Origin of the sequence: Geomonas silvestris, from assembly GCF_014193515.1 — a bacterium.
GTDB classification, from domain to species: Bacteria; Desulfobacterota; Desulfuromonadia; order Geobacterales; family Geobacteraceae; genus Geomonas; species Geomonas silvestris.
In genome coordinates, this window is record NZ_BLXX01000024.1 from 1 (window position 1) to 42031 (window position 42031).

At 56.1% G+C, this 42031-nt stretch carries 55 protein-coding genes; 40 read left to right on the plus strand and 15 right to left on the minus strand.

Annotated elements, in window-relative coordinates:
- The 31 genes from GMST_RS21435 to rplQ form a co-directional block, all read left to right on the plus strand.
- Positions 1-133, plus strand: a 133-nt coding sequence (locus GMST_RS21435; protein ID WP_503826516.1) for an EF-Tu C-terminal domain-related protein, incomplete at its 5' end; no start/stop codon positions are given.
- 114 nt (positions 134-247) lie between these two features.
- The gene (gene rpsJ / locus GMST_RS21440) at positions 248-556 is read left to right on the plus strand and encodes a 30S ribosomal protein S10 (protein ID WP_012529365.1); all 309 of its coding nucleotides are present in this window, start codon (positions 248-250) and stop codon (positions 554-556) included.
- A 21-nt stretch (positions 557-577) separates the two neighbouring features.
- Positions 578-1213 (plus strand): 50S ribosomal protein L3, encoded by a 636-nt coding sequence (gene rplC / locus GMST_RS21445; protein ID WP_183356756.1) that lies wholly within the window; start codon positions 578-580, stop codon positions 1211-1213.
- Positions 1214-1231: 18 nt separating this feature from the next.
- On the plus strand, positions 1232-1855 hold the full coding sequence (gene rplD, locus GMST_RS21450) for a 50S ribosomal protein L4 (RefSeq protein WP_183356757.1): 624 nt from the start codon (positions 1232-1234) through the stop codon (positions 1853-1855).
- On the plus strand, positions 1852-2136 hold the full coding sequence (locus GMST_RS21455; RefSeq protein WP_183356758.1) for a 50S ribosomal protein L23: 285 nt from the start codon (positions 1852-1854) through the stop codon (positions 2134-2136). The genes rplD and GMST_RS21455 overlap by 4 nt, the downstream gene beginning before the upstream one ends.
- A 22-nt stretch (positions 2137-2158) precedes the next feature.
- Positions 2159-2983, plus strand: a complete 825-nt coding sequence (rplB, locus tag GMST_RS21460; protein WP_183356759.1) for a 50S ribosomal protein L2 — start codon at positions 2159-2161, stop codon at positions 2981-2983.
- A 26-nt stretch (positions 2984-3009) separates the two neighbouring features.
- Positions 3010-3291 (plus strand): 30S ribosomal protein S19, encoded by a 282-nt coding sequence (gene rpsS / locus GMST_RS21465; RefSeq protein ID WP_183356760.1) that lies wholly within the window; start codon positions 3010-3012, stop codon positions 3289-3291.
- A 20-nt stretch (positions 3292-3311) separates the two neighbouring features.
- Entirely contained in the window at positions 3312-3647 is a 336-nt protein-coding gene (rplV, locus tag GMST_RS21470) for a 50S ribosomal protein L22 (protein WP_183356761.1), read from the plus strand.
- A 23-nt stretch (positions 3648-3670) separates the two neighbouring features.
- Positions 3671-4309 (plus strand): 30S ribosomal protein S3, encoded by a 639-nt coding sequence (gene rpsC, locus GMST_RS21475; protein ID WP_183356762.1) that lies wholly within the window; start codon positions 3671-3673, stop codon positions 4307-4309.
- Between the two features lie 18 nt (positions 4310-4327).
- Positions 4328-4750 (plus strand): 50S ribosomal protein L16, encoded by a 423-nt coding sequence (rplP, locus tag GMST_RS21480; protein ID WP_183356763.1) that lies wholly within the window; start codon positions 4328-4330, stop codon positions 4748-4750.
- Positions 4740-4928: a 50S ribosomal protein L29 gene (gene rpmC / locus GMST_RS21485; protein WP_183356764.1), complete on the plus strand. Its 189-nt coding sequence runs from the start codon at positions 4740-4742 to the stop codon at positions 4926-4928. Before rplP ends, rpmC begins: the two co-directional genes overlap by 11 nt.
- A 9-nt stretch (positions 4929-4937) precedes the next feature.
- Positions 4938-5195 (plus strand): 30S ribosomal protein S17, encoded by a 258-nt coding sequence (gene rpsQ / locus GMST_RS21490; RefSeq protein WP_183356765.1) that lies wholly within the window; start codon positions 4938-4940, stop codon positions 5193-5195.
- Between the two features lie 29 nt (positions 5196-5224).
- The gene (gene rplN, locus GMST_RS21495) at positions 5225-5593 is read left to right on the plus strand and encodes a 50S ribosomal protein L14 (RefSeq protein WP_183356766.1); all 369 of its coding nucleotides are present in this window, start codon (positions 5225-5227) and stop codon (positions 5591-5593) included.
- 22 nt (positions 5594-5615) lie between these two features.
- Positions 5616-5942 carry a 50S ribosomal protein L24 gene (gene rplX / locus GMST_RS21500; RefSeq protein ID WP_183356767.1) on the plus strand — a complete coding sequence of 109 codons (327 nt, stop codon included), beginning with the start codon at positions 5616-5618 and terminating at the stop codon, positions 5940-5942.
- A gap of 13 nt (positions 5943-5955) precedes the next feature.
- Positions 5956-6495 (plus strand): 50S ribosomal protein L5, encoded by a 540-nt coding sequence (gene rplE, locus GMST_RS21505; protein WP_183356768.1) that lies wholly within the window; start codon positions 5956-5958, stop codon positions 6493-6495.
- Between the two features lie 20 nt (positions 6496-6515).
- Positions 6516-6701, plus strand: a complete 186-nt coding sequence (locus GMST_RS21510) for a type Z 30S ribosomal protein S14 (protein ID WP_183356769.1) — start codon at positions 6516-6518, stop codon at positions 6699-6701.
- A 32-nt stretch (positions 6702-6733) separates the two neighbouring features.
- Positions 6734-7132 (plus strand): 30S ribosomal protein S8, encoded by a 399-nt coding sequence (gene rpsH, locus GMST_RS21515; protein ID WP_183356770.1) that lies wholly within the window; start codon positions 6734-6736, stop codon positions 7130-7132.
- A gap of 24 nt (positions 7133-7156) precedes the next feature.
- Complete coding sequence (rplF, locus tag GMST_RS21520) at positions 7157-7696, plus strand: 50S ribosomal protein L6 (RefSeq protein ID WP_183356771.1); 540 nt, start codon at positions 7157-7159, stop codon at positions 7694-7696.
- A gap of 39 nt (positions 7697-7735) precedes the next feature.
- Positions 7736-8104, plus strand: coding sequence for a 50S ribosomal protein L18 (rplR, locus tag GMST_RS21525; RefSeq protein WP_183356772.1), 369 nt, complete (start codon positions 7736-7738; stop codon positions 8102-8104).
- A gap of 21 nt (positions 8105-8125) precedes the next feature.
- Entirely contained in the window at positions 8126-8617 is a 492-nt protein-coding gene (rpsE, locus tag GMST_RS21530; RefSeq protein WP_183356773.1) for a 30S ribosomal protein S5, read from the plus strand.
- A 28-nt stretch (positions 8618-8645) separates the two neighbouring features.
- Positions 8646-8822: a 50S ribosomal protein L30 gene (rpmD, locus tag GMST_RS21535; RefSeq protein WP_183356774.1), complete on the plus strand. Its 177-nt coding sequence runs from the start codon at positions 8646-8648 to the stop codon at positions 8820-8822.
- Positions 8823-8854: 32 nt separating this feature from the next.
- Positions 8855-9295, plus strand: coding sequence for a 50S ribosomal protein L15 (rplO, locus tag GMST_RS21540; protein WP_183356775.1), 441 nt, complete (start codon positions 8855-8857; stop codon positions 9293-9295).
- Between the two features lie 3 nt (positions 9296-9298).
- Positions 9299-10606 carry a preprotein translocase subunit SecY gene (gene secY, locus GMST_RS21545; protein ID WP_183356776.1) on the plus strand — a complete coding sequence of 436 codons (1308 nt, stop codon included), beginning with the start codon at positions 9299-9301 and terminating at the stop codon, positions 10604-10606.
- 8 nt (positions 10607-10614) lie between these two features.
- On the plus strand, positions 10615-11259 hold the full coding sequence (locus GMST_RS21550; protein WP_183356777.1) for an adenylate kinase: 645 nt from the start codon (positions 10615-10617) through the stop codon (positions 11257-11259).
- A gap of 3 nt (positions 11260-11262) precedes the next feature.
- Positions 11263-12009 (plus strand): type I methionyl aminopeptidase, encoded by a 747-nt coding sequence (map, locus tag GMST_RS21555; RefSeq protein WP_183356778.1) that lies wholly within the window; start codon positions 11263-11265, stop codon positions 12007-12009.
- Positions 12010-12041: 32 nt separating this feature from the next.
- Complete coding sequence (gene rpmJ, locus GMST_RS21560) at positions 12042-12155, plus strand: 50S ribosomal protein L36 (RefSeq protein ID WP_183356779.1); 114 nt, start codon at positions 12042-12044, stop codon at positions 12153-12155.
- Positions 12156-12180: 25 nt separating this feature from the next.
- Positions 12181-12549 carry a 30S ribosomal protein S13 gene (gene rpsM, locus GMST_RS21565; protein WP_183356780.1) on the plus strand — a complete coding sequence of 123 codons (369 nt, stop codon included), beginning with the start codon at positions 12181-12183 and terminating at the stop codon, positions 12547-12549.
- Positions 12550-12561: 12 nt separating this feature from the next.
- The gene (rpsK, locus tag GMST_RS21570; RefSeq protein ID WP_183356781.1) at positions 12562-12957 is read left to right on the plus strand and encodes a 30S ribosomal protein S11; all 396 of its coding nucleotides are present in this window, start codon (positions 12562-12564) and stop codon (positions 12955-12957) included.
- A gap of 61 nt (positions 12958-13018) precedes the next feature.
- Complete coding sequence (gene rpsD, locus GMST_RS21575; RefSeq protein WP_183356782.1) at positions 13019-13645, plus strand: 30S ribosomal protein S4; 627 nt, start codon at positions 13019-13021, stop codon at positions 13643-13645.
- Positions 13646-13678: 33 nt separating this feature from the next.
- On the plus strand, positions 13679-14698 hold the full coding sequence (locus GMST_RS21580) for a DNA-directed RNA polymerase subunit alpha (protein WP_183356783.1): 1020 nt from the start codon (positions 13679-13681) through the stop codon (positions 14696-14698).
- Positions 14699-14740: 42 nt separating this feature from the next.
- Positions 14741-15223, plus strand: coding sequence for a 50S ribosomal protein L17 (gene rplQ / locus GMST_RS21585; RefSeq protein WP_183356784.1), 483 nt, complete (start codon positions 14741-14743; stop codon positions 15221-15223).
- Positions 15224-15924: 701 nt separating this feature from the next.
- On the opposite strand, the gene GMST_RS21590 is transcribed toward rplQ, so the two are convergent.
- The 14 genes from GMST_RS21590 to GMST_RS21655 all read right to left on the minus strand — a co-directional run bounded on the left by GMST_RS21590 (position 15925) and on the right by GMST_RS21655 (position 28879).
- Positions 15925-16101 carry a helix-turn-helix transcriptional regulator gene (locus tag GMST_RS21590; RefSeq protein WP_183356785.1) on the minus strand — a complete coding sequence of 59 codons (177 nt, stop codon included), beginning with the start codon at positions 16099-16101 and terminating at the stop codon, positions 15925-15927.
- Between the two features lie 485 nt (positions 16102-16586).
- Positions 16587-17750, minus strand: coding sequence for an SDH family Clp fold serine proteinase (locus GMST_RS21595; RefSeq protein ID WP_183356786.1), 1164 nt, complete (start codon positions 17748-17750; stop codon positions 16587-16589).
- A gap of 182 nt (positions 17751-17932) precedes the next feature.
- Complete coding sequence (locus tag GMST_RS21600; protein WP_183356787.1) at positions 17933-19129, minus strand: hypothetical protein; 1197 nt, start codon at positions 19127-19129, stop codon at positions 17933-17935.
- Positions 19130-19709: 580 nt separating this feature from the next.
- Entirely contained in the window at positions 19710-21554 is a 1845-nt protein-coding gene (locus GMST_RS21605; RefSeq protein WP_183356788.1) for a phage/plasmid primase, P4 family, read from the minus strand.
- 760 nt (positions 21555-22314) lie between these two features.
- Positions 22315-22488: a hypothetical protein gene (locus GMST_RS21610; protein WP_183356789.1), complete on the minus strand. Its 174-nt coding sequence runs from the start codon at positions 22486-22488 to the stop codon at positions 22315-22317.
- Between the two features lie 22 nt (positions 22489-22510).
- On the minus strand, positions 22511-22855 hold the full coding sequence (locus GMST_RS21615) for a hypothetical protein (RefSeq protein WP_183356790.1): 345 nt from the start codon (positions 22853-22855) through the stop codon (positions 22511-22513).
- A gap of 155 nt (positions 22856-23010) precedes the next feature.
- On the minus strand, positions 23011-24957 hold the full coding sequence (locus GMST_RS21620) for a phage tail tape measure protein (RefSeq protein ID WP_183356791.1): 1947 nt from the start codon (positions 24955-24957) through the stop codon (positions 23011-23013).
- A 160-nt stretch (positions 24958-25117) separates the two neighbouring features.
- Positions 25118-26131: a S49 family peptidase gene (locus GMST_RS21625; protein ID WP_183356792.1), complete on the minus strand. Its 1014-nt coding sequence runs from the start codon at positions 26129-26131 to the stop codon at positions 25118-25120.
- A 199-nt stretch (positions 26132-26330) separates the two neighbouring features.
- Positions 26331-26663 carry a hypothetical protein gene (locus GMST_RS21630; protein ID WP_183356793.1) on the minus strand — a complete coding sequence of 111 codons (333 nt, stop codon included), beginning with the start codon at positions 26661-26663 and terminating at the stop codon, positions 26331-26333.
- Positions 26664-26691: 28 nt separating this feature from the next.
- Positions 26692-27270, minus strand: a complete 579-nt coding sequence (locus tag GMST_RS21635; RefSeq protein ID WP_183356794.1) for a hypothetical protein — start codon at positions 27268-27270, stop codon at positions 26692-26694.
- A 25-nt stretch (positions 27271-27295) separates the two neighbouring features.
- Positions 27296-27451 (minus strand): hypothetical protein, encoded by a 156-nt coding sequence (locus GMST_RS21640; RefSeq protein WP_183356795.1) that lies wholly within the window; start codon positions 27449-27451, stop codon positions 27296-27298.
- A 134-nt stretch (positions 27452-27585) separates the two neighbouring features.
- Complete coding sequence (locus tag GMST_RS21645; protein ID WP_183356796.1) at positions 27586-28305, minus strand: hypothetical protein; 720 nt, start codon at positions 28303-28305, stop codon at positions 27586-27588.
- 35 nt (positions 28306-28340) lie between these two features.
- The gene (locus GMST_RS21650) at positions 28341-28631 is read right to left on the minus strand and encodes a hypothetical protein (protein ID WP_183356797.1); all 291 of its coding nucleotides are present in this window, start codon (positions 28629-28631) and stop codon (positions 28341-28343) included.
- A gap of 71 nt (positions 28632-28702) precedes the next feature.
- A complete protein-coding gene (locus tag GMST_RS21655) occupies positions 28703-28879 on the minus strand; it encodes a hypothetical protein (protein WP_183356798.1) in 177 nt (58 codons plus the stop codon).
- A 427-nt stretch (positions 28880-29306) separates the two neighbouring features.
- Between GMST_RS21655 and GMST_RS21665 the strand changes: the two genes are divergently transcribed.
- Positions 29307-29735 carry a helix-turn-helix domain-containing protein gene (locus GMST_RS21665; RefSeq protein ID WP_183356800.1) on the plus strand — a complete coding sequence of 143 codons (429 nt, stop codon included), beginning with the start codon at positions 29307-29309 and terminating at the stop codon, positions 29733-29735.
- An 8-nt stretch (positions 29736-29743) separates the two neighbouring features.
- Here GMST_RS21665 and GMST_RS21670 read toward each other — a convergent pair whose 3' ends face one another.
- Entirely contained in the window at positions 29744-30970 is a 1227-nt protein-coding gene (locus GMST_RS21670) for a tyrosine-type recombinase/integrase (RefSeq protein WP_183356801.1), read from the minus strand.
- A 134-nt stretch (positions 30971-31104) separates the two neighbouring features.
- Between GMST_RS21670 and smc the strand changes: the two genes are divergently transcribed.
- The 8 genes from smc to tyrS all read left to right on the plus strand — a co-directional run bounded on the left by smc (position 31105) and on the right by tyrS (position 41519).
- Positions 31105-34638, plus strand: a complete 3534-nt coding sequence (gene smc / locus GMST_RS21675; RefSeq protein ID WP_183356802.1) for a chromosome segregation protein SMC — start codon at positions 31105-31107, stop codon at positions 34636-34638.
- A 151-nt stretch (positions 34639-34789) separates the two neighbouring features.
- Positions 34790-35149 carry a roadblock/LC7 domain-containing protein gene (locus tag GMST_RS21680; RefSeq protein WP_183356803.1) on the plus strand — a complete coding sequence of 120 codons (360 nt, stop codon included), beginning with the start codon at positions 34790-34792 and terminating at the stop codon, positions 35147-35149.
- Between the two features lie 159 nt (positions 35150-35308).
- Positions 35309-36418, plus strand: a complete 1110-nt coding sequence (ftsY, locus tag GMST_RS21685) for a signal recognition particle-docking protein FtsY (RefSeq protein WP_443093448.1) — start codon at positions 35309-35311, stop codon at positions 36416-36418.
- A gap of 235 nt (positions 36419-36653) precedes the next feature.
- Positions 36654-36932 carry a cell division protein ZapA gene (locus GMST_RS21695; protein ID WP_183356806.1) on the plus strand — a complete coding sequence of 93 codons (279 nt, stop codon included), beginning with the start codon at positions 36654-36656 and terminating at the stop codon, positions 36930-36932.
- Positions 36933-37255: 323 nt separating this feature from the next.
- A complete protein-coding gene (locus tag GMST_RS21700) occupies positions 37256-37819 on the plus strand; it encodes a 5-formyltetrahydrofolate cyclo-ligase (RefSeq protein ID WP_183356807.1) in 564 nt (187 codons plus the stop codon).
- A 33-nt stretch (positions 37820-37852) separates the two neighbouring features.
- Entirely contained in the window at positions 37853-39439 is a 1587-nt protein-coding gene (rny, locus tag GMST_RS21705) for a ribonuclease Y (protein ID WP_183356810.1), read from the plus strand.
- Positions 39429-40214, plus strand: a complete 786-nt coding sequence (locus GMST_RS21710; protein WP_183356808.1) for a TIGR00282 family metallophosphoesterase — start codon at positions 39429-39431, stop codon at positions 40212-40214. The genes rny and GMST_RS21710 overlap by 11 nt, the downstream gene beginning before the upstream one ends.
- Before the next feature lie 93 nt (positions 40215-40307).
- Positions 40308-41519: a tyrosine--tRNA ligase gene (tyrS, locus tag GMST_RS21715; RefSeq protein WP_183356809.1), complete on the plus strand. Its 1212-nt coding sequence runs from the start codon at positions 40308-40310 to the stop codon at positions 41517-41519.
- Positions 41520-42031 lie beyond the last annotated feature (512 nt).

Sequence of the window (42031 nt, forward strand, 5' to 3'; positions counted from 1 at the left end):
TATGCCGGGCGACAACGTCTCCGTGACCGTCAACCTGATCACCCCGATCGCCATGGACGAAGGTCTGCGCTTCGCAATCCGCGAAGGCGGCCGTACCGTCGGCGCCGGCGTGGTTGCCTCCATCATCGAGTAAGTAGTAGCAAATACTCACGGTTTTCCAGCATGAAAATCTCGGCAGCGCCGTCTGACGGCGGCGCTGCCGGGTCGACGCCGGTAAACTGCAAAACTGATTCATCACGAGGAAGAGATGCCTAGTCAGAAAATTAGAATCCGTTTGAAAGCATACGACCACAAACTGCTCGACACCTCCGTAGGCGAGATCGTTGATACCGCCAAGAGGACTGGTGCACGCGTTGCCGGGCCGATCCCGCTGCCGACCGTCATCAACAAGTACTGCGTGCTTCGTGGACCCCACGTTGACAAGAAGTCGCGCGAGCAGTTTGAGATCAGGACCCACAAACGCCTGATCGACATCCTCGAGCCGACCCAGCAGACCGTGGACGCGCTGATGAAACTCGACCTCTCCGCCGGTGTGGACGTCGAGATCAAGCTTTAATACTTAAGGATAGGATCAACCATGAATAAGGGACTGATTGGTAAAAAGCTGGGCATGACCCAGATATTCGCCGAAGACGGACGTCGCATCCCCGTCACGGTGGTAGAGGCCGGCCCCTGCGTCGTGCTTCAGAAAAAGACCGTAGCCAAGGATGGCTATTCCGCAATCCAGGTGGGTTTCGGCTCCAAGGACGCCTCCCGCGCCAACCAGGCACAGGTCGGGCACTGCAAGGCTGCCGGCGCGGGCGTGTTCTCCTTCTACCGCGAAATGCGCATGGATAACACCGACGCCTACAACGTGGGTGACGTGATCGATACCACCGTGTTCGCCGAAGGCGACCTGGTCGACGTAACCGGCACCTCCATCGGTAAGGGCTTCGCCGGCGTCATCAAGCGCTGGGGCTTCAAGGGCGGCCGTGCTTCCCACGGTTCGCGCTTCCACCGCGCTCCGGGTTCCATCGGCTGCTCGGCGACCCCGTCCAGGGTCTTCAAGAACAAGAAGATGCCGGGGCAGCTCGGCAACGAGAAAGTGACCGTGCAGCGCCTCAAAGTGGTGCGCGTGGACGCTTCGGAAAATCTGATTCTGCTCGGTGGAGCGATCCCCGGCTCGGCTAACGGCGTGGTCCTGATCAAGGACTCCGTCAAGGCCAAGAAATAACGGGGGCTGGAGATAGCTATGGCTAAGTTAGATATATTCGACATCAAGAAAGCAAAGGTCGGTGAGATCGAGCTTGACGACGCGGTGTTCAATACCGACGTTCGCGAGTACCTGATCCACGAGGCCGTGAAGATCCAGCTCGCCAACCGTCGTCAGGGGACCGTAGCGGTCAAGAACCGCTCCCTGGTCTCCGGCTCCGGCAAAAAGCCCTTCAAGCAGAAGGGTACCGGCCAGGCCCGTCAGGGCTGCAAGCGCGCCCCGCAGTACCCGGGCGGCGGGGTCGCCTTCGGCCCGCAGCCGAAGGTGTACAGTCTCGCCATGAACAAGAAGGCGAGGAAGGCCGCTCTCAGAAGCGCGCTCTCCATGCTCTACAAGAAGGACGCCATCACGGTTCTCAACTCCTTCGAACTGCCTGCAATAAAAACTAAGTCTTTTGTCGAGGTTCTCAATGCGTTTAATCTTGACAAAACCTTAGTAATCACAGATACTGCGAATCTTACTTTGGAGCTTTCCGCCCGTAACGTAAAAAACGTTAAGGTTCTGGGCCCCGAAGGTCTCAATATTTTCGACATTATGAAGTTTCAGAACGTCGTCTTCACTGAGGCAGCCGTTCGCAGGGTCGAAGGAGTGTTACAGTCATGAATATCTATGACGTCATCAAGAAGCCGCTGATTACCGAGAAGACGACCGTTGAGAAAGACGACAAGAACGTCGTTGCCTTCGTGGTGAACAAAGCAGCCAATAAGATAGAGATCAAGGCCGCCGTCGAGCAGCTCTTCAACGCCAAGGTCGCCGAGGTTAACACGGTGAATGTGGCTGGCAAGACCAAGCGCACCGCCCACGGCGTCGGCAAACGCTCCAACTGGAAGAAAGCCTACGTGACCCTCCAGGAGGGTTCCAACGTCGACTTCTTCGAAGCATAAAATTTTCACGGGGATTTAGATAATGGCTATCAAAACGTATAAACCTACCTCTCCGGGGAGAAGGGCTCAGACCTGTTCTGCCTTTGACGAGATCACGGCGTGCAAGCCGGAAAAGTCGCTCCTTGAGAACCTCAAGAAATCCGGCGGCAGGAACGCAAACGGGCGCGTCACCTCCCGTAACGTAGGCGGCGGGCACAAGCAGAAGTACCGGATCATCGACTTCCGTCGCGACAAGCTCGACATCCCGGCCAAGGTCGCGACCATCGAGTACGACCCGTGCAGGAGCGCACGCATCGCGCTTTTGAACTACGTGGACGGCGAGAAGCGTTACATCCTGGCTCCGCTGGGTCTCAAGGTGGGCGATACCGTTATCTCCAGTGTGCAGGCCGACATCAAGCCGGGCAACACGCTCCCCATCAAGGCGATCCCGCTGGGTACCATCATCCACAACATCGAGCTGAAGATCGGCAAGGGGGCCCAGTTGGCCCGCTCCGCCGGCACCTTCGCTCAGCTCATGGCCAAGGAAGGCAAGTATGCCCAGGTGAAGCTCCCCTCCTCCGAGGTGCGCATGATCCTGATGGACTGCAAGGCCACCATAGGCCAAGTGGGCAATATCGATCACGAGAACGTCTCCATCGGTAAGGCCGGCCGCTCGCGCTGGTTGGGGATCCGCCCGCACGTCCGCGGCGTCGCCATGAACCCGGTCGACCACCCGCACGGCGGTGGCGAGGGTCGTACCTCCGGTGGTCGTCATCCGGTTACCCCGTGGGGTATCCCGACCAAGGGCTACAAGACCCGCACCAACAAGCGGTCCACGGCCTTCATCGTGAAGAAACGCAGCAAATAAATCATCTGGATAGAGGATTTTAAGAGATGGCAAGATCTATTAAGAAGGGACCCTTTGTCGACGCGCACCTGGAAGCAAAGGCCCAGGCAGAACTGGCCGGCAAGAAGGGTGTGATTAAGACCTGGTCGCGTCGTTCGACCATCATCCCGGACTTCATCGGGCTCACCTTCGCGGTGCACAACGGCAAGAAATTCATTCCGGTGTTCGTCACGGAGAACATGGTCGGCCACAAGATGGGCGAGTTCGCACCCACCAGAACCTTCTACGGTCACGCTGCTGATAAGAAAAGCAAGCTGAAGAAGAAGTAAGGTCTAAAGGAGTTTTTTCAATGGAATCATCAGCTAAATTATCCTCTGTCCGCCTTTCCCCCAGGAAGACTCGCCTGGTCGTGGACATGGTGCGTGGCAAAGGCATACAGACCGCGCTCAACACCCTGCGCTTCTCCCCGCAGCCTTCGGCGAAACTGATCGCCAAGCTGCTCAGCTCGGCCGTTGCCAACGCCGAGCAGAAGGGGGTCTCCGACGTGGACAAGCTCTACGTGAAGACCATCTTCGTTGACGGCGGCGCAGTGCTGAAGCGCTTCACCCCCCGCGCCATGGGCCGGGCCAGCAAGATCAGAAAACCGACGAGCCACATCACCGTGGTCCTTGCGGAAAAGAAATAAGCTAACACCTCGGAGGTGATGTTTTGGGTCAGAAAGTTAATCCTATAGGGTTCAGGCTGGGAGTTGTCAAAACCTGGGACTCCAAATGGTACGCGGAAAAAGACTTCTCTAAGCTGCTTCACGAAGACCTGAAGCTGCGCAGCTTCCTCAAGAAGAGGCTGTACAATTCCGGCGTCTCCAAGATCGAGATCGAGCGCGCGGCTGGCAAGGCGAAGATCAACATCTTCACCGCCCGTCCGGGCCTGATCATCGGCAAGAAGGGCTCCGAGGTCGAGACCCTAAAGAAGGAGCTGGCCAAGCTCACCGACAAAGAGGTCTACCTTAACATACAGGAAGTCCGCAAGCCGGAATTGGACGCCCAGCTGGTGGCTGAAAACGTCGCTCTGCAGCTCGAGCGCCGCATCGCCTTCCGCCGCGCTATGAAGAAGAGCGTGACCTCCACCCTGAAGTTCGGCGCCAAGGGGATCAAGATCACCTGCTCCGGCCGTCTGGGTGGTGCGGAGATGTCCCGCACCGAGTGGTACCGCGAAGGGCGCGTGCCCCTGCACACGCTGCGTGCGGACATCGACTACGGCTTCGCCGAGGCGAAGACCACCTACGGTATCATCGGCGTGAAAGTGCTCCTCTTCAAGGGTGAAGTACTTGCCTCCGCTAAAAAATAGAGTTAGGAGTTTTTCGCGATGTTAATGCCCAAGAGAGTTAAGCATAGAAAACAGATGAAAGGGCGCATGACCGGGACCCCGCAGCGCGGCGTGTCGCTCGCCTTCGGCGAGTTTGGTCTGCAGGCAACCGAATGCGGCTGGCTAGATTCCCGCCAGATCGAGGCGGCCCGTATCGCCATGAACCGCTATATCAAGAGGGGTGGCAAGGTCTGGATCCGCATCTTCCCGGACAAGCCGCTGACCGCAAAACCGGCTGAGACCCGTATGGGTAAGGGAAAAGGTTCGCCGGACTCCTGGGTTTGCGTCATCAAGCCCGGCCGCGTCCTGTACGAGATGGAAGGTGTCACCGAGGAAGTCGCTCGCGAGGCATTCCGTCTGGCGTCGCACAAGCTTCCCGTAGCCACCAAATTCATTACGAGGGCTGAAAACAATGAAGGCTAGTGAACTTAAAAACGCGACGGTTGCCGAACTGCAGACCAAGAGCGCCGAACTCACCAAGGAACTTTTCAACGTGAGGTTTCAGCTGCACACCGGGCGCCTGGAGAACACCTCCAAAATGTCCACCATCAAGAAGGACATCGCCAGGGTGCAGACCGTACTCAGTGAGAAGAGAGGGTAAGTGATAGATATGAGCGAAAGAGGCAATCGTAAAACCCAGATCGGCATCGTGGTGAGCGACAAGATGGAGAAGACTGCCGTAGTGAAGGTCGACCGTCTCGTGAAACACCCCGTCTACAATAAGTACATCAAGCGCTCGGCCAAGTACAAGGCCCACGACGAAGAGAACGTTGCCAAGATCGGCGACCGGGTGCTCATCGTTGAAACCCGTCCGCTCTCCAAGGACAAGCGCTGGAAGATCAGACAAATTATCGAGTCCAGGGCCTAGTAAGGGTCTCGGGGGCTGGGAGTTAAACAATGATTCAGATGCAGACACTATTGGACGTGGCGGACAACTCCGGCGCGAAGAAACTCTTTTGCATTAAGGTGCTCGGCGGTTCCAAGCGCCGCTACGCCGGGATCGGCGACATCATCGTCGCCTCGGTGAAGGAAGCCATCCCGAACTCCAAGGTGAAAAAGGGTGACGTTGTGAAGGCAGTCGTGGTACGTACCGCCAAGGCGGTAGGTCGCCCGGACGGCTCCTACATCCGCTTCGACACCAATTCGGGTGTGGTCATCAACGCCGCCCAGGAGCCGGTCGGTACCCGTATCTTCGGACCGGTCGCCAGGGAACTTCGCGCGAAGAAGTTCATGAAAATCATATCCCTCGCTCCTGAGGTACTTTAATCATTTTTCGTGGAGAAAAACCATGCTGGGCAAAAAGTTACACGTAAAAAAGAATGACACCGTTATGGTCATCACGGGCAAGGACAAGACGAAGACCGGCAAGGTCCTGTCGCTGGTCCCGAAGAAGGACGGCGTGCTCATCGAAGGGATCAACATCGTGAAGCGCCACACCAAGGCCCGCGGGTCCGAGCAGGGCGGCATCCTGGAGAAAGAGGCCCCGGTGCACATCTCGAACGTCGCGCTTTACTGCGCGAAGTGCAACAAGCCGGTCAGGACCAGGATCACTGTCCTGGAAGACGGTAAGAAGGCGCGCTGCTGTGTCAAATGCGGCGAGTCCTTTGATAAATAGATTGGAGGATTGAATGGCACGGCTAGCTGAGCTTTACAATAAAGAGATGGTTACACAGTTGATGAAGGACCATAACTACAAAAACGTTATGGAAGTTCCCAAGATCACCAAGGTGGTCCTGAACATGGGACTCGGCGAGGCGATCCAGAACGTGAAGATCCTCGACTCCGCAGTGGAGGAGATGGCCGCTATCGCCGGGCAGAAACCGGTGATCACCAAGGCCAAGAAGTCCATCGCGAGCTTCAAGCTGCGTCAGGGGATGCCGATCGGCGTGTCCGTAACGCTGCGCCGCGAGAAGATGTACGAATTCCTCGACCGCCTGGTGGCGGTGGCCCTGCCGCGCGTGCGCGACTTCAAAGGGATCTCCGGCAAAGGGTTCGACGGCAAGGGCAACTACTCCATGGGCATCAAGGAGCAGATGATCTTCCCGGAGATCGAGTACGACAAGGTCGACAAGGTCAAGGGGATGAACATCACCATCGTGACGACTGCAAAGACCGACGCAGAAGGTAAGGCACTCTTGAAGCTCATGGGCCTGCCGTTCAGGAACTAATCAAGTTTTGGAGGAATCCCGTGGCTAAGACATCGATGATCATAAAGGCTCAGAGAGGCAACAAGTTCAAGGTACGCGAGCGCAATCGCTGCCCCCTGTGCGGTCGCCCCAGAGCTTACTACCGGAAATTTGACATGTGCAGGATCTGTCTGAGGAAGCTCGCTAACTCCGGCCAGATTCCGGGCGTGATAAAATCCAGCTGGTAATATACCGATTCAGGTAATAAGGAGTAGTTTGTATGTGCATGACAGATCCAATCGCCGACATGCTGACCCGTATCAGGAATGCCGGTATGGCAAAACATCAGAAAGTAGACATCCCGTCGTCGAACCTGAAAGTGAGCCTCGCTACCGTTTTGCGTAACGAAGGGTTCATCAAAAACTTCAAGGTGATCGCCGATAGCAAACAGGGGATTCTGCGCGTCTACCTCAAGTTCATCGATGAGAAGGAACCGGTCATCAATGAGATCAAGAGGGTAAGCAAGCCGGGCGGCCGGGTCTACGTCAACTCCGACAAGATCAAGCAGGTGAAAAACGGACTGGGTGTCGCGATCCTGTCGACCTCCAAGGGCCTGGTCACCGACAAGACCGCTCGCGAGCTCAATATCGGCGGCGAGGTCCTCTGCACGGTCTGGTAGTCATTTCGCTTTAAGGAGCTTTGCATGTCTAGAATAGGAAAACTTCCCATCGCGATCCCTGCGGGGGTGAAAGTCATATACAACGCCCCGGAGATCACGGTGCAGGGCCCGAAAGGGTCTCTTACCCGCTCCATGATGGGCGGTGTCGCGATTTCGGTCGACGACAAGGCGGTAACGGTGACTCGCAACGACGATTCCACCAAGTGCCGCTCCGCACACGGGATTTCCCGCACCCTGATCAACAACATGGTGATCGGCGTTTCCAAAGGCTTTGAGACCGCCCTCGAGATCAACGGCGTCGGCTACCGCGCCGAGGTGAAAGGCAACGTCCTGAACCTCTCCCTGGGCTTCTCCCACCCGGTCAACTTCGAGCTGCCGGCAGGGATCACCGTCGAAGTCGACAAGATGACCAAGATGAAGGTCATCGGTATCGACAAGGAAGTGGTCGGCCAGACCGCAGCCAAGATCCGCGCCTTCCGTCCGCCCGAGCCGTACAAAGGAAAAGGCGTCAAGTACGCCGACGAGACCATCCTGAGGAAAGCCGGCAAGACTGGTAAGAAATAAACCGTAAACCATTAAGCAATACGACTAAGGAGAAGTGCCTTGAGTTCTTTAGCCCAAAAACAGGTGGCTCGTCTTAAAAGACAGACCAGGGTCAGGAAAAAAATCACCGGATCGACTGCTCGCCCGAGACTGAACGTCTTCAAGAGCGCGCGCCACATATACGCCCAGCTGATCGATGACACCACTGGTGCCACGCTCGTCGCCGCCTCCACTGTCGAGGACGCCGTCGCCGAGGGGCTGTCCTACACGGGGAACATCGAGGCTGCTACCAAGGTCGGCGCCGCGATCGCCAAGAAGGCCCTTGAGAAGGATATCACTGCGGTCGTCTTCGACCGTAACGGATTCCTCTACCACGGAAGAATCAAAGCCCTGGCTGAAGCCGCACGTGAAAACGGTCTGTCCTTCTAGGGCAGGTAAGGAGGAATAGGTTTGCTTAAGATCAACGCCAGTGAAATGAATCTTACTGATAGGGTCGTCCATATCAGCCGCGTCGCCAAGGTCGTCAAGGGTGGCCGTCGCTTCAGCTTCTCCGCCCTGGTGGTGGTGGGCGATGGCAACGGTGTCGTGGGCTACGGCCTCGGCAAGGCCAACGAGGTTCCCGAAGCGATCCGTAAAGGGGTCGAACAGGCCAAGAAGAACCTGATCAAGGTTCCCATCGTTGCCGGCCAGACCATCCCGTTTGAGATCCTGGGCCAGTTCGGTGCAGGCAAGGTCCTGATGATGCCGGCCAGCGCCGGTACCGGCGTGATCGCCGGCGGTGCTGCCCGCGCGGTCTTCGAGTCCGCCGGGGTGCACAACATCCTCGCCAAGTGCCTGGGTTCCAACAACCCGCACAACGTGGTGAAGGCTGCTTTCGCCGGTTTGGCCAAGCTGAAGACCGCCGAGGAGCTCATGGCTCGTCGCGGACTGGCTGCCGAGTAGCCCCAAGTACCATTTTAAGGAGCTGAAAATGTCAGAGTTGAAGGTTACCCTCATCAAGAGCCACATCGGTCAGCCTGAGAAGTTGAGGGGTTGTCTCTTGGGCATGGGCCTCACCAAGCGTGAGAAGACCGTGGTCCTGAAGGACACCCCGGAAATCCGCGGGATGATCGCAAAAGTTTCCCATATGGTACGCGTGGAAGAGTAATTCCCCGGGTAACTCCCTTAAAGGTGATAAACATGGAATTGAACACTATCAAGCCCGCCATCGGGGCTAACAAGAATAGAAAGCGCATCGGCAGGGGCACTGGCTCCGGCCACGGCAAGACCGCTACCAAGGGCCACAAGGGTCAGAAGGCACGCTCCGGCGGGTCGATCAAGCCGGGCTTCGAGGGCGGCCAGATGCCGATGCACAGGCGTCTCCCCAAGCGTGGCTTCACCCCGCTTACCAAGAAGGAGTACGCCCTCGTCAACCTCTGCCAGCTCGAGATCTTCGAGGCGGGTAGTGTGGTAGACGCAGAGGCACTGCTGAAAAGCGGCCTGATCTCGGACGTGTGCGACGGCATCAAGGTGCTGGCCACCGGCGAGCTGACCCGCGCGCTGACCATCAAGGCTCACAAATTCAGCGCAACCGCCCGCGAAAAAATCAGTGCGGCAGGTGGCTCCATCGAGGAGATCTAGTCTGTGATAGAAGCCTTCCAGAACATTTTCAAGATCCCGGAACTCAAAAAGAAAGTCTTGTTTTCTTTGGCCATGCTGGCCGTGTACCGTGTCGGTTGTCACATTCCGACCCCGGGTATCGACGCGCAGGCCTTGTCCCACTTTTTCAAGGCTGCCCAGGGTACCCTGCTCGGGATGTTCGACATGTTTTCTGGCGGGGCTCTCGAAAAGTTGACGGTCTTCGCGCTCGGCATCATGCCGTACATCTCCTCCTCGATTATCTTCCAGCTCCTGACCGTGGTGCTCCCGGCCGTCGAGAAGCTTTCCAAGGAAGGTGACGCAGGGCGCAAGAAGATCATCCAGTACACCCGCTACGGCACCATCGTGCTGTCGGTGGTACAGGGTTTCGGAATCTCCATCGGCCTCGAGGCGATGCGCGGACCCGCCGGCGAGTTGGTGGTTCCGAGTCCGGGCTGGGGATTCCGTTTCATGACCGTGATCACCCTGACCGCCGGCACCGCATTCATCATGTGGCTCGGCGAGCAGATGTCCGAGAAGGGGATCGGCAACGGTATCTCACTCATCATCTTCGCCGGCATCGTGGCCCGCATCCCGACCGCGCTTGGCAACAGCTTCAGGCTCATCAAGACCGGTGAGATGAACCTACTGGTCCTGGTCTTCGTAGCTGCTGTGATGTTCCTGGTGATCGCCGCGGTGGTGTTCATCGAGCGCGGCCAGCGTCGCATCCCGATCCACTACGCCAAAAGGGTGGTGGGGTTGAAGACCATGGGGGCGCAGAGTTCGCACCTGCCGCTCAAGGTGAACATGGCCGGGGTCATCCCGCCGATCTTCGCCTCCTCCATCATCATGTTCCCGGCGACGGTAGGCAACTTTATCAACGTCCCCTGGGTGCAGCAGGCTTCCAAGAAGCTGACGCCGGGCAACTGGCTCTACGAGATATTTTTTGTTGCCTTCATCGTCTTTTTCTGTTATTTCTACACGGCTGTGACATTCAACCCGGTTGATGTCGCCGATAACGTGAAGAAGCAGGGTGGCTACGTGCCGGGCATCCGGCCGGGCAAAGAGACCTCGGACTTCCTTGACTCGGTGCTGACCAAGCTGACCTTTGCTGGTGCCATCTACATCTCGGTCATCTGTGTACTCCCCTCGATACTGATCGGAAAGTTCAACCTTCCCTTCTACTTCGGCGGTACCTCGCTGCTGATCGCCGTGGGCGTCGGCATGGATACCCTCTCCCAGATCGAGGCGCACCTGATCACCCGCAGCTACGAGGGCTTCATGAAGGGCGTGCGGATCCAGGGTCGCAAATAGGAATCGACATGAATCTGATCCTACTCGGGCCTCCGGGAGTTGGTAAGGGGACCCAGGCAAAACTGTTAATAGACAGGTTCGGCATCCCGCAGATATCCACTGGTGATATTCTGCGGGCTGCTGTTAAGGACCTTACCCCGATGGGGGTGAAGGCCAAGGGTTTCATGGATAGCGGTGCCCTGGTTCCCGACGAGGTCGTCATCGGCATCGTTGAAGAGCGTCTAGCCCAGGCTGACTGCGTTCCCGGGTTCGTTCTGGACGGGTTCCCGCGCACTGTTGGTCAGGCAGACGCTCTCAAGGGTGTGCTTTCCCGGATGGGGCGCGGCATCGACCACGTGGTGTCCCTCTCGGTCGACCAGAAGGAGCTCTTGACGCGCCTTACCGGCCGCCGCGCCTGTGCCAAGTGCGGCGCAGTGTACCACGTCGAGTTTGCGCCTTCCAAGGTGTCGGGCGTCTGCGATGCCTGCTCGGGCGAGCTGTACCAGCGCGAGGACGACAAGGAAGCTACCATTCTGAACCGCCTTAAGGTCTACGACGAGCAGACCGCTCCGCTCATCTCCTACTATCAGGAGTGCGGGCTTTTGCGCTCGGTCGACGGCCTCGGCACGGTGGATGGGGTTCAGTCTGCGATCCTCTCCCAGATTCAGGGCTAAGGCGTGATCGTACTCAAGTCGCCCGCCGAGATCCAGAAGATGGCAGCTGCCAGCAGAATGGTTGCCGAGATCCTCGCCGGCCTTAAAGAGATGGTCGCACCGGGTGTCACGCTCCTCGAGCTGGACGCCTTTGCCGAGCAGGAAACGCTGAAGCGGAAGGCGAAGCCGGCCTTCAAGGGTTACAGCGGCTTTCCTTATTCGCTTTGCTGCTCGGTGAACGAGCAGGTGGTTCACGGGATGCCTTCCGGCCGGGTACTTAAATCCGGCGATATCGTGAGCCTCGATTTCGGCGTGGTCTACGGCGGCTTTTACGGTGACGCAGCCATCACCGTCGCGGTTGGTGAGGTCTCGCCCCAGGTGGCCAAGCTGGTCAAGGTCACCGAGGAGTCGCTCTACAAGGGGATCGAGATGGCCGACACCGAGCACCGGCTTTCGGACGTCTCCCATGCGGTCCAAGCTCACGTCGAGAAATACGGTTTCTCCGTGGTGCGCGACTTCGTGGGGCACGGCATCGGCAAGGAGCTGCACGAGGGGCCGCAGATCCCTAACTTCGGCGCTCCCGGCAAGGGGCCCAAGCTCAAGGTGGGCATGGTGCTTGCCATCGAGCCGATGATCAACGAGAAGGGTTTCGATGTAAAGGTTTTGCAGGACGGCTGGACAGCGGTTACCTGTGACGGCGGGCTTTCGGCCCACTTCGAGCACACGGTGGCCATCACGGACAACGGCCCGCTGATACTTTCACGATTATAAGAACGGCACTACGTTTTGAGAGGAAGTGAACTATGAAGGTTCGTGCATCGGTGAAGAAGATCTGTGTGAAGTGCAAGATTGTTAAGCGTAAAGGGATCGTGCGTGTAATCTGCGACATTCCCAAGCATTCCCAGAGACAGGGTTAAGAGCAACTATTAGGAGGAGCGGGCATTGGCACGTATCGCAGGGGTAGACCTACCCAAAAATAAAAGAATCGAGATCGCGCTTACCTACATTTACGGTATCGGCAGGTCTCTTTCCCAGGAAATCCTGAAAGCAACCGGTGTTGACATGAACACCCGTTGCGACAACCTGACCGAGGCGGAAGTCTCCAAAATCAGGGAGTACATCGACAAGAATGTCAAGGTTGAGGGCGACCTGCGCCGCGACATTTCCATGAGCATCAAGCGTCTGATGGATCTCGGCTGCTACCGCGGTCTCCGTCACAGGAAAGGTCTGCCCTGCCGCGGTCAGCGCACCAAGACCAACGCACGCACCAGGAAAGGGCCGGCTCGTACGGTCGCTGGCAAGAAGAAATAATCTGGAGGGATAATGGCGAGCCCGGCTAAGAAGGTCGTAAAGAAGAAAAAAGAGAAAAAGAATATCCCCACTGGGGTGGCGCACATCCAGGCTACCTTCAACAATACCATGATCACCATCACCGACCCGGTCGGTAACGTGGTCGCCTGGTGCACCTCCGGTGCCAAGGGCTTCAAGGGTTCCCGCAAGAGCACCCCGTTTGCAGCCCAGATGGCTGCCGAGGATGCGGCGAAGAAGGCCCAGGAGCATGGCATGCGCACCATCGAGGTGTACGTGAAAGGCCCCGGCTCCGGCCGCGAGTCCGCACTGCGCGCCCTGCAGGCTGCCGGCTTCGCCGTCAGCTTCATCCGCGACGTCACGCCGATTCCGCACAACGGTTGCCGTCCCCCGAAGAGAAGAAGAGTCTAGTCCGAAGCACTTTCGGAACTAGAGTTACGGAACTATCAGTTAGGATTCAAGGAGGTCTTCATTGGCTAGGTATACAGGACCCTCATGCAGGCTGTGCAGGCGGGAAGGCACGGAACTTTTTCTTAAAGGCGAGCGTTGCTACACTGACAAGTGTGCCATTAAGAGAAGGAGCTACCCGCCGGGCCAGCATGGTCAGGGTCGCGTAAAAGTTTCTGATTACGGCGTTCAGTTGCGTGAAAAACAGAAGGTGCGTCGCATCTACGGCATCCTGGAGAACCAGTTCCGCGGTTACTTCGAGTCCGCGGACCGGATGAAGGGTGTGACCGGCGAGAATCTGCTGTTCCTCCTCGAGCGCAGGCTCGACAACGTCATCTACCGTCTCGGCTTCGCCGCTTCCCGTACGGAAGCCCGTCAGCTGGTGCGCCACAGCCACTTCACCCTGAACGGGCGGAAAGCAAACATCCCGTCCATCCAGGTGAAGGCCGGCGACGTGCTGCAGCTGCGTGAGAAGAGCCGCAAGGTCGCAAGCATCACCGAATCTCTCGAGGCAGTAGTTCGCAGGGGTATTCCGCAGTGGCTGGAGTTGGAGAAGGATGCCTTCAAAGGCACCGTTAAGGCCATGCCGGTACGCGAAGACATCACCATGCCGATTCAGGAGCAGTTGATCGTCGAGCTCTACTCCAAGTAAAGGCTGAACTACAACCTGTACAGGGGGATCTAAATGTATAAAAACTGGCGCGATCTGATCAGGCCGAAGAAGCTTCAGGTTGAGACAGAATCGCTCACTAATACATACGGTAAGTTCTACGCCGAGCCCTTTGAAAGGGGGTTCGGCACCACCCTCGGCACCGGACTGCGCCGGGTTCTCCTCTCCAGCCTCCAGGGTGCCGCCATCGTCTCGGTGAAGGCCAAGGGGGTGCTGCACGAGTTCTCAGCGGTTCCCGGCGTCACCGAGGACATGACCGATATCATCCTGAACCTCAAGGGGGTGCGTCTCAAGGTCCACGGGAACGAGGCCAGGATGATCCGCATCGTCCAGAAGGGCGAAGGGGTGGTGAAGGCGAAGGACATCCTCACCGACAACAACGTTGAGATCCTGAACCCCGAACACCACATCGCGACCTGCTCCAAGGATGCGAACCTGGAAATGGACCTGATTGTCAAGGTCGGCAAAGGATACGTCCCTGCAGACCGCAACCGCGACGAGAAAGCACCGGTGGGAACCATCCCCATCGACGCGATCTTCTCGCCGGTCTACAAGGTCAACTTCACCGTCACCAACGCTCGCGTAGGACAGATCACCGACTACGACAAGCTGACCATCGAAGTCTGGACCGACGGTTCGGTGAAGCCGCAGGATTCGGTGGCTTTCGCCTCCAAGATCCTGAAAGATCAGCTTTCCATCTTCATCAACTTCGACGAGGATGTGGAGCCGCAGGAAGAGGCGGAGCCGGAGGAGGAGCGCGAGCGCTTCAACGAGAATCTCTACCGCTCGGTTGACGAGCTGGAGCTCTCGGTCCGTTCTGCCAACTGCCTGAAGAACGCTGGCATCAAGCTGATCGGCGAACTGGTCTCCAGAAGCGAAGCCGAGATGCTGAAAACCCAGAACTTCGGCCGCAAGTCGCTCAACGAGATCAAGGACATCCTGGTCGATATGGGGCTCACCCTCGGGATGAAGCTGGAAAACTTCCCCGACCCGGAGATCATGAGGCGCCTGAGAGGCGAGCAGAAAGAAGAATAGTCTCGTAAGACTTTACTTTTAGATAAAAGGAAGTGAATTGATATGCGTCACAACAGCGCGGGTAGAAGATTAGGCAGGACCACAAGCCACAGGATCGCCATGTTCAGGAACATGGTGACCTCCTTTCTCGAGCACGGAAAGATCACCACGACCGACGCCAAGGCGAAAGAGCTCCGTTCAATCGCCGAGCGTATGATCACCCTCGGTAAGAAGGGTGACCTTCACGCGACCAGGCTTGCAGCTGCCTACATCCGCGACAAGAAGGTCGTGACCAAGCTCTTCACCGAGATCGCACCGATGTACGCCGAGCGTCAGGGTGGTTACACCAGGATCATCAAGCTGGGCATCCGTCCGGGCGACAACGCACCGGTCTCCATCATCGAACTGGTGGAAGCCGAGCTGAAGCCGAAGAAAGCCGCCAAGCCGGCCGCTCCGAAGGCCGCCAAAGCCGCCAAGGCAGCTCCGGTCGTCGAGGCTGCCCCGGCAGTCGAAGAGGCTCCGGCCGAAGAGAAGACCGAAGAGTAATCTACTTTACAACCTAAAGCAGTAGCCAAAGAGGCACGGGAAACCGTGCCTCTTTGCGTATGGTCGCCATTTTTGCACTGCGCCACCCCTCGTTCGCACGCTCCCACACGGGAAGGTTGCCGGGGATGTTCCTGCGTCCGGTGTCCGGGTCCCTGGCCAGTGACCATGCCCGCCGAGCCTAGGTCCGGGCCGGGCTGGAGTCCGGGCGGGTATCCCCTGCGCGCCCGTCACCCCTTGTCATCTTTGCCTTTGCAGTAAAACCCGCACTCTGCTACTATGCCCACCCGATGAGAATCAAACGCCTCTACTGGGTTTCAAGTCCAAAGCTCATAACTCTAGGCAATTATACGCTAAAAAATAGGTAAGCTCTTTGTAGTGGCTCTATAGTGTCACCCTAGTGAGGCTAAATATGCAACTTGATCACGAAGACCATGTGGCTATTGCTAAAGAAGTCGTCACACTGCTGGCCCCCCTCCTTCTATCACATTCACCTTTCCTTCAAGGTGAGCCCCCTGTTGCCCCAGAATCATTTGCGGCGCGTCGGCAGGCCTTCCTTGAAGCGGCCGCAAAAAAAGGAATCTATCCGAGAAAGCCTCGATAATGACCTGCCAAGGGAAAGAGACTTGGAAGTTCTTCTCCAGAAGAGGGAGGCGGCCTGCTACCGTGGCCAAACTGGGATGCCAACGCTTTGTGCTCGTGTTTTATGTCGTCTCTAAAGACTTGATGAACGCGGCAATGTCGCTTTCCCTGTAACGGACAGCCCGACCCAGTTTTACAAACTTTGGTCCTTTGCCCTGAACACGCCAGATCCGAAGAGTCTGTTCAGCAGTGGCAAGAAGTTTTGCCGCCTCAAGGGTGTCGAGCAATCGATCCACCATACTGCCCCCTCCCATTACTATACACTTGGTTTATTGTGCACAGTAACCGTAGTTTTGCTGCTCCAGGGACATAACATCGGTAACCCAGCTCCCATGATTACTATACACTTTAGTTATTGTGCATGGTAATCAGTCAGGCTGCTAAGAACCTGGGCCGCCGCCCCCTAAAATAAAAAACGCCCCTCGGGACCGATGGGGCGTTTTTAAAACAGGTTGGAGCAGGCCTGCCTGCCAGCAGCAGAGGCTAAGCTTACGTTGAATAGGTAGTAGTGGAGGTGGGCGCCATGACCCCTTCAACAATCGCGCGAAGTCTGCTGATCGCCTCGCACTCCTGATATACCGTAGTAGTTGTAACCTCAATGGGGGGCAACGCCTCAAACAGAATCTTAAATCTTTCCGATGTCTCCATTTTCTCCTCCAGGTGGGGCAATGATAACATAATCCTTATCGTCAGTCAGGATAAAAAAGTTAAGGTAGCGCGTAATTTATACACCAAGGCCCATCGTTTTCAATTGGGCTCTAACTTGTGCTAAGTCATGCATAAAACCACATTTCGGGCATGGGAACGCGTTCTCTACGGGGAAATTTAGATTGCCTGGTTTTAGAGGGGTACCAGGTTGGCTAGCTTGTAATTTGGCTTGGGTCCCACACGCGGGGCAAAGCACTTCTATTTCGGCCATCGAACCTTGACCACCAGGGGGAGCTAACGCCGGAAATACCGGGGCGTTTTTCTGCACAGACCTGACGATTTGACTGGAGGTGGTTTCGAAGATTTTAAAGTGACCCAGTTGGAAAGTCATTTGGAGGAGCACATGATATCTCCGGATCGCCTCTGCCAGGGCAGTATTCACGGAGTAATCTGCAATTTCGAGCTTCATTTTCCGTAGGTCTTCTATCTTCAAAGATCTGCCATGTGTCAGCCACTTGGCATGGTCGCACAGAAGGGCGGCAATGTCCTCAGCTCTTTGTTTCTTATCTTCTTCAGTTACAGGAGCACCTGTGCTCGAATGGGTGTGCCAGTTTTTGAACTTAAACTTCACGAGCCAGTCTTTTACCAGTGTTTGCGAGAATTGCTGCGCATTTTCGGCACGCTGTAGTTCTCCTGGTGAGATGCCCTGTAAAAGGGGAATGTAGGCTTGGCTTAAAAAGCCTTTCGCGAGGACCTCATCTTTAATTTTTGTCATCCCATCTAACAACTCGCCCGCAGAAAACCTTTTCCCCTGCCATTGCATCTGCGCATCAATCGGCCCAAGTGCCGACATTGGCCCCATCAAAATTTCGTCGGCAGCCATTGCTAAGATTGTCCCTGCGCTCTTAGCCCACCCTGGAACGATTATTGCGAAATCTGAGTACTTGTTTCGGACGATTCTCACTATATCTTCAACTACTTCAGCGTATCCACCAGGCGTCTCAACGATAATGTCTATTGCTTTGCCGTTAAGATTCGCCAGTTGGTCCCCAAAAGGCAATAAATCTTCGTACCCGATTTGAGTTGGTTGGTCAGAGGCATTAATGTCTCCAGCGTAAACCAGAATATCCCTTCCTCCCCGAAGGGCGGAGATCCGTGACAGTTGGAGTTTACGTTCAGCAAGCAACCGTATTGGGTCCTGATGTAACTGTGAAGCGAGATACTCTGAAAAAAAGCCCATCGGGTGGTCTCCTTTGGCTTCGACTGGTAACGGCTATCTTTCGCCGCAACAATTTACACGCATTAGAGACACAATGCATCAATTTTAATGTAATTAATGTTCATGTAGACCTTCCCGTGCGATAGGCCCCAAGAGATCCTGTCTCACTTTTGTCCCACCCCCCCTATTACTAATGACAGAAATTAATGCGGTGTTCGTTCCGCACCCGGAACTAGCTGCCAAGCAGCGAGGTGAACCATCTCCCAAGTCCGTAAAGCCTCCCGGAATCGGACGGCATCCGCTGCCGCAAACGCCTCTTCTACCTCCTGGCACAAAGCCTTTATGCGTCGAATTTCGACAGGACGATGAACCCCAAGCCAATCAAACGCTCCGGCAGGGCAGGCTGAGCTTATTCTGCGGGTGGCCGCCCGTATCTCACCATGAGCAATGTCGGAGTCGAAAACTAGCGCCGAATGTTTTTCACAAACTCGCTGCGCTGGATGTAGAGAGATCGGGAGAGCGTCAAGCACCCAAGCACGAATATCAATACCCGCCTTGAATGCTTCCCCGGGGTCTTTTCCCATCGGCACCGGCCAGCGCAGAGAGTTCTGGAAGTGCTGTTTCCACCACAGCGAATGAATCGGCCCACCGCCTTTTACTCTTTGGCTCGTGAGATCAGTAGATATCGGGTCGGAATCCAGAGAGACCAATATCAAAGCTGCTTGAGACAGCACTGGAAAAATCACTGTATCCGGTCTCACACCGCAGGTCGTCAATGGGATTGCTCCCACAACATCACCCGCTAGGTGGTCAACCAGCAGAGCATCAAGGTCACTTTCAAGCACCATCTGAGCTCGCGCGCGATCGTTCAAGCTACGGAGGGAGTTTCCGCCGCCTTCTATTGCGATGTACTTCGGATCGTTTTTATCACGGAGGTCTTCTGGGGGGCGACGAATCCTTATCCTGTTGATAGAGCCGTCGGGCATGATTGATGGAATAACATAGCCGCGAGGAATCCACAGCTTTGTAGGCTTGCCAGTTTTTCCGTCAAGCCTCTCCTCGAGCCCCCAACTTGACCGAGGGCGGAAAATGCAGGACATGCCGCGCTCTCCATCTAACCAACCAAGTCTATACTTGTGCACTGCCTCCTGGTCAAGCCCTCGCTCTGCCAGGGATGCAAGTGCTTCCTGGTTTTCAACTAAACGGCTATGAGCAGATACTACCAGGTCGAGAGCTGAGCGCTGCCAGCGCTCTTCGGGCGTGCGGGGATCTGCAGGAGCAAATCTATCACGTTCAGAATGGATGGCCGAAACAGATGAACTATGAGTCCTGCGTATGCCATCCTGCTTCCGACATTTTTCATAGCAAGGGCAGGAGGCGTTTTCACATTTCAGGTCCAAGCGTTTGTGGGCTTCCTTACACCCAATTCCTTCAAGGTGCCGGAGGAGTCGGACGGTATTGCCTCCCCATCCACAGGAAAAGCATTTCCCGGTATCGCTGCCTAGCTTGGTAACGAATCTATTGGTGTCGCTAGAGCCTCCACAGATAGGGCAGGGACCAACATATCGTGAACCTACTTTCCGATAAGGCCCAATGTTCTTTTCTCGCAGGAGATCAAAAAGGGTCACAGCAGCCTCAATAAATACTATCGTTCCATCGTTCCGTACCGTTCCATAATCGTTCCATTACCTAAAGTGCTAATTTTATAGATTGAAAATCTTTTTATGGAATGATGGAACGATTATCTAATGATATTATGGATAAAGAGTAGAGTTGTTAATTTAAGCTTTGTTTGTTTTTTTGCGTGAACATTTCCGCACGTGCGTGCGTACAAAATAATCGTTCCATCGTTCCGTAAACTGAATTTAGGCCGTCACTCCAGCTGTTTGCACGCGGAACGATGTAAAAAATATCCTTCCGTAATCGTTCCATCGTTCCGCCCGCCCCCTCCCCGATAGGCCATCAGACACAAATGCGAGATCATTCCGAGAAGGCATACTCATCTTTGATTCTGAGCCCAAAATAGCGGCGACCGTTGCTACTGTCGCAGGAAAGACAAAGCACCTCCTTCAGATAGTGGCCAAAAGCCTTCTTGCTATGGGGTTTGGCTCTTCCGCCTCCGTTATACTCCTCCCACCATTTAAGGAAATGACCGTAAAGCTGTTTGAAGGTCACCCAGTGGTCATTGTCGTCAGTCCGATTTATGCACTCATCGAAGAACTGCCCTAGTGTGTCCTCCTCGCGGACCCGCTCATGCAGAGTGTCGCGCAGCTTGTCCGGCAGTTGGAGACCATCCCTTTGCCACAATAGACACCAACGGACGAGCGCCTGGAGAATCCCAGGGTACTCTTTACGAAGTTTCTCCATGAGCCCCTTGTCCTTCAATCGGTACAGGTTTGCACGCGCGGGGTCGTCTTTCCGCTCCTGATCTGGGGCGTCCACGTAACGAAGCGGATATTCAATCATGGCTAGCCGCTGGCGCATGGCGAAATCCTTGGTGAGCCCCCAAGGTGGATCGTTGGTGTACAGATAAATGCTGTGAGTTGGGGTGTAGCCCCACTCATACTTGTCAAAGGGTGCCCGGACAGTAAGGGAGTCGCCTCCGGTCAAGCGTTTCACCATCGCGGTAGAAATTTTGCGCCCCTCGTCGGTCTCAGAGGCAATCACAAAACGTCGACCATACAACGAAACAAGGTCAGCGGAAGGCCCTACCGAGCTTCTAGAGTTCTTTTGTTCCAGGAGCATCTCCGGTTGGATCGCCCAGGCCAGTTCCCCCAGTATCTGCTTGATAACCTCGAACATAGTACCTTTACCGTTACGACCAGCCCCGATGAATACGGGGAACCAATGTTCTGTGGTAAGGCCTGTAATCCCATAGCCGAGGATCCGCTGAACAAATGAGATGACCTCAGGATCTTCTTGGTGGATCTCTCCGAAGAAGTGGTCCCAGGTCGGACAAGGGGACTTATTACCGTTCTTGAGGAAATCAGGAGCGTAGTTGTATTCAAACGGAACTGCCCGTAAGAGGTAGTCCTGCGGTTTGCCCTTGTAGAGCATCCCCGTCTGGAGATCGATCACCCCATTGAGGCAAGGCAAGAGCCAAGGTTTCTGATCAAATTCGTGCCCGATCACGGCCAGCGAATCTCTAGGACCAATCCTATGCGCGTGCGTAAGGGTCCTCTCAATACCACTAGCAGAACGGAGCCTGTCAACCCTTGACTCGAGCTCCTTTTTCTCCGCCTTCAACTTGGCGTATGCACCCTTCAGACTCAGCACTTCTGCTTCTGCGGCTAAACCTTCTGCATCGGCTTCCGCCTTAAGGATCTCGGAGGATAGTTCCAATTCCTTGTTTTCAGACTTAAGAGCAGCTATCTTGTTGCGCTCAGCCACTTTTGCCTTTTTGTTGGCTTGCGAGACTCGGAGGTTAGCCTCCGTGAGGTTGTTGTATGCCTCCTCGAGTGCCGGCACCAGTTTCTGTGCCTCCTGGTCATAAAGCACTGCGACCTCTTCTACGGCATTGTGCGCCAGGTAGCGCTTATCCAGCTCCCAATGCACACCATTGAAGACGTACCACACGCCACGATCTTTGGTGGCATCGCGCTCTTTGAGGTTACATACGTACTTCCCTCGATGGAGCGTAGCGTACAGCACACCGTCCCCCCGCTCGTTGTTACCCAGGCAGTCCCTGATAAACTGGGGGGTGATTAGAGGTGCAGGAACATCCTCAGACTTATCCAGGTCAGCAAGGGAATCGTTCTCAAGGCGGATCCGGTCCTCTACAAGAGACCGGTCATAGAAAGGGTCCTGCCCAATGGAACCGCTCATAGGGGAAGGTCCCCCCCGTTACAACTCAAGTGTTTTGCCTTCTGCGCCCACAGATAAGCGGCAGCAGTAGAAATCCCAAGTTGTCGAGCTACTTTCCGAGGTGATACTTCACAGCCAACCATAAATAGAAGAAGGTAGAGGGCCCGGAACTCTATTCCTAGCCCATTCAGGACAGTGCCCGTGACTGCTGAAAATGACCGGGTGCAGTTACAACATTGAACGCGTCCCATAGCCCAGAATGTCTCAAGCCTCTTGGTGCTTACAACAGGCTGACCACATTGGGGACAGATTGCACCATCTGGGTGAAGTTTGCGAAGGAACCAGGCGCGACAGGCACCTTCATTGAGGTGGTCGACGGTAAATTCGTCGAGCAATTCCAAAACTAAGCTTCGAACTGTTACCATGTAAAATAACCTCAGGATCTAAGTAGGTAATTCCAGTACCGAAAACTCCATTATTCCAGCACATTCACAAATTTTATGCGGACACAAACACCGGGGGTACAATTACCCGCAAGGCTCAAGGTCGCTGGAAGGACCCGCGGCATGACCTATGACCCTTCTTCCCCTGATCTTTTCCCGCAGACGTCAGACCCAGTTCCCTGTGGCAAGCCACACTTGGCGCCAGGGCCCCGTCATTGTGTTTCTGTTCAGCCGTCAACAGCACCTGTAATACATCCACAGTCCCCCTCCAGGATATATAATCAATCTGCCCCTCCCAACAGCGAAGGGGGAAGGGGGGAGAAACCCTCCCCGGGCAGTCAAGTTTTGCGCTTTGCCCGGCTTTTGCGGAAGACTTTGAATGATACCTCTGCAATCAGACGTTCTTGCGCCGCTGGAGTAAGCGCATTGAATCTTGAGGCAAAGGTATTAAACGCGTCCAAGGCGCCTTGGTACTTGAACTGGGCCATTATGGAGTCATGCTCTTTACTCAAAGGGAAGCTCCTAAATCTGCTGTTAACCCCTGAGAAGATCGAGTACTTCCAGCTTAAGCTGAATCGCCTCACCAACGGCTTCCCTAAGAGGCTGGACCACCAAGTTCAGATGCCTACTGAACTCGTCAGACAGAATTTGGACCTGCGCTTCGGTAAGAAAGCCAAATAAGCTACTGTCGAGCTCGACATTAAAAACGGCATCTTTTGCTAGGTACCTATCATATATGGCCATGACTTCAGATGCCTTGAGACAAATGGTTTCAGGGGCGTGGCCATTACGGCTCAGTCGTGATTCTATTGCAGACCTTAACCCAGTTCTTGCTGTTGCAGCATCTCGCCTTTCTTGAAAGCTGATTACCGTTCCCATGTTCTGCATCCCTCCGTGTTAAGTGACTACATGTTGAGTGTGACGCCTCTTGATCCTGCCTGGCTAATTATTGGGGCCAACTCTTCCTCAAACCACTTCTCGAGCACCTCTTTATTGCCATAGACGCTCGCAATATTGATAGTCACGGTGCCTTGCTAAGAGGTCTGCCCCGCTGACTGTTGGGTAACCACGTTTGAAGATGGGTTGGTATTATAAGAACCACCCCCAGAGCCGCCTCCAGATCCCCCCATGCCCATTACGCCTTCAACTAAGCCCGTGGCTGCAATCAACCCCATGTTGATCATGCCCCAGGTATTAATCGCTGTAGCGGCCGGGGGGCCGGCAATGGGACCGAGTTCAGCCATGGCCCTCATTTCTGCAGCCTTGGTCGATACCCACGTCTCGCCAATGGCTAGGCCCTTTTGAAGCCCCAGGCTTGCCAAAGCCGCAACCTTCGATTTCCCTGCAAACATGTTGATCAGGCCAATGCCCTGCTGGAATGCAGCGCCCTGCAAAGCGCCAAGCTCCTTATTCTGCTGACTTTCTATTTGCTTTCGCTTCTGGGAGTACAGCTCCTGAATGGTGGCTTTGCGCTTTTCGTACTCCTCGAAGGAATTGGTCATCATAGCCCAGTTGCGGATAGCTGCCTCGCGTTCCTCATCGAGGCGTTGCAGCTCGGAGTTGCCACCCTCGGTTTGCAATCTAAAGCGAGACTCGGCCTTTTGCGCATTTTGATCAGAGGTCTGGTTGGCAGCCGCCCAGGTGGAACGCATCGATGTTTGGTCGAAAGCTGCCTGCTGACTATCAGACATGCGCCCGATGGCGTTTAAGTAGCCGTCGGATTTCATCAGGCCATTCTCGACCTCGTCAAGGCGCATCTCGCCTTCAATTTTGGCCAGCTCGGCCTGCGCCTGTTCCAACTCCTTATTGCGCTGGGTCAGCCAGTCAAGCTCCTCCTTCTCGTCTTCCTGCCGGCGCCGCCAGTTCATGAAACCGGGGGCATCCACGGTGTAGTTTTTCTTTTCAGTGGAGGTGGTGGTGCCAGGGTCTCCTCCGCCACCAGGATTTAAAACAGAGACCCGATTCCCTTTGGAATCAAGACCAACCTCACTATAAGCGAGGGTTTGAAGCGAATTCTCTTGCGACTGCGCTCGCCCTTCAAGATCCGCGGCAATACCTTGCCACCACCTTCCCCCCTGGGTGAATTTCCCACCGACGGTCAGAGACATGGCAGTAGCTAGACTCGCCCCAAAACGATCTAGAGACGCACCCGAAAGTCGAACGATCGCTTCAACGTCGTGCATTAAGAGAACAAAGGGATGGACGCCTTTTACAGCCACATTGCCAAACTGGGCACCAAGCCGCACCAGTTCCGGAAGCAGTTCATTCCCAATCTGTACTGCAAGACTGGTTGACACCAGCTTTAGCTCGTTCATGTGACGCTTGTACTCTTTGACCTGGAGCTGGCCATCACCGCCTACGACAAGGTGCAACTGCTCGGCGCGCTCTTTTGCCGCAATAAGTTCCGCAGCGGTCAGCCTGAGGGTTTGCTGCGCCTCGGCCCAACCCTTGCCGTAGACTTTTTGGCCGGCAATGTTGCGCTCCAGGGCGCTGTGCATGGAGCCCAGTCTGCCGTTAACATCACCCATGATTTCGATTGAGGAGCGCAGCTGGCCGTTGCTGTCGGTGATACTGACGCCAAGGTCTTTGATTGCCTCACCGCCGTCCTTTCCTATGCTCTTGGCCAGGCGGAGCGCCGCACCGGTTACTACGTCTGAATCGATACCAAGGGTGCGCAGCGCTACGTTGAGCTCCGAGGACTGCTGAGCGGTAGTGCCCAAAACCCGCGAAAGCTTGGTGACCTCTCCGATCCATCCGGTTGTCTCAGAGATGATTCCCTTGAAGACCCCGCCGGCCAAAATTCCGGTGAGTACGCCGGTAAGAGACGTCAGCTTAACGATGCCGCCACCGAGCTCGTTGAAACTGCTGGACATGGCAGACACTGAGTCCTTGGTCATGCTGCGGCCGTCCTGCAGGGTCTTGGCCAGACCGTCCAGCTTGGCATCAATGGAAAACAGAACTTTCTTTTCGGCGTCGGCCATAATCACGTCCTCCTGATGTTATGTCTGCTAGGGGGGGGGAGCATCTGCTGGTGTTACTGAGGTTGAGGCATCAAAGATTATGAGTTCCCCATTCGAGCCAGAAGAGAAGGTAACTGGTCCATCTTCTACAGCACTCATACCGTAGCTCCTTGTCCCGTGTTCAGGCACGCCCAAGACTCCTGGCAAAGGCCACCATTGCCTCAACGTATGGGTTAACTTGGGGGCTGGAGGCTACTTGCCTTACCGGCAGGGAGCTCGTAACGGTGCGGGGTCTTAATTCCAACATCTTACAAATGGCGATTCGAGATCTTTGGACTAAAGAGGCCGATATCTTCTGGTATTCACCCCCATTGCCCTGTTTGCAAAGCTCATCTTTCGTACACATTCCGTCGGCCAAACCAGCCATTATCCCTTGAGAACCAAGGAATTCACGGCCATCTGCCAATTCGGTCGCTACCTTTTCTGCTGAGAGCTTGAGATTGCGTGCTACGGTATTGATCAAGGCCGTATAGATATGATCTAGCCGCGCTTGGAGGATTTCTTTGTCAGCGTTGGAGAGGGGAGCGTGTGGGTGCCCTGTTCCTTTATAACGGCCGGCGGTGAGCACGGAGGTTTTTACTCCAGAGTTTGCTTCCCTGGCCGAAAGATCGCGGTGTCTGGTAATGACCCCGATAGAACCAATGTTAGCCGCCTCGCTGGATACAAAGCGTTTCTCGGCTGCCGAGGAGATTAGGTAGGCAGCTGAGGACATTTGGCCATCAGTCCAAGCAGTGGTGGGCTTCTCACCGCGGCTACGGAAAATGAATTCTGCGAGCTCGAAGGTGCCAGGAGCGGCTCCCCCTGGAGAGTCGATATGCAGCAAGATCTTTTCGACGCGCGGGTCGTAAAGAGCTTCCCGAAACCGCAACTGGATCGCCTCCGCCGAAGTCGCTCCTAATATTCTCCCAAATAGGTTCATGCGCGGGATGATCAGACCATGCACGGGGATAATGGCCGTCCCATTTACTACCTCATACAGCTTGTCGCCGCTAAAGAGTTGCTTGCCGGTGTGGGATATTACGGCATTGCTTTCGAAACCATCGCCATCTAAAAACGATGAATAGGCCGACAGTATCTCATCAAGCAGGTACGGTGAAATCATCCACGGCCCGCGCAGCACACTGTTGAAGTTCATTCGGTGACTCCTTTGCTAGGATTCCCCTCCTTAGAGGCACATAGCCCGGGTCTCGGAGGGGACTTAGCCCCTGGACCGCCATTGGAGCGCTCCCCTATAAGGGAGCCTCATGATCCCTATGGCGTTCCTCTTCTCGGGATTCATGAGCAGCATCCCTCTCTATCTGGAAGAGTAGAGAGGGATACAGGAAAGCATATTGCTAAAGGCCCAGGAGTTCCTTTTTAGCGCTGGCTTTAGTCCGCGCTACATCCTGCCGAACGTTGGCGGCCTGCGTCCTAAGCCCTTTTGCCTGGTTTTCAAGCTCAGCCGCCTGAGATTCAAGATCCCCCGCATCAGAAAGCATTTCATCGCCATCCAGCACCTCAATTGCGTCACTGGCGAGAAACGCTCTGGCAGTGACCAAGTCAAGGGTGACGATATCCCCCGGCTTTAACGCAGGCTTCCTGAAATCATTGGAAGTCTGAATAACACCGTTGATGATCCTGTATTGCTTTTCGCTGCTCTGCATGTCTTGACTATTGGCTTGTTCCATTGCCCCCCCTATTTAGCTTTGGCGTAAACTATTTGAAGTATTCCTGAGAGAGCTGATCCTTGAACGGAGCCAACTGGTCAAGATGAACACCCGCGCCGAGGGTCCGGAGACGCTCCATGAAATCAGTTATGGTCGGTGTTACGCCATAACCATGTCCAAAGGCCTCAAGGTAGGCGGCATAGGTTCTCCGAAGAGCCGGGGCAAGTTTCCCGGCCTCAATTGCCATGACCAGGTGGTATGCGCTCTCTTTTAACCTCTGGACACGCTCCCGATCCCCGGACTCAGTCGTAGTAGCGGACTGGATATTTGCGGCCAAGACTTGAATTGCGGCGGCCATCGTTTTCTTTCTCTCCCTGAGCATTTCTAGCGTTGCCTGTATCTCGTTATGGTCTCCTTCGGAGATTTCCCCGCGGGCATACTGCGTTATTGCGGAGCTCGCTCTGGTTTCAACCTCAGAGATTTCAGCCTCGAGGTCTGCAAGCTTAGAAGCGAAGTCGCCTTTTCTTGAAAAAAGAGATTCGCGACTTTCCATGGTTTGGGACAGCTTTTTCTGGGCCTCAGCAAGATCCACCTTTGCCTGGGCCAGTTCACGCTTCTTTTCGTTCATGAGAGAGGCTCCTTGTGAGATCTTGTTATTTCTCGGTAGCAGTTTTGCCAGCCTGGCGTTCCTCTTGCGCAAGCCTTGCGCGCAGCGCTTTCAGCTTTTCGATGTGTCTCTGAAAGGACTCAATCTCAAGATCAAGTTCTCTGGTGGAGGTCAAATTGGGAAGAGAGGTGATAATTGCCATCGCATTTCTCCTTAGAAGGATTTTGTTTAGCTTTTGAAGTAAGATACTGATTTTCGCGAAAAAAAGAAGACTGCCTATCCCGGCATAACCCGAGTTGTGCCGGGATAACTTGGGTTGTGCTAAGCATGGCATAACTACCCGAGGAGCGCTGTCTCGCGCTTTCTGCCTTTTATCATGTGAGCCAAGCCACGTTCCAGGTAGACCTTTTTCACAACGGTTAGGATCACCCCCCTCGCAGAGCTGGGCTCACCTTGTCTCAGGTAGGGGAGATTTAAATAAGGAAACTTACCGTCATCATTGGAGAAATTTTCTATTTGGTTCACCATGCTTAAATGGTCAATGCTTTGATCTACAGTTAGCTTCCAGTCAACAAGAAGTTCAATGTTCTTTTTGAAGTTGTCGAGAGAAACATATCTAGCTTTAGCCGCACTCTTCGCCCTGTCTTTATCACTATTTTTTTGGTACTGAGTTAATAGATTTGTGATATTTGCCGGAATGATAGTTTTTAAGAAAACATCAAAAGCAATATCCAATTCCAACAGGAGCATTCCAAGCCTTAGCACCTCTTCAGTAGCATCTGCATCAAAGACACCAGAAGTTACGGAAAGCACTTTGCCGTATTGGTTTATAATGTTAATCACCGGAGCTTGGAGCACCTCGCTGGGGCCTAGACATGGAATAGCAGCGGCTCTGCTTTCGATAAGGCCCTTAACCCGAGAAAGTAAAGAGGTGCTACTTGGTGTTCCATGTAGAATCTGACGCCACAAATAGTCGACCTCCTCCAGCTTTTGACCAACACCCACAGAACCAGGGCTAGAAAGCGCTTCCATTTCGTCCAAATCCTGAAACATCACCAGAGCCCCCTCGCGTTTCTCAAGACGGTATGCGCCTAAAAACCTGAGGCTCCGGAATAGGGAGCAGATGGGACCAAAGCCTTGAGGCTGCGGTGCTTGGAGTAGTGATTGGGGTAGCGGTCCATTAGAAAATCTTCGGTCAACCTCAAATCGAATTGGAAAACAGCACTTATAAAAATGTACAGCGCGGCTATGCCCTTTTTTGCGACGTTGGCAGCTGACTGCTCAATGGTAGAAACTCGCTCGTTGTATGTTAGGGACTCACACATTTTTGCGATTTCATCCAGGCAAGCTGCCAGATCCTCTTTTCTGTTTAAAAATTGCATGAATAATCCTCCTGTGAGGTATAAGCCTTGGAGCCCCGGTTTTTTTCAAGACAACACATAGTCCAAAACGCCTATGCCGTAAACTTAGGGACCCGCCGAGCGGCGATATCGCGCAGCTTCACCAGGTGCGGCTCAAATGGCGATTCCATAAGGGCCTGCTCCATAACGTCAAGAACGGTTTGAGGCTCCAGTTTCCGAACCAGTACAAGAATTGCACGCTCCTGGCTGTTTAATTCTCCCCATGTCATTTACATTCTCCTTAAAGTGGGTTGCTGGTAACGATTTCCCGACATCTAGCCCTTACGTACTGCAGCCTCACTAGTGCTCTGGTGTTCGGTCTGGGCAGCGATCCAATTCATGACAGAAGAGAGTTTGTATCGAACACTTGCCCCCACCTTGATAAAGGGAGGAGCTGGTGCGCCGGTGAGCCTTGCACGGTTGAGAGTGTTCACTTTCTGGCCTATGATATTCGCCACCTGTTGAACCGTTAGGAGCCGGTCCGCCGTTTGAAGGGACTGGCAGTCACCTGTACCTAAGTACCTCTCTTGAGCCATAGTTTCCTCCCTGTTCACGCAAAGTATTTGCACAGCCTTTTAGTATTATACTGTTGTATGGCATTGCATGTTATACAGTTGTATGGTAGGTGTCAATAAAATAATTGGCAGGAGGCCCTCTATGGGGAAGACCTATCCTCGAGTTGTAGAATTGCTGAGGAGGGAGTTTGAAGATAAAGGGGTTACAAAGTATTTGTTTTGCAAGAAAACGGGGATAAATCCAACGAGCGTGGAAAGGTATCTGCACGGCATTTCTGAGCCGTCTCAGGTGAGCCTTGAAAAACTTGCCACTTATTTTGAAACCTCAGTAGCGTGGTTAAGGGGGGATGATGAGGATAAATGTTGGCTTTCTGAAGAGGAGTCTCGTGAACTTGTCGAAGACATACTGCTGAGGACCTTCCGGCAAGAAAATCCCAGGAAAAAGGGCGAGTCGGAAGCTGAATATGAGAAAAGAGTTGCCGCTCTTGGGGAAGAAAAAAAAGTGTTTTGGTCAAATATATATGAAGAAGCCGTCAGAATGAGGCGGGCAAAAAAAGCCTCTGAATCGTAGCAGGTCTCTTAAGTGACATTTTCCCGGCTAATGCCAATTCCAACCTCGGCCAGTTCCATGATTTTGTTCACCACTTTTTGCGTTGGTTCTCTGAGCCTTTCCGGCGTCATCATAATGTAACCGCCGGTAACGTCGTTTCCTAGGCTATGGTTTAGCAAGGCCTTCAGAGCATAGTGCGAGATATCGAGGGACTCGGCGACTGTGATGAATGTTCGCCGCAAGTCGTGGAAACAGAAGTTGACCCCGCTCGCCTGGATTATGTCGCGCTTCCAGGGGTCTGGATTGGTGATGTGGGGATTCATCCCGCGGCCCGGGAAAATGAACTCGCTTTCCCATCCAGCCGCAAGGCGCTTCACCAGGAGCTGGTGCAGCTGCTTTGACATGGGCATGGTAACCTGGTCATCTTCCGGCTTCTCCCCGCGCTTCTTCTCTGGGGTAAAGGTGAAGGTCTTGTTCTGCAGGTCCAGATCTGACCATTTGAGCACTGACGCCTCGCCGCGACGAAGGCCTGTGTAAAGCAGCAGAAGGATGAAGTCACGCCCCTTCGGGTTATCGTACTCGTCGACGGCCTTGTACCAGGCGGGGAAGTCCTCCGGGGTTATGTAGGTCTTGCGCCGGGTCTTCTTAGTCCATCCCCGGCCGCGGATCTCCTTTACCGCGTCAACAGGATTGAAGGTGATTACACCCGGGTACAGTGCTATCCCGAAACGGAAAAGCCCCTTCAGAAGCTTGATAGCATTGGCGCCCTGCACCGATCCACTCCTCTTTTCGATCCTCCCCAGGCGCTCGATCACCATCGTCCCGGTGATAGTGTCCGCCGGTAGTGTCAGCCAGTCCTTAAAATGGTTGTTGATCCACGCTTCGTACTGGTAAGCGGTGGATTTTGCCACGGGCGTCTTCCGGGCGCTTAAATATTGACTGTACAGGTCTTTTACGGTTATGATCTGCCGCTGTATCTGGGCCTTCGGATGTGGGTTTTCCCCCTTGTCGAGGCGCTGCAGATATTCCTTGGCGGTGCTCCTGGCTTGGTCCGGAGTGAAAGTGCCGTAACGGCCAATAGGGATGAAGGGCTTTTTTCCGGTACCGCGCATGGTTGCGCGGACAAAGAAGGTCAATGCTTCCTTGGTCGCACGAACGCCAAAGCCCTTGAGCTCCGTGTCGTGGTAGTCGACCTGCCCGGATCCTGGGAGAGTGATCCCCGACAGGTTCGCTTTGGTGATCTTCAGTTGCGGCATGAGTGGCACTCCCCTGTAGTGTCCAGCGTAGAGGCTTCATAGTGTCAAGCGTGTGCGAATTTCTATACCACTGCATCACCAAGGAGTCAACGAATGTGTAGGAGTTTAGCGCTCCTATCCATCGCAAGCATACTGTGAGAATCAAGCGACTCGAAATACTGGGTTTCAAGTCCTTCCAAGACAAGGTTGTCCTTGATTTCAACCAGGCCATCACCGGTGTCGTAGGCCCCAACGGCTGTGGGAAGTCCAACGTCGTTGATGCCATCCGCTGGGTCATGGGGGAGCAGTCCGCCAAGAACCTGCGTGGCAAGTCGATGGAAGACATCATCTTCAACGGCACGGAGTTTAGAAAGCCGCTCGGCATGGCCGAGGTCTCCCTCTTCTTCTCCACCGACGACGGTCGTGTTCCTGCCAAATACCTCAATTTTTCTGAGATCCAGGTTACTCGCCGGCTTTACCGTGATGGCGAAAGTGACTACCTGATTAACAAAACTCCCTGTCGTCTCCTCGACGTCGCCGAGCTCTTCATGGATACCGGTATCGGCGCCCGGGCCTACTCGATTATCGAGCAGGGTAAGATCGGTATGATCCTGCATGCCAAGCCTGAGGAGCGGCGCTTTCTTATCGAGGAGGCAGCCGGGGTCACCAAATTCAAGGCTCGTAAGATCGTGGCTCTCAAGAAGATTGAAGCCACCAAGCAGAACCTGCTGCGCATCGGCGACATCGTGTCCGAGATCAAGCGCCAGATGAACGGTCTGCAGCGTCAGGCCAAGAAGGCCGAGCGCTTCCGCGAGATCCGCCAGGAACTCAAGGAGATAGAGCTCCTTTTTGCAGCGAAGGGGTATGCCTCCCTGCAACAGGAGCGCCACGGGCTTGAGACCCAGATCGCCGATCTCGAGGCACAGCTGGTGGCGCTTACCGCAAAGCTCGAGGCGGAGGAACTCTCGGTCGAAGGGAAACGGTTGGCACTCGCCGAGACCGAGCGTCTTTTGGCCGCTGCCCAGGAGGAGATCTTCCGCTGGAAGAGCGAACTGCAGGGTGGCGAGAACAAGCTCGAGTTCCAGCGCCGCGAACTCGCCAACCTCGAGCGTCAGGGTGCCCGGTTCGAAGATGAACTGCAGGGCCTTAAAGACCAGCTGGAAGCCTCGCAGCGCGAACTTGAGACCCTTGCCGTCCAACGTGGAACCTTCCTCGAGGAGGTCGCTCGTGAGGAAGAGAACCTGGAAAACCGCGAGTCGCTGCTCGAGGAGATGGCCGCCGTCGAGTCAGGGGTGACCCGCGAGCTGGACGAGGCGCGCCGCAACCTTTTCGCCGTGCTCTCCGAGGCGGCCCAGGCCGGCAACCAGCACACTGCCGCCGCCAAACGGCTCACCACCATCGGCGAGCGGCTGGCCGCGAGTTCCCGGGACCGGATCCTGCTCGCTGAACGCCTGGCGGAAGCGAACCAGAAGGTCGAGGCTCTCAGGGTCGAGTTGCAGTCGCTGCGCGACACCAAGGAACAGACCAACGAAGAGCTCACCCTGGCCACGGCCCGGGAAACCCAACTGAAACAGGAACAGGAGGCCGGCGAGAAGGCACTGCAGCAAAGCCGCGATGAGCTTTCCGGCGCCGCCTCACGCCTTAAATCGCTGCAAGAGCTGGAAGCCCAGTTCGCCGGCTACGGCCAGGGGGTGCGCAACCTTCTCCTGGCAGACCCCTTCAAAAACGGCGCCTTCACCATGCTGGCCGACGCCCTCGAGGTCCAGGAGGAGTACGAGGTGCCTCTGGAGGCGGTGCTCGGTGATCGGCTGCAGTATCTTCTCTGCGGCACCACCGAGGTGGCCCTAAACGCCGTCTCTCACCTCAAGACCAGCTCCGGCGGTCGCTGCAGCTTCGTCACCGCGCCGCCCTGGCAGGAGGTGCCGGGAGAGGCACCCGCCGATGTCCCGGCACTCGCCTCGGGTGTCACGGTAGCGGACACTTACCGGCACCTCGTCGCTCCACTGCTTTCCGGCACCTTTCTGGCCCGCGATCTGCCCCACGCTGTAAGCCTCGCCGCGCAGCACCCGCGCTGCACCTTCGTTACCCGCGAGGGAGACTTGGTGCACGCAGGCGGTATCGTGAACGGCGGCTCCAGCGAAGCTGCACAGTCCGGGATCATCCACAAAAAGCGTGAGATCAAGAGCCTCTCCGGGGACGTCGAGGCGCTGCAGACGCAGGTCGAGGAGCTCACCTGGAAGCGCGAAACCCGGCGCGAGGAAATCGGGCTGGCCGAGGTGGAGCGCCAGGAACTCAGGCAGGAGCTGCATCGCCTGGAGATCAGGATAAACACCGCCGAGAAAGACCTCCAGACTGCCGCAGCGGAGTCCAGGCGCGTTGAAGAGAGCGCCGCGGTGCGCGAGATGGAAGAGGAACAGCTGGCCGAAGAGAAGGCGCTGGTCGAAAGCGAACTCGCCCAGGCCGATGCCAAGAAGGCGGCCGCCGAAGAGCGCAAAGTTGAGCTCGAGAAGAGCGTCGAGGCGCTGCAGTCGCGCTTGCAAGGCTCCCGCTTCGAGATGGAGGAGGCGCGCGAACTGGTGACCTCGCTCAAGGTGCGGGTCGCCGCCCTGCGGGAAAAGGGGGAGGGGGCCCAGCGGACCAGCGTACGCGTCCAGAACCTCTGCAACGACCTCTCTGCGCGCATCGGCTCGCGCAGCAACGAGCTGCAGGGTTCCGGCGACGAGCGCACTCGCCTCATCGCGGCCATCGAAGAGGGGGAGAAGGCTCTCAAGGCGATCGTAGCCCTGCAGGTTGCCAGCGAACAGAAGCTCCTCGAGGTGCGTGATCGCTACGAGGGCGAATCGGCTGGCGTGCAGGAAGAAGAGGCGCGCCTCAAGGCAGGGCGCAACGAAGCCGGGCAACTGCGCGACCAGTTGAACGCGAAGACGCTCAGGCTCTCGGAGCTCGCCATGAAGCTGCGCTACCTGGAGGAGACCCTGCAGGAGAAGCACCGCATGGAGATCTCCGAGGCGCTGACCCACTACGCCGAGCTGGAATGGGACGAGCCCGAGCGCGCCAAGCGCCAGGGCGAGCTGCAAAAAGCAATCGACGAGATGGGCGAGGTCAATCTCATGGCGATCGACGAGTTCAAGCAGCTCGAGGAACGCTTCGAGTTCCTCTCCGGCCAGAAACAGGACCTGGAAGACTCCATGAACTCGCTGCACAAGGCAATCCAGCGCATCAACCGGACCACCCGCAAGCGCTTCCTGGAGACCTTCGAGATGGTGAACGCCAAGTTCCAGCAGGTCTTCCCGCGGCTTTTCTGCGGCGGGCAGGCGGAGCTGAGGCTCACCGACGAGGAGGATCTCCTCTCCACGGGCCTCGAGATCGTGGTGCAGCCGCCGGGGAAAAAGCTGCAGAGCGTCTCGCTACTCTCCGGCGGCGAAAAGGCGCTCACCGCGGTAGCGCTCATCTTCTCGATCTTCATGATCAAGCCCTCGCCGTTCTGCCTCTTGGACGAGGTCGACGCACCGCTGGACGACGCCAACATCGGCAGGTTCAACGACATGGTGCGCGAGATGAGTGCGGTATCCCAGTTCATCATCATCACCCACAACCGCGCCACCATGGCCGTCGCCGATACCCTGTACGGGGTCACCATGGAAGAGCCCGGGGTCTCGAAGCTGGTCTCGGTACGTCTGAACTGCTGATCACTTGGGACGCCGAGTCGGTCTCGCGTGGCACGCCGCGATCCCTTGCCGGCAGCCTCGCTTGTTTATTCTTTGATGTGATAAGAAAATGCGTTGCCGCTTTTATTCTCTTTGCTATGAATCTGTTAGTGCTATTTCGAGGAGTGAACCCGTGCCCTTCAAACGACTGCTGACCGATCTGGTTGAGGCCGTGCCTGGAGCCAGTGGTGCCATTCTGGCTGACTGGGAAGGTGAAGCCGTCGAGCAGCATTGCTTTGGCGATCCCTACGACATGAAGGTTACCGCAGCACATTGGGGGATCATGCTGACCCAGCTCAAAGACCTGCAGCAGAAGCTGCACACCGGAGCGGTGCGAGAAGCACTCATCAGCACCGATCGGCAGTACGCGATCGTGGGGGCGCTCGGCGACGACTACGCACTCGTTATGACCATGACAGATTCGGCTCTCCCCCTGGTTGCGCTGCACAGCTTTCGGGAAACTGCCGTGCTCTTGATGAAGGAGATCTACTAGATGGCCGAGGAAAACAAAGGCTTTTTCAAAGGACTGTTCGGCAAGCTCGGTCTCGGGAAGGAAACACCTCCGGAGCCCGAGGTCGAGAAAAAGACAGGGGCGCAGGAGCCGGTAGAAACCCAATCGGCGAGCGATTGGGCGCGCGAACTTTTCCAGAAAATGGAAGAGCCTGCTGCACCGGAAAAGGCACCGGCGCCGACTGCCGCGGAAGCCGTTGCGCCGGCCGCAGCGCCGCCGGGCGCCCCGACTGCTCCTGCAGAGCCCGTGGTTCCGGTCGCACCAGTAGAACCTTCAGCTCCTGTAGCTCCTGCCGCCGTGACCCCTCCGCCGCAGGCTGCTGTCGTGGAGCAGGCCAAGCCGAGCTTCTTCGAGCGCCTCAAGCGCAGCCTCAGCAAGACCCACGAGTCGATCGTCGGGCGCATGGACGCCCTGCTGCTCGGCAAGAAGCAGATCGACACCGACACCCTGGAGGAGTTGGAAGAGATCCTGATCACCGCCGACATCGGGGTGAAGACCACGGTGGACCTGGTCCGCACCCTCGAGCAGCGTCTCAAACGTGCCGAGTTGCAGGACGGCGCGGCGCTCAAACAGGCGCTCAAGGAAGAGATCCTGGTCCGACTCGAGGCGAACTCGGCGCCACTGGTGGTCACCGACAAGAAGCCGTTCGTCATCCTGGTGATCGGGGTGAACGGGGTGGGCAAGACCACCACCATCGGTAAGCTGGCCGCGCGCTACGCCGGCGAGGGCAAACGCGTCCTTTTGGCTGCGGCAGATACCTTCCGCGCCGCGGCTGCGGAACAGCTGGAGACCTGGGCAGGCCGAGTCGGGGCGGAGATTGTGCGCCACAAGGAAGGGGCCGACCCTTCTGCCGTCGTTTTCGATGCCTGCAAGGCTGCCGCAGCACGGGGATGCGATGTGCTGATCATCGACACCGCCGGCAGGATGCACACCAAGGTTAACCTCATGGAGGAGATGAAGAAGATCCGGCGCGTACTGACACGCGAGATCCCGGACGCCCCCCACGAGACCCTGCTGGTGCTTGATGCGGCAACCGGCCAGAACGCCCTCTCCCAGGCCAAGCTTTTCAAGGAAGCCGCCGACGTCTCGGGTGTGGTGCTCACCAAGCTGGACGGCAGTGCGAAGGGGGGGATTGTGGTAGCAGTCAGCCACGAATATGCGCTCCCCGTACGTTTCATCGGGGTCGGTGAGGCTGTCGAGGACCTGCGCGAGTTCGATCCGGCACAATTCGTAGAGGCGCTTTTTCAATAAGCTCCTTGACTTTTGCGGGTTTATTAAATATTATTCTGCCGGAAAAGGTATCATATGAGCGTAAATCTCTTTGAAGAGTTGGAAGACAGAATCGGTTCGCTGTTACAGTCCCTTGATGAGCTGAAGCTCGAAAATGGCAGACTGCAGCAGGAAAACGAGCGTCTCAACCTAGAAAGAGGTGATCTGAAGTCCCGGGTCGACGCCATACTTAAGAGGTTGGAAGGGGTCTGACATCTTGATCGCGACACACAGCATCAAAGTGCTGGGCAGGGAACTCCAGGTGAAAAGTGCCGCGAGTTCCGAACATGTGGCGCAAGTCGAGGCTCTGGTAAATGAGAAGCTGGCGGAAGCCAGTGCTGCAACCACCGGTGGGGATACTCAGATTGTGAGTATCCTGGCCATGTTGAACATAGCAGAGGCCTATCTCACACTGAAAGAAGAGTGCGAGGAAGAGAGGCGCGCCAATCGGGAGAGGCTTGGCGGCCTCCTCGATCGGTTGGAAGGGCAGAAGTAATCACGGTTTCAGGTCTCTTGCGGGAGATTAATTATATAGCAGGTTGTCCAGCGGTTGTACGCATTGCCAGAACCAGCGTGGAACATCAGAGCATGAATTCCCGTTTGCTGATAGGTAGCCTAACGACAAATATATGTACGTCCTGGGGTTAATGGCTGCATGATATAAAGTTCAATTGGCGCTTCACTTGAACGCGGCCCTACTACCGATACTGTCAACGCATCACCCGTCCTCAATCTGCCTTCCCCCACAGAGTACCTGTCTCTTTGGGCGCCTTGCCGCCCGCCCTTCTCTATTGCATCGCGAAACAAGTTGTTTTTATTATGCCCAAACGCACCCTTAGAACCGCGACGCTCGCCCGTAGGCGTGAGCTGACTCCGTACCTGGTTGCCTGCCACAGCCTCGCGCTGCAGCGGCTTTTCCTGGCGCTTCCTGAATACCGGCAGGCGCAGGTGCTGGCTCTCTACTCTCCGATCCATCACGAGGTGGAGACGGCCACGGTCGCCACACGAGCTCTGGCCGAGGGGAAGACTCTCCTCTACCCGGCAGTAGTTGGGAGCGAGATGGAGTTTCGCAGGGTACGCCACCTCGATGATCTGGTTCCCGGCCGCTTCGGGATCCTGGAGCCCAAGGGCGAGGTGTGGGAGGCCCGGCAGGCGGATCTGATCGTGGTCCCGGGAGTGGCTTTCGACTGCTCCGGCAGGCGTATCGGCTACGGCAAAGGGTTCTACGACAAAGCGCTGCACCGACTGGAAGGCTCCGGCCGCCTGGTCGCTTTCTGTTATCAGTTTCAACTGGTTGAGGAGATAGCCGGCGAACCGCATGATGTGACGATGGATTTGATCGTTACGGAGGAGCAGGTGGTTCGCGTTCATAACAATATATAGGGTAGGAGGTACGCAGTGACGAACAACAGCATAATGATTGCAATAATCCTGGCGCTCATAGCAGGAGGCGTAGGTTACGTAATTGGCAGCATGCTCCGCAAGAAATCATCGGAGGCCCTTCTGGCTAATGCAGAAGATCTTGCCGCAAAGATGATCGAAGACGCGAAGCGGCAGACCGAAGTGATGGCAATGGAAGCCGCCATCCAGGCCAAAGACGCGGTATATCAGGCAAAAGAGGAACTTGAAAAGCAGTTCGAACAGGAAACCCGCGACAAAAAGCGCGACCTCCAGGCGCTCGAGAAAAGGCTGCAGCAAAAGGAAGAGAACCTCGACAAGAAAACCAACCTTTTCGATCAGCGCGATACCGAGTTTCTTAAGAGGGAGCAGTCCTTGGCTGCTCGCGAGCAAGTGCTGAGCACAAAGGAGCAGGCCCAGGTTCAGAAAGAAGAACAAATCGACCAGTTGGTCACCGAGCAGCGTGCCAGGCTGGAGCAGATCTCCGGTATGACTTCCGCAGAGGCCAAGAAGGTCCTGATGGACGCCATGGAGGACGAGGCGAAGCTGGACGCTGCCAAGATCATCAAGGCCATGGAAGAGGAGGCCCGCGAGACTGCCGACAAGAAGTCCAAGGAGATCCTGGCACTTGCCATCCAGCGCTACGCCGGCGAGTACGTGGCCGAGCGCAGTGTCTCCGTGGTAACCCTACCGTCCGACGAGATGAAGGGGCGCATCATCGGTCGCGAGGGACGCAACATTCGCGCCCTGGAAGCCGCTACCGGCATCGACCTGATCATTGACGACACCCCGGAGGCGGTCATCCTCTCCGGCTTCAACCCGGTACGCCGCGAGGTCGCCAAGCTCTCCCTGCAGAAACTCATCGCCGACGGCCGCATCCACCCGGGCCGCATCGAAGAGGTCGTGGCCAAGAGCCAGGAAGAGATCGACCAGGCCATGAAGGAGGCCGGTGACCAGGCAGCCTTTGACCTTGGCGTGCACGGCATCCACCCGGAGATCCTGAAACTGATCGGCCGCCTGAAGTACCGCACCTCGTACAGCCAGAACGTTTACCAGCACTCGCTGGAGGTCGCCTTCCTGTGCGGCATCATGGCTGCCGAATTAGGTATCAACGTGAAACAGGCCAAACGCGCTGGCCTGCTGCACGACCTCGGCAAGGCGGTGGACCACGAGATCGAAGGGTCTCACGCGGTCATCGGCGCCGACATCGCCAAGAAGTACGGTGAGTCCCCGAAGATCGTGCACGCCATCATGGCGCACCACGAGGACGAGAAACCGGCCAGCGTGCTGGCGGTTCTGGTGCAGGCGGCCGACGCCCTCTCCGGAGCCCGCCCCGGTGCCCGTCGCGAGATGATGGAAACCTACGTGAAGCGTCTGGACGACCTGGAGCGCATCGCCACCTCGTTCGACGGCGTGGTGAACTCCTTCGCCATCCAGGCCGGCCGCGAGATCCGCGTCATGGTGTCGAGCGACCTGGTCTCCGACGACCGTGCGCTGCTCCTTGCCAAGGACATCGCCAAAAAGATCGAGAACGAGATGACCTACCCGGGCCAGATCAAGGTCAACGTGATCCGCGAGACCAGAGCGACCGAATATGCCCGTTAAGCTGCTGTTCATAGGCGATATCATCGGCAAGCCGGGTCGCGAGGCCCTCTCCCGCGAGCTGCACCGCATCGTGGACCGGCTCTACGTCGACCTGGTGATCGCCAACGGCGAGAACGCGGCCGGCGGTTTCGGGCTCACCCAGGAAACCGCGCAGGATCTCTTCAAGTGCGGCGTTCACGTGCTCACCTCCGGGAATCACATCTGGGACAAGAAGGACGCGCTCGACTACATCAAGCGCGAAGAGCGCATCGTGCGGCCGGCGAACTACCCGGAAGGGACGCCGGGGCGCGGCGCCACCATCGCCAGCACCCCTGGTGGCGTGAAGGTCGGCATCCTGAACCTTGAGGGGCGTGTCTTCATGAACAACCTCGAGTGCCCGTTCCGCTGCGCCGATCGCGAGATCGCCAAGCTTAAAGAAGAGGCCACCATCGTCTTCGTCGACTTTCACGCCGAGGCGACCTCCGAGAAGGTGGCGTTGGGCTGGTACCTGGATGGACGGGTTAGTGCCGTGGTCGGCACCCACACCCACGTACAGACCGCCGACGAGCGCATTCTCACTTCCGGGACCGCCTACCTGACCGATGCCGGAATGACCGGCTCCTTCGATTCGGTAATCGGCGTCCGTAAGGAAGATGCCATCGAGAAGTTCGTCACCCAGCGCCCCTCGAAGTTCGAGGTTGCCAAGAAGGACATCCGGGTGAACGGGGTGGTTGTCGAGGTGGATGAAAAGACCGGGTTGGCTCTGAAGATCGAGAGAATCAACATCGCGGTGTAGCAGTGCCATGTGTAACGATGCAGTCACCGGGGACGCTCCTTTATGGGGCGCTCCCTTTTGTTGTCATTAATGGCTGATACTTGGAGGGTAGTGATGACTGTTGCAGAACAGATGGAGATCATCAAGAGAGGGGCCGTCGAGATCCTGGTGGAGAAAGAGCTGGTAGAGAAGCTCGAGAAGTCTGCCAAGACCGGCGTACCGCTCAAGATCAAGGCCGGTTTCGACCCGACCGCGCCGGATTTGCATCTGGGGCATACTGTGCTTTTGCACAAGATGCGTCAGTTCCAGAAACTGGGCCACGAGGTTATCTTCCTGATCGGCGACTTCACCGGCATGATCGGTGACCCGACCGGCAAGTCTGAGACCCGCAAGGCGCTCACCCGCGAGGATGTACTTAAGAACGCCGAAACCTACAAAGAGCAGGTCTTCAAGATTCTGGATCCCAAGCTTACCAAGGTAGTCTTTAACTCGGAGTGGTTCAGTAAGCTCACCGCCGCAGACATGATCGCGCTTGCCTCGAAGTACACCGTGGCCCGCATGCTCGAGCGCGAAGACTTCAGTAACCGCTACGCCAATCAGCTCCCGATCTCTATTCACGAATTCATGTATCCGCTGGCTCAGGGCTACGACTCGGTAGCGCTCAAGGCGGATGTCGAGTTAGGCGGCACCGATCAGAAGTTCAACCTGCTCGTCGGGCGCGAACTGCAGCGCGAGTGGGGCCAGGTGCCCCAGACCGTCATCACCATGCCGCTTTTGGAGGGTTTGGACGGCGTTAACAAGATGAGTAAGTCGCTCGGCAACTACGTTGGCGTCAACGAGCCGGCCGACGAGATCTTCGGCAAGATCATGTCCATCTCCGATCAGCTGATGCTGCGTTACTACGAACTGTTGAGCGACCTGAGCACCGCGGAAATTGAAAAGCTGAAGGAAGGTCTCAAAGACGGCAGCGTGCATCCCATGGCAGCCAAGAAAGCGCTCGGCCGCGAGATCGTGGCGCGCTACCATGGCGAGGCTGCTGGCGCGCAGGCGGAGGAGAACTTCGTCAGCCGCTTTCGTGACAACCAGACTCCGGACGAAATGCCCGAGTTCACCCTGACCCCGGAAGGGGAGAAGGTGCTCCTTTGCCGCGTCCTGATGGAAGCGCAGTTGGTGAAATCGAATTCCGAGGGGCGCCGCTCCATCCAGGGCGGTGGCGTGAAAGTGAACGCCGAGAAGATCTCGGACGAGAATCAGGAGATCGCCTGCAAAGGTGAGTACATCATCCAGGTCGGCAAACGCAGGTTTGCCCGGGTGCGCTTTGCCTGATTCTGGAAGGACGTGTAGTGTTAGTAGCCGAAGGGGCGATCGATTTGATCGCCCCTTCGTGCGTTGTGGTCAGAGCTGCCCCACCAAAGTAAATAACCCCTCGCCCTCCGGGAGAGGGGCGGGGGTGAGGGGGGCGGCAGCTGCAGAAACGTCGGCCCTTCTCTAATATCGTTCCCACGCTCCACCTGGGAAGGCAGCCAGTGACGCTTCGGCATCCCGGTTTTGGACGCAATCCTAGGGCGCGAAACTTTTTCTACGCCGTAACTCCTGACTATCTTTACCGTTTCCATGGCGTTGGTAAAAACAAATGATAAATCCGTTGACGCCTCGGGGAAGCTTTGTTATAAACACCATCCGCTGACGAACGGGGCGCTTTCGAAAGACGACGCACCGCAGCGTTCCACAAAAAAGCATTGACAGTGAAAAACTCCTCTGCTATAAAGTGGGACTTCGCAGCACGGCTCTCCGACAACTCAATAACTGCCCTGGCCTGATCCCTTCACGGATCGACC

Excerpts from the sequence above, each read along its gene's own strand:
- rpsJ (WP_012529365.1), top strand. The coding sequence starts at position 248 with ATGCCTAGTCAGAAAATTAGAATCCGTTTGAAAGCATACGACCACAAA.
- rplC (WP_183356756.1), top strand. The coding sequence starts at position 578 with ATGAATAAGGGACTGATTGGTAAAAAGCTGGGCATGACCCAGATATTC.
- rplD (WP_183356757.1), top strand. The coding sequence starts at position 1,232 with ATGGCTAAGTTAGATATATTCGACATCAAGAAAGCAAAGGTCGGTGAG.
- GMST_RS21455 (WP_183356758.1), top strand. The coding sequence starts at position 1,852 with ATGAATATCTATGACGTCATCAAGAAGCCGCTGATTACCGAGAAGACG.
- rplB (WP_183356759.1), top strand. The coding sequence starts at position 2,159 with ATGGCTATCAAAACGTATAAACCTACCTCTCCGGGGAGAAGGGCTCAG.
- rpsS (WP_183356760.1), top strand. The coding sequence starts at position 3,010 with ATGGCAAGATCTATTAAGAAGGGACCCTTTGTCGACGCGCACCTGGAA.
- rplV (WP_183356761.1), top strand. The coding sequence starts at position 3,312 with ATGGAATCATCAGCTAAATTATCCTCTGTCCGCCTTTCCCCCAGGAAG.
- rplP (WP_183356763.1), top strand. The coding sequence starts at position 4,328 with ATGTTAATGCCCAAGAGAGTTAAGCATAGAAAACAGATGAAAGGGCGC.
- rpmC (WP_183356764.1), top strand. The coding sequence starts at position 4,740 with ATGAAGGCTAGTGAACTTAAAAACGCGACGGTTGCCGAACTGCAGACC.
- rpsQ (WP_183356765.1), top strand. The coding sequence starts at position 4,938 with ATGAGCGAAAGAGGCAATCGTAAAACCCAGATCGGCATCGTGGTGAGC.
- rplN (WP_183356766.1), top strand. The coding sequence starts at position 5,225 with ATGATTCAGATGCAGACACTATTGGACGTGGCGGACAACTCCGGCGCG.
- rplX (WP_183356767.1), top strand. The coding sequence starts at position 5,616 with ATGCTGGGCAAAAAGTTACACGTAAAAAAGAATGACACCGTTATGGTC.
- rplE (WP_183356768.1), top strand. The coding sequence starts at position 5,956 with ATGGCACGGCTAGCTGAGCTTTACAATAAAGAGATGGTTACACAGTTG.
- rpsH (WP_183356770.1), top strand. The coding sequence starts at position 6,734 with ATGTGCATGACAGATCCAATCGCCGACATGCTGACCCGTATCAGGAAT.
- rplF (WP_183356771.1), top strand. The coding sequence starts at position 7,157 with ATGTCTAGAATAGGAAAACTTCCCATCGCGATCCCTGCGGGGGTGAAA.
- rpmD (WP_183356774.1), top strand. The coding sequence starts at position 8,646 with ATGTCAGAGTTGAAGGTTACCCTCATCAAGAGCCACATCGGTCAGCCT.
- rplO (WP_183356775.1), top strand. The coding sequence starts at position 8,855 with ATGGAATTGAACACTATCAAGCCCGCCATCGGGGCTAACAAGAATAGA.
- GMST_RS21550 (WP_183356777.1), top strand. The coding sequence starts at position 10,615 with ATGAATCTGATCCTACTCGGGCCTCCGGGAGTTGGTAAGGGGACCCAG.
- rpmJ (WP_183356779.1), top strand. The coding sequence starts at position 12,042 with ATGAAGGTTCGTGCATCGGTGAAGAAGATCTGTGTGAAGTGCAAGATT.
- rpsK (WP_183356781.1), top strand. The coding sequence starts at position 12,562 with ATGGCGAGCCCGGCTAAGAAGGTCGTAAAGAAGAAAAAAGAGAAAAAG.
- GMST_RS21580 (WP_183356783.1), top strand. The coding sequence starts at position 13,679 with ATGTATAAAAACTGGCGCGATCTGATCAGGCCGAAGAAGCTTCAGGTT.
- rplQ (WP_183356784.1), top strand. The coding sequence starts at position 14,741 with ATGCGTCACAACAGCGCGGGTAGAAGATTAGGCAGGACCACAAGCCAC.
- GMST_RS21590 (WP_183356785.1), bottom strand. The coding sequence starts at position 16,101 with ATGGTGGATCGATTGCTCGACACCCTTGAGGCGGCAAAACTTCTTGCC.
- GMST_RS21595 (WP_183356786.1), bottom strand. The coding sequence starts at position 17,750 with ATGGGCTTTTTTTCAGAGTATCTCGCTTCACAGTTACATCAGGACCCA.
- GMST_RS21605 (WP_183356788.1), bottom strand. The coding sequence starts at position 21,554 with ATGAGCGGTTCCATTGGGCAGGACCCTTTCTATGACCGGTCTCTTGTA.
- GMST_RS21615 (WP_183356790.1), bottom strand. The coding sequence starts at position 22,855 with ATGGGAACGGTAATCAGCTTTCAAGAAAGGCGAGATGCTGCAACAGCA.
- GMST_RS21620 (WP_183356791.1), bottom strand. The coding sequence starts at position 24,957 with ATGGCCGACGCCGAAAAGAAAGTTCTGTTTTCCATTGATGCCAAGCTG.
- GMST_RS21625 (WP_183356792.1), bottom strand. The coding sequence starts at position 26,131 with ATGAACTTCAACAGTGTGCTGCGCGGGCCGTGGATGATTTCACCGTAC.
- GMST_RS21630 (WP_183356793.1), bottom strand. The coding sequence starts at position 26,663 with ATGGAACAAGCCAATAGTCAAGACATGCAGAGCAGCGAAAAGCAATAC.
- GMST_RS21635 (WP_183356794.1), bottom strand. The coding sequence starts at position 27,270 with ATGAACGAAAAGAAGCGTGAACTGGCCCAGGCAAAGGTGGATCTTGCT.
- GMST_RS21640 (WP_183356795.1), bottom strand. The coding sequence starts at position 27,451 with ATGGCAATTATCACCTCTCTTCCCAATTTGACCTCCACCAGAGAACTT.
- GMST_RS21650 (WP_183356797.1), bottom strand. The coding sequence starts at position 28,631 with ATGCAATTTTTAAACAGAAAAGAGGATCTGGCAGCTTGCCTGGATGAA.
- GMST_RS21655 (WP_183356798.1), bottom strand. The coding sequence starts at position 28,879 with ATGACATGGGGAGAATTAAACAGCCAGGAGCGTGCAATTCTTGTACTG.
- GMST_RS21665 (WP_183356800.1), top strand. The coding sequence starts at position 29,307 with ATGGGGAAGACCTATCCTCGAGTTGTAGAATTGCTGAGGAGGGAGTTT.
- GMST_RS21670 (WP_183356801.1), bottom strand. The coding sequence starts at position 30,970 with ATGCCGCAACTGAAGATCACCAAAGCGAACCTGTCGGGGATCACTCTC.
- ftsY (WP_443093448.1), top strand. The coding sequence starts at position 35,309 with ATGGAAGAGCCTGCTGCACCGGAAAAGGCACCGGCGCCGACTGCCGCG.
- GMST_RS21700 (WP_183356807.1), top strand. The coding sequence starts at position 37,256 with ATGCCCAAACGCACCCTTAGAACCGCGACGCTCGCCCGTAGGCGTGAG.
- rny (WP_183356810.1), top strand. The coding sequence starts at position 37,853 with ATGATTGCAATAATCCTGGCGCTCATAGCAGGAGGCGTAGGTTACGTA.
- GMST_RS21710 (WP_183356808.1), top strand. The coding sequence starts at position 39,429 with ATGCCCGTTAAGCTGCTGTTCATAGGCGATATCATCGGCAAGCCGGGT.
- tyrS (WP_183356809.1), top strand. The coding sequence starts at position 40,308 with ATGACTGTTGCAGAACAGATGGAGATCATCAAGAGAGGGGCCGTCGAG.